At 52.2% G+C, this 57,671-nt stretch carries 44 protein-coding genes, 1 tRNA gene and 1 pseudogene (1 of these 46 running past the window's edge); 38 read left to right on the top strand and 8 right to left on the bottom strand.

What is annotated here, in order from left to right:
- Positions 1 to 203: 203 nt before the first annotated feature.
- Entirely contained in the window at positions 204 to 1,931 is a 1,728-nt protein-coding gene (locus tag B5E77_RS14205; RefSeq protein ID WP_087166018.1) for an IS1634 family transposase, read from the bottom strand.
- Between the two features lie 68 nt (positions 1,932 to 1,999).
- On the opposite strand from B5E77_RS14205, the gene B5E77_RS14210 reads away from it, so the two are divergent.
- The 15 genes and pseudogenes from B5E77_RS14210 to add all read left to right on the top strand — a co-directional run bounded on the left by B5E77_RS14210 (position 2,000) and on the right by add (position 17,060).
- Positions 2,000 to 2,200, top strand: a complete 201-nt coding sequence (locus B5E77_RS14210; protein WP_087166019.1) for a hypothetical protein — start codon at positions 2,000 to 2,002, stop codon at positions 2,198 to 2,200.
- Positions 2,201 to 2,635: 435 nt separating this feature from the next.
- Positions 2,636 to 3,916 carry a saccharopine dehydrogenase family protein gene (locus B5E77_RS14220; protein ID WP_087166021.1) on the top strand — a complete coding sequence of 427 codons (1,281 nt, stop codon included), beginning with the start codon at positions 2,636 to 2,638 and terminating at the stop codon, positions 3,914 to 3,916.
- A 209-nt stretch (positions 3,917 to 4,125) separates the two neighbouring features.
- On the top strand, positions 4,126 to 5,916 hold the full coding sequence (locus tag B5E77_RS14225) for an aryl-sulfate sulfotransferase (protein ID WP_087166022.1): 1,791 nt from the start codon (positions 4,126 to 4,128) through the stop codon (positions 5,914 to 5,916).
- Between the two features lie 320 nt (positions 5,917 to 6,236).
- The gene (locus tag B5E77_RS14230) at positions 6,237 to 7,295 is read left to right on the top strand and encodes an ABC transporter substrate-binding protein (RefSeq protein WP_087166023.1); all 1,059 of its coding nucleotides are present in this window, start codon (positions 6,237 to 6,239) and stop codon (positions 7,293 to 7,295) included.
- 91 nt (positions 7,296 to 7,386) lie between these two features.
- Positions 7,387 to 7,725, top strand: coding sequence for a P-II family nitrogen regulator (locus B5E77_RS14235; protein ID WP_087166024.1), 339 nt, complete (start codon positions 7,387 to 7,389; stop codon positions 7,723 to 7,725).
- A gap of 17 nt (positions 7,726 to 7,742) precedes the next feature.
- Positions 7,743 to 8,891: an ABC transporter ATP-binding protein gene (locus tag B5E77_RS14240; protein WP_087166025.1), complete on the top strand. Its 1,149-nt coding sequence runs from the start codon at positions 7,743 to 7,745 to the stop codon at positions 8,889 to 8,891.
- A complete protein-coding gene (locus B5E77_RS14245; RefSeq protein WP_087166026.1) occupies positions 8,875 to 9,729 on the top strand; it encodes an ABC transporter permease in 855 nt (284 codons plus the stop codon). The genes B5E77_RS14240 and B5E77_RS14245 overlap by 17 nt, the downstream gene beginning before the upstream one ends.
- A gap of 121 nt (positions 9,730 to 9,850) precedes the next feature.
- Positions 9,851 to 10,651 (top strand): ABC transporter permease, encoded by an 801-nt coding sequence (locus B5E77_RS14250; RefSeq protein WP_330394710.1) that lies wholly within the window; start codon positions 9,851 to 9,853, stop codon positions 10,649 to 10,651.
- Positions 10,652 to 10,664: 13 nt separating this feature from the next.
- The gene (locus B5E77_RS14255; protein WP_087166027.1) at positions 10,665 to 11,108 is read left to right on the top strand and encodes a GNAT family N-acetyltransferase; all 444 of its coding nucleotides are present in this window, start codon (positions 10,665 to 10,667) and stop codon (positions 11,106 to 11,108) included.
- Positions 11,109 to 11,126: 18 nt separating this feature from the next.
- Positions 11,127 to 11,966: a purine-nucleoside phosphorylase gene (locus tag B5E77_RS14260; RefSeq protein WP_087166028.1), complete on the top strand. Its 840-nt coding sequence runs from the start codon at positions 11,127 to 11,129 to the stop codon at positions 11,964 to 11,966.
- Positions 11,967 to 11,993: 27 nt separating this feature from the next.
- Entirely contained in the window at positions 11,994 to 12,440 is a 447-nt protein-coding gene (cdd, locus tag B5E77_RS14265) for a cytidine deaminase (protein ID WP_087166029.1), read from the top strand.
- Complete coding sequence (locus B5E77_RS14270; RefSeq protein ID WP_087166030.1) at positions 12,437 to 14,551, top strand: hypothetical protein; 2,115 nt, start codon at positions 12,437 to 12,439, stop codon at positions 14,549 to 14,551. Before cdd ends, B5E77_RS14270 begins: the two co-directional genes overlap by 4 nt.
- A gap of 40 nt (positions 14,552 to 14,591) precedes the next feature.
- A pseudogene (locus B5E77_RS14275) lies at positions 14,592 to 14,903 on the top strand (class I SAM-dependent methyltransferase); the annotation flags it as partial.
- Between the two features lie 268 nt (positions 14,904 to 15,171).
- Entirely contained in the window at positions 15,172 to 15,849 is a 678-nt protein-coding gene (locus tag B5E77_RS14280; RefSeq protein WP_087166032.1) for a transaldolase family protein, read from the top strand.
- 227 nt (positions 15,850 to 16,076) lie between these two features.
- Positions 16,077 to 17,060, top strand: coding sequence for an adenosine deaminase (add, locus tag B5E77_RS14285; protein ID WP_087166033.1), 984 nt, complete (start codon positions 16,077 to 16,079; stop codon positions 17,058 to 17,060).
- A gap of 140 nt (positions 17,061 to 17,200) precedes the next feature.
- Here add and B5E77_RS14290 read toward each other — a convergent pair whose 3' ends face one another.
- Positions 17,201 to 18,109 carry a S1 RNA-binding domain-containing protein gene (locus B5E77_RS14290; protein ID WP_087166034.1) on the bottom strand — a complete coding sequence of 303 codons (909 nt, stop codon included), beginning with the start codon at positions 18,107 to 18,109 and terminating at the stop codon, positions 17,201 to 17,203.
- 140 nt (positions 18,110 to 18,249) lie between these two features.
- On the opposite strand from B5E77_RS14290, the gene aroD reads away from it, so the two are divergent.
- The 7 genes from aroD to B5E77_RS14325 all read left to right on the top strand — a co-directional run bounded on the left by aroD (position 18,250) and on the right by B5E77_RS14325 (position 26,219).
- Positions 18,250 to 19,020, top strand: coding sequence for a type I 3-dehydroquinate dehydratase (gene aroD, locus B5E77_RS14295; protein ID WP_087166035.1), 771 nt, complete (start codon positions 18,250 to 18,252; stop codon positions 19,018 to 19,020).
- A 34-nt stretch (positions 19,021 to 19,054) separates the two neighbouring features.
- Positions 19,055 to 20,782 carry a S8 family peptidase gene (locus tag B5E77_RS14300; RefSeq protein ID WP_087166036.1) on the top strand — a complete coding sequence of 576 codons (1,728 nt, stop codon included), beginning with the start codon at positions 19,055 to 19,057 and terminating at the stop codon, positions 20,780 to 20,782.
- 169 nt (positions 20,783 to 20,951) lie between these two features.
- Positions 20,952 to 22,475, top strand: coding sequence for a S1C family serine protease (locus tag B5E77_RS14305; protein ID WP_087166037.1), 1,524 nt, complete (start codon positions 20,952 to 20,954; stop codon positions 22,473 to 22,475).
- 99 nt (positions 22,476 to 22,574) lie between these two features.
- Positions 22,575 to 24,062 carry an ATP-dependent Clp protease ATP-binding subunit ClpX gene (gene clpX, locus B5E77_RS14310; protein ID WP_087166038.1) on the top strand — a complete coding sequence of 496 codons (1,488 nt, stop codon included), beginning with the start codon at positions 22,575 to 22,577 and terminating at the stop codon, positions 24,060 to 24,062.
- Between the two features lie 72 nt (positions 24,063 to 24,134).
- Positions 24,135 to 24,428 carry a hypothetical protein gene (locus B5E77_RS14315; RefSeq protein ID WP_087166039.1) on the top strand — a complete coding sequence of 98 codons (294 nt, stop codon included), beginning with the start codon at positions 24,135 to 24,137 and terminating at the stop codon, positions 24,426 to 24,428.
- A gap of 41 nt (positions 24,429 to 24,469) precedes the next feature.
- Positions 24,470 to 25,543 (top strand): DUF3810 domain-containing protein, encoded by a 1,074-nt coding sequence (locus tag B5E77_RS14320; protein WP_162609711.1) that lies wholly within the window; start codon positions 24,470 to 24,472, stop codon positions 25,541 to 25,543.
- A 4-nt stretch (positions 25,544 to 25,547) separates the two neighbouring features.
- Positions 25,548 to 26,219 (top strand): NUDIX hydrolase, encoded by a 672-nt coding sequence (locus tag B5E77_RS14325; RefSeq protein WP_087166040.1) that lies wholly within the window; start codon positions 25,548 to 25,550, stop codon positions 26,217 to 26,219.
- A gap of 60 nt (positions 26,220 to 26,279) precedes the next feature.
- Here the strand turns inward: B5E77_RS14325 and B5E77_RS14330 are convergent, their stop codons facing one another.
- Positions 26,280 to 26,927 carry a superoxide dismutase gene (locus B5E77_RS14330; protein WP_087166041.1) on the bottom strand — a complete coding sequence of 216 codons (648 nt, stop codon included), beginning with the start codon at positions 26,925 to 26,927 and terminating at the stop codon, positions 26,280 to 26,282.
- A 194-nt stretch (positions 26,928 to 27,121) separates the two neighbouring features.
- Between B5E77_RS14330 and B5E77_RS14335 the strand changes: the two genes are divergently transcribed.
- Positions 27,122 to 27,562 (top strand): MarR family winged helix-turn-helix transcriptional regulator, encoded by a 441-nt coding sequence (locus B5E77_RS14335; RefSeq protein WP_162609712.1) that lies wholly within the window; start codon positions 27,122 to 27,124, stop codon positions 27,560 to 27,562.
- Positions 27,559 to 29,847, top strand: a complete 2,289-nt coding sequence (lon, locus tag B5E77_RS14340; protein ID WP_087166043.1) for an endopeptidase La — start codon at positions 27,559 to 27,561, stop codon at positions 29,845 to 29,847. Before B5E77_RS14335 ends, lon begins: the two co-directional genes overlap by 4 nt.
- A 76-nt stretch (positions 29,848 to 29,923) precedes the next feature.
- On the opposite strand, the gene B5E77_RS14345 is transcribed toward lon, so the two are convergent.
- Both B5E77_RS14345 and B5E77_RS14350 read right to left on the bottom strand, forming a co-directional pair.
- Positions 29,924 to 30,583, bottom strand: coding sequence for a DUF1648 domain-containing protein (locus B5E77_RS14345; protein ID WP_087166044.1), 660 nt, complete (start codon positions 30,581 to 30,583; stop codon positions 29,924 to 29,926).
- A 108-nt stretch (positions 30,584 to 30,691) separates the two neighbouring features.
- A tRNA-Pro gene (locus B5E77_RS14350) sits at positions 30,692 to 30,765 on the bottom strand.
- A 230-nt stretch (positions 30,766 to 30,995) separates the two neighbouring features.
- On the opposite strand from B5E77_RS14350, the gene glnA reads away from it, so the two are divergent.
- The 4 genes from glnA to B5E77_RS14370 all read left to right on the top strand — a co-directional run bounded on the left by glnA (position 30,996) and on the right by B5E77_RS14370 (position 35,144).
- A complete protein-coding gene (gene glnA, locus B5E77_RS14355; RefSeq protein WP_087166045.1) occupies positions 30,996 to 32,342 on the top strand; it encodes a type I glutamate--ammonia ligase in 1,347 nt (448 codons plus the stop codon).
- 62 nt (positions 32,343 to 32,404) lie between these two features.
- Positions 32,405 to 32,953 (top strand): ANTAR domain-containing response regulator, encoded by a 549-nt coding sequence (locus B5E77_RS14360; protein ID WP_087166046.1) that lies wholly within the window; start codon positions 32,405 to 32,407, stop codon positions 32,951 to 32,953.
- 66 nt (positions 32,954 to 33,019) lie between these two features.
- Entirely contained in the window at positions 33,020 to 33,883 is an 864-nt protein-coding gene (gene dapF / locus B5E77_RS14365; RefSeq protein WP_087166047.1) for a diaminopimelate epimerase, read from the top strand.
- Positions 33,884 to 33,929: 46 nt separating this feature from the next.
- Positions 33,930 to 35,144: an LL-diaminopimelate aminotransferase gene (locus B5E77_RS14370; RefSeq protein ID WP_087166048.1), complete on the top strand. Its 1,215-nt coding sequence runs from the start codon at positions 33,930 to 33,932 to the stop codon at positions 35,142 to 35,144.
- 81 nt (positions 35,145 to 35,225) lie between these two features.
- Here the strand turns inward: B5E77_RS14370 and B5E77_RS17420 are convergent, their stop codons facing one another.
- Positions 35,226 to 35,348 (bottom strand): hypothetical protein, encoded by a 123-nt coding sequence (locus B5E77_RS17420; protein WP_275532770.1) that lies wholly within the window; start codon positions 35,346 to 35,348, stop codon positions 35,226 to 35,228.
- A gap of 89 nt (positions 35,349 to 35,437) precedes the next feature.
- On the opposite strand from B5E77_RS17420, the gene B5E77_RS14375 reads away from it, so the two are divergent.
- The 4 genes from B5E77_RS14375 to B5E77_RS14390 all read left to right on the top strand — a co-directional run bounded on the left by B5E77_RS14375 (position 35,438) and on the right by B5E77_RS14390 (position 49,372).
- A complete protein-coding gene (locus B5E77_RS14375; RefSeq protein ID WP_143468645.1) occupies positions 35,438 to 36,229 on the top strand; it encodes a hypothetical protein in 792 nt (263 codons plus the stop codon).
- A 62-nt stretch (positions 36,230 to 36,291) separates the two neighbouring features.
- A complete protein-coding gene (locus B5E77_RS14380) occupies positions 36,292 to 47,118 on the top strand; it encodes a SpaA isopeptide-forming pilin-related protein (protein WP_143468646.1) in 10,827 nt (3,608 codons plus the stop codon).
- Between the two features lie 168 nt (positions 47,119 to 47,286).
- A complete protein-coding gene (locus tag B5E77_RS14385) occupies positions 47,287 to 47,658 on the top strand; it encodes a BlaI/MecI/CopY family transcriptional regulator (RefSeq protein ID WP_087166051.1) in 372 nt (123 codons plus the stop codon).
- A complete protein-coding gene (locus B5E77_RS14390) occupies positions 47,651 to 49,372 on the top strand; it encodes a M56 family metallopeptidase (RefSeq protein ID WP_162609713.1) in 1,722 nt (573 codons plus the stop codon). Before B5E77_RS14385 ends, B5E77_RS14390 begins: the two co-directional genes overlap by 8 nt.
- Positions 49,373 to 49,445: 73 nt before the next feature.
- Here B5E77_RS14390 and asnA read toward each other — a convergent pair whose 3' ends face one another.
- Complete coding sequence (gene asnA, locus B5E77_RS14395; protein ID WP_087166053.1) at positions 49,446 to 50,456, bottom strand: aspartate--ammonia ligase; 1,011 nt, start codon at positions 50,454 to 50,456, stop codon at positions 49,446 to 49,448.
- Between the two features lie 681 nt (positions 50,457 to 51,137).
- Between asnA and aspS the strand changes: the two genes are divergently transcribed.
- From aspS to B5E77_RS14420, 5 genes are all read left to right on the top strand, one after another.
- Entirely contained in the window at positions 51,138 to 52,469 is a 1,332-nt protein-coding gene (aspS, locus tag B5E77_RS14400) for an aspartate--tRNA(Asn) ligase (RefSeq protein ID WP_087166080.1), read from the top strand.
- A gap of 143 nt (positions 52,470 to 52,612) precedes the next feature.
- Positions 52,613 to 52,906: an Asp-tRNA(Asn)/Glu-tRNA(Gln) amidotransferase subunit GatC gene (gatC, locus tag B5E77_RS14405; RefSeq protein ID WP_087166054.1), complete on the top strand. Its 294-nt coding sequence runs from the start codon at positions 52,613 to 52,615 to the stop codon at positions 52,904 to 52,906.
- Positions 52,907 to 52,922: 16 nt separating this feature from the next.
- On the top strand, positions 52,923 to 54,428 hold the full coding sequence (gatA, locus tag B5E77_RS14410; protein WP_087166055.1) for an Asp-tRNA(Asn)/Glu-tRNA(Gln) amidotransferase subunit GatA: 1,506 nt from the start codon (positions 52,923 to 52,925) through the stop codon (positions 54,426 to 54,428).
- The gene (gene gatB, locus B5E77_RS14415; protein WP_087166056.1) at positions 54,425 to 55,855 is read left to right on the top strand and encodes an Asp-tRNA(Asn)/Glu-tRNA(Gln) amidotransferase subunit GatB; all 1,431 of its coding nucleotides are present in this window, start codon (positions 54,425 to 54,427) and stop codon (positions 55,853 to 55,855) included. Before gatA ends, gatB begins: the two co-directional genes overlap by 4 nt.
- A gap of 80 nt (positions 55,856 to 55,935) precedes the next feature.
- Entirely contained in the window at positions 55,936 to 56,133 is a 198-nt protein-coding gene (locus B5E77_RS14420; protein WP_087166057.1) for a hypothetical protein, read from the top strand.
- A gap of 311 nt (positions 56,134 to 56,444) precedes the next feature.
- On the opposite strand, the gene B5E77_RS14425 is transcribed toward B5E77_RS14420, so the two are convergent.
- On the bottom strand, positions 56,445 to 56,645 hold the full coding sequence (locus tag B5E77_RS14425; RefSeq protein WP_087166058.1) for a cold-shock protein: 201 nt from the start codon (positions 56,643 to 56,645) through the stop codon (positions 56,445 to 56,447).
- Between the two features lie 197 nt (positions 56,646 to 56,842).
- Between B5E77_RS14425 and B5E77_RS14430 the strand changes: the two genes are divergently transcribed.
- Positions 56,843 to 57,671 carry the 5' portion of a M23 family metallopeptidase gene (locus tag B5E77_RS14430; RefSeq protein WP_087166059.1) on the top strand. The gene runs 203 nt beyond the window's last position, so 829 of the gene's 1,032 nt are visible here — the first part of the coding sequence; its start codon is at positions 56,843 to 56,845; its stop codon lies beyond the right edge, outside the window.

Here is a 57,671-nt window from a genome sequence, read left to right on the forward strand (position 1 = left end):
TTTATGACAGCCTGCCTGCAAAGGGCTATGTAATCCTTGATGGAGCCTTGATAGACAGCAGAGATGCAAAAAGCCGCGCATTGACAAACAACGGGATACAACCTATAATCCCATCTTTGACAGTTAAGTAAAGAAAAAATCGCTGTATCCCTTGTATTTACTGGGCTACAGCGATTTCTGCCGTTGTTGCGAACTATAGTAATTTATTCCTTTCCCTTACTTTTTTTCTGGATTGTTCTCATTTTACTTTTGGTTATGAATTGGTAGTCTGTCCGGAATCCGCAGGCCTCGTGAAGATCATCCGTGATGGTTTCCCGTTTATACAGCGGGATAAAGCCCTGTTCCTGTATCTCGGCGAAGTTCATTGCTTTCAGCGTGTCCAGCAATTCTTCACAGGTGTATTTCGAATCCAGTTTTTTCTCAAGGTAACGGTAGATGGTTAATGCAAGGAAACAGATCAGGAAGTGTGCCTGGATCCGGTTCTCATCCCGTAAATAAACCGGCCTTGCGGAAAAATCTGTTTTCATAATCCGGAAGCATTCCTCGATCTGCCATCTGCCTTCGCTTACTTTTAAAATGTCACCGACCTCATCATCCAAAAGATCCGTACATACTGCATAGAATCCATCATACTGCGCTTCTTCCGCAATCTTATCCTCATCCAGATACTGCCTGATATCCGCAGCTTCTCCCTCTTTTGTAACCGCTATCTTTCCAATGAAACGGGCCGGGTCATTGGGGTTCTTCCGATTCTTTTTTGCTTTTCCCGAATCCAGCATTTTTTGTGCCCGTTCTACCTGTTTGTCACGGATGGATTTCTGGTATAAGGCATATTTAGGGGAGTAGGTTATGATTAAACGCTGGTGCAGCTTTTTTGTGGTATACGGTTCATCCTTGTAATAAAGCCCTTTGTCATCCTCCGGCAGTTTCGTGATATCGACGGGCGCGTCATCGGAGACCTGTTTAAATCCCTGGAAGTTTAACGCCCACTCTTTTTCTTCTTTTGCCAGTTTTTTGACCGACTGGGTGACGATATAAGCCCGTTCTCCCATATGGTTGTATTCCCGGATGGTTTCCGATCCCAGTCCGGCATCGCTGCAATAAATGAATTTCTGGCATCCGAAATCCCCAAGGACTTTCTTCTCTAACGGCTTTAGTGACGTCTGCTCGTTTGCGTTTCCCGGGAAGAGGGAAAACGCAAGTGGAATTCCATCCCCGTCCATGAATAACCCCATTTGAATAATCGGGTTTGGCCGGTGCTCTTTGCTTTTCCCGTACTTTTTGCTTCCGTCTTCCTGCTCAATCTCGAAATAATAATTCGAGCAGTCATAATAAAGGATCTTATCATTCCTTTGCCCCAGGAGATGGCTGTTCTTATAGACCTCTGCCTGAATAAGGTCACATTCCGCCCCAAGGACATCCAACGCGCGGTATACATCGTGAAGCTCATAGGAAGGTTTTTCCAAAAATTCAGATGCGGCCTTATAGGAAGAACGCTTGCTGCAGGGTTCCAGGATCCTTGTATAAATCAGATCAGAGAGGATTGCATTGATGTCGTAATCAAACTTATATTTTTGTTTCAGTTTCCGGCAGATTTTATTCATCTGCATCTGGTAGTAGATGGATTGAAGGAAAAGATAGCCTCCCCGGTAAAAGACCTGCTTATCATAATCTAACTGTCTGTCTGCATGAAAAGGGATCAAAACGGTTTTCGCTTCTTTTTCCCTTTTATATTTTTCGGTTTCTATTTTCACTTCATTTTTGGCCCATGCAAGGACATCATCCCTTGTCGGGCCATGCTCGGCTAAGAGCTGTTCCAAAGTTCCCAGCTTGCGGACAATCATGGAAGAAGTGCTGCCGTTTGCTTTCACATAAGATTTGCAGATATAAAAGGATTCGGAATTTTTAGATTTGGTTATATGAAGATTCATGAACAATGCCTCCTTTTCCTTATTATACCACACAATAACATAAAATAACATACTAAAAAGCAAAAAAATTGACACAAAAAAAGCAGGTTTTATGCGGCCTGCAAGGTATTTTTCGATTATTCAACTGTCAAACTCCCGGGTGGAAGGCCCTTTCTGCAAAGGAGACCGGGCGTATCGGCGGACTGATGACAAAGAAAAAGAAGGAAATAAAGGAAAAGCTTCGCAGGACTGAGGAGGAGCAGGAAGGCCTGATGGAGGAGCTGCTGTGAAAACGAAGTTTTTTGGGAAGCTTTTTTGACACAGATTTTCATTGTATTTTGAACTTCTGGCTGATATAATAATCTCATAATTTAAGATACCGGCAGAGGATAACCCTAGAGACTTTCCGCAGACTGCCGCCGGCTTACACATCCGTGACGGGAACGAGAGGTTTGTGCCGTCATGCGGCTGGGAAGCAGCGAAAGCGCCGAAGAAGCAAACAAGGGAACGCATCATTCCTGAGTGGAAACTGACAGGCAAAAGGAAGGTTATCCGACGGAGCTCTGGAGAGAGCGGCAGAATCAGCAGAAGGAAAAGGATTTGTGCCGCCGCCTACGTGGCTATAACCAACTGGTAAAAGGACAGAGAGACAGATGCAGGAAGCATCTGTCTCTCTGTCTTTTTTCGATTCTGCGGGAGCTTTAGCTTGAAAGGAGAGAGATTTTATGAGAATGATGCTGGTCGGAGCAGGAGCTGTAGGGGAATGCATTCTGAAGACACTGAAAAAGCGCAGCGCGAATGGAAGCTGGCTTTCCTACGTTCTGATAGCGGATTATGACGGAAAGCGGGCGGAAGAAGTAAGGAGACACCTGGAAGCGGAGCCGGGGAACAGCGGGAAAGGGAAGGAAAACGGGATTGCCTTTGCCTGTGTTCAGGCAGATGCGCATGACAGGAAAGAGCTTGTCCGGCTTATGAGAGAGCACAGGATTGATTTTGTCATGGACGCGGCCTCTCCCTTTGTGAGCAACTGTATTTTTGACGCGGCGTATGAGGCAGGGGCAGATTATGCAAGTATGGGAACATGGTCTGTCCCGAAGGAGAATCCGGCTTTTGGGGCGGGATTTGAAGGAAGCTACCTGGAGCCTATGACAAAATATAATTTTGACCGGCATGAGGACTGGAAGAAAAAAGGACAGATGGCCTGTATCTGTCTTGGAATTGATCCTGGAGTAGTCAATGTTTTTGCAAAGTATGCGGCAGAATATCTTTTCGACGAGCTTCTGGAGGTTCATGTCAAAGACGGTGGAAATCTGACGCCCCCGGAAAGCGAAAAAAATGAGATTCTGTTCGGTTTTAATCCATGGACGGTGCTGGATGAGGTCATGAATCCCAACGCTGAGTGGGATCGGGAAAAGGGCTTTCTGATAGAGGATGCCTTTGCGGGGGAGGAGGAGTTCCGGATGCCGGCACCCTTCGGGCTGAACCGTCTTGTAAAGGTAGAGCATGAAGAGGTAGTCACACTGCCGCGGTATCTGAAAAAATACGGCCTCAGAAAGGCAAGCTTTAAAATTGCTTTGGACGAAAATCTTCTGAACGCCCTGAAGGTAATAGACAAGCTGGGGCTTAGAAGCCTTCGCCCTGTGGAGGTGGACGGTGTGAAGGTAATTCCCCGGGACGTAGTGGCGGCATGTGTTCCGAAGCCGCAGAATACCGGAGGCGATCTGACAGGAGGCATGTGCGTAGGTGCACACTGTATTGGAATCAAGGATGGAAGGAGAAAGGAATATTTCATCTATCAGCCCTTTGATAATCAGGATGCGCTGCGCGATTTTGGCATGCAGGCGGTTGTGGCCCAGACCGGATTTGGCGCGGCCCTGGGAATTGAACTGATCGGAAGGGGAATCTGGCGGGATGCAGGCGTGTTTTCTCCGGAATATTTTCCGTCGCGGCCATTCATGGAGCTGATGAGGGAAACAGGACTTGCATACGAGATAGAAGAGAGGTAAAATAGGGCTGTATTTTGGAAGATTCTACACCCTGAATTTTCGCTCTTTCGGGTAGACGCAGATTTTACGTAATTTTTATAATTACTTCACAGGAAAAACATAATGATCTGGTTAACTGAAATGGGAAATTCTGCGCCAGAGGAGGCTTTCTCATAAGCAAGCGGTTCTGGCGGTGAAGAAAGAAGATTATGTGGTGAAAAGGAGAAAGGATGAAAAGCGAAGAAGGCAACAAAGGCAAAAAGGGGAAAAAGAAGCTGATTATTGTACTGGTGGTTTTACTTCTGGTGATTCTCGCAGTGCCGGCGATAGTCATGTACATAGGAAAGTCATTTACAGCCCAGGAGACAGTAGTACGTACGGACTGGACTACCGATGTAGGTGAGATTGTGGATCAGAATGAGGAACTGCAGATTCAGTATGCTGAGGCGGAGCTTGGCGGTTATATCCGGGTTCTGCAGCTGGTTCCCATGGATATCGAGGAAGAGGGCTTCACTTATTATGATACGGCAGTGCAGGAAAGGCTGGACGGCGCGCTGGAAAGTCTGAAGAGCAGCAGTAAAATGGACTGGACGGCGGAGACACCGCTTGCGGTTCTCAATCCATATGGAACCGGCAGCAATGGACTGTATCTGTATTTTGAGACGGATCAGAAAACGCAGGTGAGCTACACGATTCATGTGGATGATGCGGAGATTTCTGACTATACGGCGGCAGCGCAGGATCTGGACAGTGAACAGGAGTATACCAGGGAGCATGAGTTTCAGATCGTCGGCCTGGTGCCGGGAATGACGAATGAGGTCACGATGACGATTACCGGCTCCTGGGGAAATGTGCGCCAGATAGTCAGCTTCCAGGTGGACATGCCGGAGACACAGTCCGGCTACCCGATCCGGCTGGAGACCACGGACGGCAGCTCAGACGCAGAGCTGGCGGACGGCCTGTACGCGATGATGCGCATCAACGGCTACCTGGGATACAGCTTCTTCTTTGACAATGAGGGCGTGCTCCGGTATGAGATGGTTCTGGAGGGCTATGGGCCCGACCGGATCCTGTTTGATGGGAACGATATCATTACCTGCGTTTCCAACGGAAAGCTGGCGCGGTTGAACGGGCTGGGCCAGGTGGAGCAGGTCTATGACCTTGGCGAATACGCCCTTCATCACGACATCGGCTTTGGCAGAGATGGGGAGATTCTGGCTCTGGCAGAGCTGGAGGGCTCGGAGAATGTGGAGGATCTGCTGCTTTCTATTGATATGGAGAGCGGAGAGGTCACTCAGCTTATTGATTTTAAAGAGGCTATGTCGGGATATTATGAAATGACGCGTCCGATTTCTGCTACGGACGATTTCTTCTGGCAGGCAGGAGAGTGGGACTGGATTCATCTGAACAGCCTGCAGTATATGGAGGAGAGTGACAGCCTGATTGTATCCTCCAGAGAGACCTCGACAATTATCAAGCTGAGTAATATTCATGAAGATGTGGAGCTTTCATGGCTGGCCGGAGACAGCCGCTTCTGGGAGGACACGCCCTATGCGGACTACTGTCTGGAGCAGGAGGGAGACTTCGTGCCCCAGTACGGACAGCACTGCGTGGAGTATCTGCGGGCAGGCGATGAGGACGGTGTCTACTATCTGGCTGTATACAACAACAATTACTGGTCGCTGAACAGCCGTGATAATTTTGAGCTGGAGCTGGCAGACAGCGTCGGTACGGATCTGTACGGGCTGGGTGATGAGACGAGCCAGGTATATGTGTACAGGATAGACGAAAACAATGGTACCTTTGCGCTGGATTCTTCCTTTGACGTCCCGTACTCCAGCATCGTATCCAACGGCTCCGTCTGCAGCGGGGACGGAAACTGGGTGGTAAACAGCGGCGTATCGAAGGTATTCGGCGAGTATGATGCGGAAGGGAACCTGATCCGCGAGTTCGCGTATGAATGCGATATGCAGAATTACCGGACGTTTAAGTATGATTTTACGGGATTCTGGTTCCGGTAAAGAAAAAAACCATTGACGTATTCCGCATTATTGTATATAATCCAAAGTGCGGAGGAACACAGGAAAGCTGTGGGATGAAAAAGAACTCCGCCTAATATGGTGGTTTCGCCCGCGTGCGGGCGGAGGTCATTGGTTAGTAGAAGCACATAGGACGGGAAAGTCAGTAAAGCTTTCTCCCGTCCTATTTTTTGTGTATAAGAAAGGGTTCGGCGCTTTTGATACCGAAAACGGGAAAGCTTCTTCTGCGCGCAGGTTCTGCGCGGCCTGTGGCTTCTGACAGGCAGGACCGCCTTTTATCACGAAGAAGAGGAGAATGATGGATGAAAAAGAAAGGTATTGTTTTGGCACTGGTTACTGCGCTCTGCACGGCAGCACTGGCTGGCTGTGGAGGAGGCTCTGACAGCGGAGAGAAGCTGTATCTGTATAACTGGACGGAATATATTCCTCAGGAGGTCTATGACGCCTTTGAAGAGGAGACGGGAATCGAGGTTATCGAGTCCACTTTTTCTTCCAATGAGGAGATGCTTGCGAAGCTGACTGCGGGCGGAACAGATCAGTACGATATGGTAGTGGCCAGCAATTATGTCATCAAGGCCATGCAGGAGCAGGGACTGATTCAGGAGCTTGACAAGACCCAGCTTGAGAACCTGGGAAATATCAGTGAGGCAGCTCTGGGAATGGATTTTGACCCGGAAAACCAGTATTCCATTCCGTTCATGGGTGGAATTACCGTCATTGCGGTGAATACAAAGATGTGTGAGGAGCTGGGCGTAACCATTGAGTCCTTTAACGACCTTCTGAACCCGGCCCTGGAAAATAATATGGTAGTGGTAGACGATGTGCGTGAGATTGTGGGAATTGCCCTGAAGGCACAGGGACAGGATTCCAACACGACGGATCAGGCAACCATCGAGGGAACGCTTCCCTGGCTGAAGCAGCTTGTTCCCAATATCAAGGCTTACGACAGCGACAGCCCGAAGACGCTGCTGGCTTCCAATGAGGTGGCTGTAGGCGTGGTTTACAATATCGATGCCGGCATGGCCATCAATGAGAACCCGGATATCGATGTGGTGTTTACAGAGGAGCCCTGCGAGATGTCCATGGATAATTTTGTGCTGACCTCCGGAGCGCAGAATGTGGAGAACGCCATGAAGTTTATTGACTTTGTGCACCGCCCGGATATTTACAAGATGATTCTGGATGTATTCCCGGGTGTCTGCGCAAATGACGCGGCCCTGGAGATCATGGATTCCCGTTACCTGGACAATCCGGGAAGCAACGTAGACCAGTCCGAGATCGCCCGTGCAAACCTGATTGAAGAGGTTGGCGACGCTGTTACTTACTATGACGATGTGTTTACACAGATGAAGACCAACTAAAAGCTGCATTTCTATGTTCCCGCCCATTGCTGCGTTTGCGCGGCAGGGCGGGAGCATACTGGCTGAGAAACTATTTAAGCGGAGGTGGCTTATGAAAAAAATAGAGATTATTACGAGACCGGACAAACTGGATATTATCAAGAAGATTCTTGCACAGAATGAATATTCCGGCATGACTGTGACTGCGGCCATGGGCTGCGGACGCCAGAAGGCGGACGCCAAGGATTTTGAGGAGCTGAATCTGGAGATGAACCTCCTGCCGAAGATTCATGTGATGACGGTTGTGTGGGACGAGGATCTGGAGGAAATCCTGGTGGAGCTTCAGCAGAAGCTGACGACAGGAAGCGTGGGAGACGGAAAGATCTTTATTTCCACAATTGACGATGTGGTGAGAATCAGAACAGGGGAGCGTGGATACAAGACCCTGTAATACAGGAGGAACAGCAGATGAGTGATACCCGGGGGAACGTAATCATCAGACTTACGGATGTAGATAAGAGCTTTGACGATGAGCGCGTCGTAAAGAAGCTGAATCTGGACGTAGAGGAGGGAGAGTTCCTGACCATGCTGGGCCCCTCCGGATGCGGAAAGACGACGACGCTGCGTATGATTGCCGGATTTGAGGTGCCCACATCAGGCCAGATTTTTCTGGAGGGAGAAGACGTGGATGACAAAAAGCCCAATGAGCGGAATGTCAACACGGTGTTTCAGAATTATGCCCTCTTTCCCCATATGAACGTATTTGATAATATTGCGTTCGGACTGGTGGAGAAAAAAGTAAAAAAGGATGAGATCCGCAGCAGGGTGGAGGAGATGATCAAGCTGGTGCAGCTGGACGGCATGGAAAAAAGGATGCCTGCCCAGATGTCTGGCGGACAGAAGCAGAGAGTGGCGATTGCGCGGGCTCTGGTAAACCGTCCCAAGGTGCTCCTTCTGGACGAGCCTCTGGGAGCTCTGGATCTGAAGCTCAGAAAGCAGATGCAGGGCGAGCTGAAGGCGCTGCAGCGCCGGCTTGGAATCACCTTTATCTATGTGACCCATGATCAGGAGGAGGCCCTGACCATGAGCGACCGGATTGCGGTTATGAACAGGGGCCGCCTGGAGCAGGTGGGGACGCCGGAGGAGGTTTACAATCATCCGGAGACCAAGTTTGTGGCTGACTTTATCGGCGAGTCCAACATCATCGAGGGATATATAGAGAATATGACGGATGATTCCATTGAGGTCACAATGGAATCCGGCAAGGCCATAATTCATGAGACAGGCTACCGGATGGAGGAGATGGTATATCTCTGTATCCGCCCGGAGAATCTGAAGATTTCCACAGAGGAAAAGGAAGGCTTCCGGTTCCGGGGACAGGTGAAGGAGCATATCTTCATCGGTTCCACCAATAAAACCATGATTGAGATGCCGAACGGCCAGATGCTCAAAAGCGTGACTCCGGCGGAGGATGAGCTGATTCCGGTAGGGACTGCGGTCAATGTGTTCTGGAATCCCGGAAAAGCAGTGGTGATGCGGACGAAGGAAGAGCAGATTTATAATGTAATTGAGCAGTCGGTAGAGATAGAGGGAATGACAAATGATCAAATCTTTTAAGAAGCGCATCGGCGCGCTGGTGACGGTAGGGCCGACCGTGCTCTGGCTCGGCTTCTTTCTGATGATACCGCTGATCTATGTGATCGGTATCAGCTTTTTGACGAAAAACGCCTATGGAGGCGTGGATTTTACCTTTACGCTTTCCAACTACGCGGCTCTGTTCAATAAAGAGTATGTGAAAGTATTTGCGGATTCCCTGTGGCTCTCACTGGAGACTACAGTGATCTGCCTGATTGTGGGCTATCCCTTTGCCTATATCATAGCGAACGCGCCCAAGAAATGGAAGCCGGCCCTGGTGCTGCTTCTCATGCTTCCGTTCTGGACGAACTCTCTGATTCGTACCTACGGATGGAATACGCTGCTTCGGACAGAAGGCATTATCAACCATTTCCTGCAGTGGGTCGGCATCATCGATGAGCCGTTGAATATGCTGTATACAGACGGCGCTGTCCTGCTGGGTATGGTGTATGCGCTGCTGCCCTTTACGGTGCTGCCTCTTCATACTTCCATCGAAAAGCTGGACAAGTCTCTTCTGGAGGCGGCCAGCGACCTTGGCGCGTCCAGAGCGCACACTTTTACGCGTGTGATTCTGCCCCTTACGATGCCGGGCATCTTCGCGGGGTCTATTCAGACCTTCATCCCGTCCCTGGGCTTCTTCTTTATCTCAGACATGATGGGCGGCGCAAAGACCATGTATATCGGAAACCTGATCAAGAATCAGTTCCTTTCAGCCCGGAACTGGCCGCTGGGAGCGGTTCTGTCCATTGTTCTGATTGTGATTACACTGGTACTGATGAGGCTGTACACGAGAGTCGGCTCACTGGAAGACATGGCGTAGGCAAGGTGAGCCCGTCAGGGCGGGAAAGTGCCCTGGGGCAAATCGAGCTGGCACGGCTCATGTATGTATATGGCAGGCGCCCTGGGGTGCATAAGCCATGCAGTAAGAGAGGGATACCAAGATGATGAAACGTAGAAAAGTCAGAGAATTTAAGCCGGGCAGCGTGTTTTATGCCTGCTTAGTCTATCTGTTTTTATATCTGCCTATTTTTGTGGTGATTGCGTTTTCGTTCAACACTTCAGAGATGAATATTACTTTTCAGGGTTTTACTTTTGAATGGTATGGGCGGATGTTTGAAAACCGGCAGCTGATGCAGTCCTTTTTCAATACCGTGATTGTGGCTTTCTGGAGTACAATCCTGTCTGTTGTGATCGGAACGCTCTGCGCGCTGGGACTGTATAAATTTGAATTTAAGCTGAAGAATTTGATCAGCAGCTCCCTGTATATTCCGATCGTGATCCCGGAGCTGGTATTTGCGATTGCTCTGCTGATTTTCTTTTCTTCCATAAATGTCAATATGAATATGGTAACACTGATCATTGCGCACGTGACCTTTTCCATGCCCTTTGTGGTGATTACTGTGCGGGCCAGGCTGGCAGGCTTCGATAAGTCCATAGAAGAAGCAGCCAGAGACCTGGGAGCAAATGAGTTCCGTACCTTTTTCCGTGTGACGCTTCCGATGATTTCGCCGGGCGTGATTTCAGGTGGGATGCTGGCCCTGACCATGTCTCTTGACGACGTGGTGGTAAGCTTTTTCACCGCAGGACCGGAGAGCCAGACGCTGCCTCTGAAGATTCTTGGCATGGTGCGCAAGGGCGTTTCCCCGGATGTGAACGCTCTTTCTACCCTTATGATTCTTGGAACCATTGTGATCCTGTTGACGGCTACGCTGATTCAGGGTAAACTGGAGAAAAAGATGTAATAGGGAGACTTCGATGTTTACAGTTGAGACGATGACGGAAGAGATGCGCTCCGAGGTGCTTCCCATGGTGGACGCTTTTTACCAGAGTGATGCGGTCAGCCACCCGGTGGGGCAGGAGAAACAGGAACAGACCTTTGCAGATGCGGTCAGTGATGATCCGGTTCTGGAGGGCTATGTACTGAAAGAGGACGGCAGAATCATAGGATTCGCCTATGTGACGGTCTACTACGCCTGCGAAGTGGGCGGGCGCTGCCTGATGTTTGAAGAGCTGTACCTGAAGGAAGAAGCCCGGGGGAAAGGATACGGCAGCCGCTTTTTTGAGACTGTGATGAAGGAAAGAACGGAAATCCGGCGTTTCCGTCTTGAAGTAACGAGAAGCAATGAGAAGGCTGTCCGCCTTTATGAACGGCTGGGCTTTGAATTTCTCGATTATGATCAGATGATTTTGGATCGCTGAAGGACAGGAGGGGTGCCGATGAATCCCATATATGAGAAACTGATTGGCTGTTATGAAAGCATCAGGGAAAAGATTCCCTTTGTCCCGAAGACGGCGCTGGTGCTGGGTTCCGGACTTGGAGGATACGCGGATACGGACAACATCCGAATAGCAGGGACTCTGGATTACCGGGATATGGAAGGCTTCCCGCGCTCCACAGTGGAAGGTCATAAAGGCCGCTTTGTGTTCGGATATGTGGGCGAGGTGCCGGTAGTCTGTATGCAGGGACGGGTTCATTATTATGAAGGATATGCCATGAGTGATGTGGTTCTGCCCATCCGCCTGATGCGTCTGATGGGAGCGGAGACGCTGTTCCTGACCAATGCGGCGGGCGGTATCAATATGGATTACAGGCCGGGCGACCTGATGCTGATCCGGGATCATATCGCCCAGATGGTGCCTTCTCCACTGATTGGTCCGAATCTGGACAGCCTGGGCCCGCGGTTCTGCGATATGACGGATACCTATGACGCGGAGTATCGGGCCATTTTGAGAGAGACTGCCGGAAAAGCCGGCATTCCCCTTCAGGAAGGCGTGTATATTCAGTTTTCCGGCCCCCAGTATGAGACTCCGGCTGAGATACGGATGGCGAGGACGCTGGGAGCGGATGCGGCCGGTATGAGTACGGCCTGTGAAGCCATTGCCGCTCATCATGCGGGAATGCGTGTCTGCGGAATTTCCTGCATTACCAATATGGCGGCAGGCGTTACAGGAGAAAAGCTTTCCCATGAGGAGGTTCAGGAGACGGCGGACCGGACAGCGGAGCGGTTCCAGAAACTGGTGACGGCGGGAATCCTGGCTATCAATGAGAGAGCCTGAAAGGAGCTCTTGGCGGAGGCAGTGAATATGGATGATAAGACATTAATGCGGACAGCGATACAGGCAAGAGAGTATTCTTACAGCCCCTATTCGAAATTTCGGGTAGGGGCAGCTTTGCTTTGTGCGGACGGCAGCGTATATACAGGCTGCAATATGGAAAATGCGGCGTTTACGCCGGGAATCTGCGCGGAGCGCACGGCAATTTACAAGGCGGTCAGCGAGGGAAAGAGAGAATTTCAGGCGATTGCCATAGTGGGAGGCGCCCTGGGGCACAAGGCGCTTTCTGTGACAGCGCCCTGCGGGGTCTGCCGTCAGGTTATGAGGGAATTCTGCGATCCGGAAAGCTTTCGGATTATACTGGGAACCGGAGAAGAGGATTTGCACATCTATCTTCTGAAGGAGCTTCTTCCCTTGAGCTTTGGCCCGGAGAATCTGGAGCCGACCCAGGCAGAAGAGGAGGACAGGAATCCATGAAGATGTGGAAAGGGCTTTCGCCTGTAAAAAAAGAAATTTTTCTGCTTCTGATTATGGTGGGCTTTGGCCTTGTCAAACAGCTCCTGGTATATAATCTTCCGATCATGGCGGTTCCCAAAGGAGTCCATGACGACTGGATCATGGTGCATCTGGCGGATACCTTAAGAAGCGGCCAGTGGCTTGGGGAATACAACAGCCTGACTCTGACCAAGGGCATGTTTTTCCCGCTTTATCTGGCTGTGATCAATTTCTTTCATCTGTCTTATTTGAATGTGACGGCGTTTTTCTATACGGTAAGCTGTATGGCGTTTGTCTATGCGCTGCGGCCGCTGGTGAAAAAGCCGCTGCCGCGCCTGGCGCTCTATCTGGCGCTTCTCTGGAATCCGGTGTCCTATTCTCTCCAGGCATTTCAGAGGGTGTACCGGAACAGCATTTCGTATATTCAGGTATTGTTCATTTTCGCAGGCTTTCTGGCCGTTTATCTGCGGAGACGTGAGCCTGTGAAGCGGCATATCGGATGGATTATCGCAGCCACAGCCGGAACCGTCAGCTTCTTTTACACACGGGAGGACGCGATCTGGCTTGTTCCCTTCCTTGTGGTGTTTGTCCTGGTGTATCTGGGAAGCCTGTTTGGAATGTGGAGAAGAGAGCGGAAGACAGTGCAGACAGGGACATCTGCTTCCGCAGCGGGATCGGCCGTGAAAAAGGCTTTGGGGCTCGCCAGACCCTATATGCTGAAAGCCCTGCTGGCGCTGGTGCCGTTCTTATGTCTCTGGGGAACAGGGAAATGGATTGCCCGCCAGAATCTGAACCATTACGGAATTGAAGTCACGAACGAGCTGCAGTCCGGCGGTTTCGCTGAAATGTATAAGAGCATGATGTCGGTTAAGCCCGAAGAGGATATTCCGGGCGTCACCATGACCAATGAGAAAATTGCCCGCATGTGCGAGGTCTGCCCGACCCTGAAGGAGCTGGAGCCCTATATCCAGAGCAGCAAGGAATACTGGGCCGGAGAAGAGGGGGACGCGGAAAACTGGGAGGTTCGGGACGGCTGGGTATTCTGGATTTTCCGGACGGCGCTGGAACAGGCAGGATATTATACGGACGGAGCTGCCGCCAATGCCGTCTGTCTCCAGATACGGGACGAGATTGAAGCGGCTCTGGACGCAGGGCTTCTGGAGCGGCAGGCTACGATGCCTTCCACTTATATGTCGCCCTGGCGAAAGGGATATCTGGGCGATCTGTTCGGAGCGATGGGAAAAGCGATTGCCTACACGACCACCTATGACGAGATGGAGACGCTTGTCTACCTTTACAGCGAGCCGGACGAAAACGGCGGAATTCCGCTGTTTGAGCGGATTACCGGGGACAAGGCTGTCTGGTATGAGTCGGATCTGGTTGAGATGGCAGGCTGGTATGCGTCCTATGATGGCATGGAGGGCGTGACCCTGCAGGCAGAGCTCTCGGACGGAACTGTTCTTGGAACGGCGGAGTTTACGGAGAGTGAGGATGTGGCTTCTTATCTGGAGCAGCAGGGAATCTCTGCGCCCGGCAGTGAGAAATGCCGTTTTTCTCTGAAGCTTTCGGTGGAGGATAAGCCGCAGACGCTGTACCTGCGTGCATACCGGAACGGAGAGCTTCTGGACGAATATGAGCTGTCAGAAGACGTGACCCAGGTGGAGCGGGAGAGCTCCCGGCTGAATCTGGACTGGTATTGGGATGTGCCGGAGCGGCATGGTTTTCTGGCGTCTATCAATTACAAGGGTGAGATTTTAAACGGCATTCTGCAGGTATACCGCTGGACGGGCCCGGTTCTGGCCGTGCTGGGAGCGCTTTCCTGGATTCTGCTCTGTGCCTGCCGGATACGCTGCCTGGTAAAGAAGGAAAAGGATGAGGACGGTCTGGCGCGCTGGCTGGCTGTGACCTCTCTTCTTGCCAGTTACCTGGTGCTGCTTGGGGGTATTTCCTATTCGGAGATTTCTGGATGGAATGCGATTCTCTACTGGTATCTGTCAGGAGGATACCCGGTGATGATTGCCTTTGAGGTTCTGGCGCTGATTTTTGCCTGGCAGGAATGGAAAGCCTTTCGTGCGGAGAGAAAAGAGAGATAGCAGCTTTTGAAAGTGAGAAGATGCAGAAGGGGGCTGAAAAATGGAACGTTCCGACAAAAATATTGACGGCGGAAAGCCTTTTGACTGGGGAAGAACTTCCTCAGACTATGCCAGATACAGGGATATCTATCCACAGGAATTTTATGACCGGATTATCGGGCGGGACCTGTGTGTGGCCGGACAGAGCGTGCTGGATGTGGGAACCGGAACGGGAGTCCTTCCGAGAAATCTGTACCGCTACGGTGCAAAATGGATAGGAACAGATGTCTCTGAGAATCAAATTGCACAGGCGAGACTTCTTTCGGAGGGAATGGCGATCGACTATAGAACAGCCCCGGCTGAGGAAATTAACATGTGGGAGCAGGAGCATAAAAAGCTGCTTGCCGAAACCGCTCCGGAAGAATTTACAATTCTGCATTACGGAGCGCTTGCCGAACTGAAGAAAAAGGAAGCAAAGTGACGCAGACGTTTACAGGAGAGGAAGATTCGGGGCACAGAGGAAGAAATCAGGTCAGGAAAAAACCGGATTATTTGCAGTTGTAATCCATGGAAAATATATTATAATGGAATCAGCTGCATTAGATATGTGCGATTTTGGTGAAAAGCAGGAGGAATAGAGAATGAAACTGATTATTGACAATGCAAACATTGATGAGATTCGCTCCATGTACGAGTTTTTTCCGATGGATGGCGTGACCTGTAATCCGACGATTCTGGCCAAGGAAAAGCGCCCGCCCTATGAGGTGCTGAAGGAGATTCGCGACTTCATCGAGGAAGGCGAGCTGCATGTGCAGGTAGTCAGTGATCACGCAGACAATATGGTGGAGGAAGCCTATCAGATCCGCAAGGAGCTGGGCGACGATACCTATATCAAGATTCCGACTACCAAGGAGGGCCTGAAGGCTATCCGTATTCTGGCGGCAGCGGGAATCAATGTGACGGCTACTGCGATTTACACGCAGATGCAGGCGTTTTTGGCTGCAAAGGCAGGTGCCCTTTACGTAGCGCCTTACATAAACCGCATTGACAACCTTGGCTCCGATGGTGTGCGCACAGCCAAGGAGATTCACGATATGTTCCGCAATTACAAGTTCCATACAGAAGTGCTGGCGGCCAGCTTCAAGAATTCCCGTCAGGTTATTTCCCTCTGCGAGTATGGAATCGGAGCGACCACGATTTCCCCGGATGTTCTTGAGCTGCTGATTAAGAACGATTCTGTAACTGCGGCGCTGAACACCTTCCGCAGGGATTTTGAAAAGCTCTGCGGCAAGGGGAAAACCATGCTGGATTGTGGCTGACAGGATGAGAGAGGCCAGAGGACTGGCAGATATGAATGGAAATTGCAGATGTCCCTGTCGGAAGTTCTGACAGGGACATTTTTGCTGAAAATACAGTTGACATAAAATGTGTTTTTTGAGATATATGAAACAGGTGAAAATCTTTTCGTCTGTTTCAGGGATTTCAATCCCGCAGGATGGATTGAGGTACATTTATCTTAATACAACAGGGATAAAGGGGACAGACGATGATAGATTTGCATTTACATTTTGACGGCTCTCTGCTGCCGCGTACAGTGCTGGAACTGGCAGACGAGCAGGGAATCCGGCTTCCGGCCCGGGAGCCGGATGAGCTGAAGCTCTTTCTGACGGCTCCGGCAGACTGCAAAAGTCTGAACGAATATCTGGAAAAGTTTGATCTGCCTCTTCTGGTGCTGCAGACGAAGGAAGCGATCCGGAAAGGCATGTATACGCTGGCAAGTTCTCTGAAGGAGCAGGGAATGCTGTACGCGGAGATTCGTTTTGCGCCCCAGCTTCATACGAAAAAGGGACTGACGCAGGATCAGGTGGTAAAGGCTGCCATCCTGGGGCTGCAGGAGGCTCTGGCAGGCTCCTTTTTTAAGGCAAAGCTGATCCTGTGCTGTATGCGTGGCACGGACAATCTGGAGGAAAATCTTCTGACAGTGCGGACAGCCGCAGCATATCTGGGCCGCGGTGTGGCTGCGGTTGACCTGGCCGGGGCAGAGGCTCTGTATCCCACGGAGGATTATGAGGAGGTTTTTGCTCTGGCAAGGGAGCTGTCTGTACCGTTTACCATTCATGCCGGAGAAGCAGATGGGGCGGAAAGTGTGTGGGCGGCTCTCCGTATGGGAGCCTGCCGGATCGGCCATGGCGTGCGTGCCGGAGAAGACGCAAAGCTTCTGGCAGAGCTTCGGAAACGGCATATCCCGCTGGAAATGTGTCCCAGCAGCAACGTGCAGACAAAGGCAGTTCCGTCTCTTTCAGAGCATCCGGTGCTCCAGTATCTGCGACAGGGACTGGCGGTGACGGTCAACACAGACAATATGACAGTTTCCGATACGACGATAGACCGGGAATTCCGGCTTCTTCAGGAGGAGCTTGGGATGACGCAGGAGGAACGAAAGGCCCTTCTTCTGAATGCAGCGGACGCCGCGTTTCTGACAGGAGAAGAGCGGTGGCGCCTGAAGGATGTGATTCAGAAGGTGTGCTAAAGTTGAAGATTGAAAAAGAGGGAGTCTGCGGTTTCATTACGAACCTGCAGACTCCCTCTTTCTGTAGGAAAGCTGATTAGCCGGTGTACAGGGAGCGATACGCTTCGGCTCCTTGTATACCGGCGTTATGCCGAAAAGAATTAATCAAGCTTGATATTCTTGAACAGCTCGCCCAGGCTTGTAGTCAGCTCCTCGCTCTTGGGAAGCACAACCTTCTCCTCGCGCACCTCTTCAGCAGCCACGTCCTTCAGAGCCTTCATGCTCAGGGACAGCTTACCGTCTTTAATGGCGATAACCTTTACCTTTACTGTATCGCCGACCTTCAGAACAGCGTCCGGGGTCTTGATGCGCTTGTCGGAAATCTGGGATACATGAACCAGGCCGGAGAGTCCTTCGCCCAGGTCAATGAATGCGCCGTAGGGCTGGATGCTCTCTACCTTTCCTTCTGTCACAAGGCCAACCTGTACATTGGAGATCTTTGCGCGGCGTTCTTCAGCAGCCTTTTCTCTTAAGATTTCACGGGCGGAGAGAACGAGTCTCTTTTTCTCTGGCTCTACCGTGATAACCTGCACCTGGATTTCCTTATTCAGCCAGTCCTCCAGATTCTCCACGTAGCTTAAAGACAGCTTGGAAGCCGGAATAAAGCCGCGGATGCCTTCTACATAGGCGATGACGCCTCCCTTCACGACGCCTCCGACCTTCACATCCAGAACAGTCTTCTCATCCAGATACTCCTGAAGCTTTTTCCAGGCCAGTTCATCGGCTGCGGCTTTTCTGGAAAGCAGAATGTGTCCCTGCCCGTCGTCTGTACGCAGTACGGTGGCAGTCACTTCATCTCCCACATGTACGTCGTTTTTGATGGAGAAGGAGGGATCCTCTGAATAATCCTCTGCGCGGATGATTCCGTCGGTGTAGGATTTCAGATCTACGGTCACTTCCGTCTCCGATACGCCGATGACAGTTCCGGTCAGCACATCCCCCTCCTGCACCTTGTGCAGGGAGGCTTCCAGCTCGGTTGCGTAGTCGTCCATGGTCAGTTTCTCTTCCATTTTGCAAATACCTCTTTTCGTAAATAATATTTATGGCGCCAGATCTCAGGAAGGGCGCCCATAGCTCAAAAAAATTGTCCAATGTCTATATTATATGGTAAAATGGGACAAAAAGCAAACGCAAATCAGGAGAAAAGCATATGAATATCGTAAAAATAAGAGATGTGAAGCTTGGGGAAGGATGCCCGAAAATCTGTGTACCCATTACCGGACGGACGAAGAAAGAAATCCGGCTCCGGCTGGAGGAGCTTTTGGCAGCCGGCGCGGATCTGGCGGAGTGGAGAGCCGACTGGTATGAAGAGGTATTACATCGGGAACGGCTGCTGGAAATGCTGGATTTTCTGAGGCAGGGCCTTGGAGAGATTCCCCTTCTTGTGACCTTCCGCACCAGAGAGGAGGGCGGAGAGCAGGAGATTTCACGGAAAGAATATGAGAGCTTCCTGCGGCAGGTGCTTTCCTCAGGAAATGCAGATTTGATTGATGTGGAGCTGTTCCGCGGAGAGGAGCTTCTCATCGGGATCTGCAGGGAAGCACATAGAGCCGGAGTGAAGGTGGTGGCCTCCAGCCATGATTTTGAAGGAACGCCGGAAAAGGAGGAGATCATCCGTAGACTCTGCCGGATGCAGGAATGCGGGGCGGACCTTCTCAAACTGGCGGCTATGCCGCAGAATGCCGGTGACGTGCTGACGCTTCTGTCTGCTACCTGGGAAATGAAGGAAAAGTATGCAGAGCAGCCGCTGATTACCATGTCCATGGGAGGAACGGGGCTTGTGAGCCGGCTGGCCGGGGAGGTCTTCGGTTCGGCGCTGACCTTTGGATCGGCAGGCGTGGCTTCCGCGCCGGGACAGATCGGCGTAGAGGATTTAAAAATGATCTTAAGTCTTCTTCATGAAAATGAGGCTTCGGCATAAACTGTTTAGAGACTGAAAAAGGCGGAGAGTTTCTGTGGAAAATTCCAAGCTTGAAAATATGCTGAACCTGGCGCTGGACGCCACGCCGGAGGAGAGGGCGCGGTCCCTGAATCTGGATGTGGGCTTTGACAGGGAGGAGAATACCTGGGAGCTTATCGTAAAATATTCCGGTTCTCTTTCCGATTTGGCAGAGGAAGGGATCACGGTGACGGAGCTTCTGAACGAGTATGCGATCCTGATTGTGCCGGAATCCAGGATCGGCCGTCTGGCAGAGGTTCCGGAAATTGAATACATTGAAAAACCAAAGAGGCTGTTTTTCGCTGCAGAGCAGGGAAGGACAGCCTCCTGCGTTACCGGGGTGCAGAATGCGCAGTATGATCTGTACGGCGACGGGGTACTGGTGGCAGTGCTGGATTCCGGCGTGGATTACACGCACCCGGATTTCTGTAATGAGGACGGTACGACCCGGATTCTGGCCCTCTGGGATCAGACGATTCCGGGCAGACCGCCAGAGGGCTATCGGATTGGAACAGAATATACGAAGGAGCAGATTGATGAAGCTCTGGCGCAGAGCGATCCGGCGCTCCGGAGAGAGCTGGTACCGAGCGTAGATACCAGCGGCCATGGCACCCGGGTTCTGGGCATTGCGGCAGGAAATGGAAGAGCTGGAGGCAGGCGCTACCGGGGCGTGGCGGCAAGAAGCGCTCTGCTTGTGGTAAAGCTGGGGACTCCCCGGACGGAAGCCTTTCCCCGCACGACAGAGCTGATGCAGGCGCTGGATTACTGTATCCGCAAGGCACTGGAGCTTGGCCTGCCTGTGGCAGTCAACATCAGCTTTGGGAACACGTACGGAGCTCATGATGGAACCTCCCTTCTGGAAACCTATATTACTGATATGGCAAACATCTGGAAATCCGTCATCTGTATTGGGACAGGAAATGAAGGCTATGCCGCAGGTCATGCATCGGGAGAAATTCGGAGAGGGGAGAGAAAGCAGATCCATCTGGCAGTAGGCGAATACGAAGCGGCGCTGAATGTGCAGATCTGGAAATCTTACCTGGATGACATTTCAGTGGCATTGATAAGTCCTGGAGGCCGCAGCGCGGGATTTATCCAAAATGTGCTGGGTCCGCAGCGTTTTACGCTGGAGCAGACGGAGATCCTGCTGTACTATGGGGAGCCCTCTCCTTACAGCCAGTCTCAGGAAATTTATGTAGAATTTCTTCCGCTGGGAGATTATGTGGATTCCGGAATTTGGACACTGGCTCTGGAAGCGCAGGAGGTCCGGGACGGCCAGCTTCACCTGTGGCTTCCAAGCTCTGTGCTCCTGAATGCCAACACCCGGTTTCTGGAGCCGGAGCCTTATACAACCCTTACCATTCCTTCCACCGCACGGCGGGCAGTGGCGGTGGGGGCATACGACAGCCGAAGCCGTACCTATGCAGACTTTTCGGGCCGCGGAAACACGAGGGATGGCCGGGAGCGGCCAGTGCTGGCTGCTCCCGGAGTAGATGTGGTGACGACCGTGCCCGGCGGCGGCTACGCCGCCGCCACGGGCACGTCTTTTGCGACGCCCTTTGTGACTGGAGCCGCCGCTCTGCTGATGCAGTGGGGTATTACTGACGGAAACGATCCGTTCCTGTACGGGGAAAAGGCCGCTGCCTACCTGAAAAAGGGGGCGGGTCCGCTTCCTGCTTTCCAGGAGTATCCGAATCCGCAGATTGGCTGGGGGACGCTTTGCGTAAGGGAAAGCCTGCCGTAGCGGGAAATGGATGGTTTTTATTTCCGAGAAATATCCGAACACAGGATATAGAAGGCTGCTTCCCTGTTTTTCCCGGATTATGTAATCAAATTTTAATTCTTTCCTCACACTTTGAACACATTTCCCTGATACACTAAGACATAACGAGTGGAGGAAGGAGTTCATCTTTATGTACGATTATGATAATCATTCACAGAATTCTGACGGCTCTGCTTCAGATTCCGGCGTAAGCACAGGATCGAGCAGCGAGTACCGCTACAGCGGGCCGTTTTATCAGGATAATATCAGTTCCGGGTCATCTTCGGAGAACAGAGAGGGCAGCGCTTCTTTTGAAGGGACAGACAGCAGCTCCGGTTCGTCTTCCGGCTATCATTACAGCTACAGCAGCGGAAGCTATCGGAACACTGGAGAAGTGCCGCCCAAAAAGAAAAACAAGAAAAAAAATGGAAGGACGCTTGCCAAAACCATCTGCATTGCGCTGGTCTTTGGTGTGGTCGCAGGGGCGGCGTTTCAGGGGACGAATTATATCGGAAGGCAGCTGTTTGGCGATGATGTGATGACTGCGGGAGAAAGTACCACTGTGACACCGGAGATTGGCACGGTAACGCCCCAGCCGCAGGCAGGTGAAGGAACGTCCTCCGGGATGTCGGTAGCCTCTATTGTAGAGGAGTGCATGCCCTCCCTGGTGGCGATTACGAATGTAAGCGTCCGTGAGGTGCAGAATTACTGGGGCTTTGGCTGGTATGGCCTGCCGCAGGAGCAGGAAGAGGTTTCTACGGGAACCGGCATTATTATTGGACAGAATGATACAGAGCTTCTGATCGTGACCAATAACCATGTGATTTCCGGCGCGACGGAATTGACGGTTCTGTTCAGCGTAGACGAAGGAAATGAGGAGGACAGCGCAGTGCAGGCGCAGATCAAGGGAACAGACGCCACAACGGATGTGGGAGTGATTGCGGTGCCTTTGGATCAGATCCCGGATACGACCATGTCTCAGATCAAGGCGGCCAGCATTGGCGATTCCTCAACTCTGAAGGTCGGCGATCAGGTAGTTGCTATAGGAAATGCGCTGGGCTACGGACAGTCGGTAACGACCGGTATTGTGAGCGCCCTGAACAGGGAGGTTACGCTTCAGAACGATGACGGAACCACAATCAACAACCGGCTGATTCAGACCGACGCGGCGATCAATCCTGGCAACAGCGGCGGGGCGCTGTTGAATATGCAGGGCGAGGTCATCGGAATCAATGAGGCAAAGCTTTCTTCCAGCTATGTGGAGGGCATGGGCTATGCGATTCCGATTTCCGATGTGGAAAGCATCATCGGCGATCTGAAGAGCCTGGAAACCCGCTCTGAGGTAGCGTCAGAGAATATGGGATATCTGGGAGTCACCTGCCAGGATGTCACACAGGAGGTTTCCGAGATGTATGATATGCCGGCAGGCGTATATCTGAAAACTGTCGTTCCGAACTGCGCGGCGGACAAGGCCGGACTGCAGAAGGGCGATATCCTGACGAGGTTCGATGGAGTGAGCGTAACCAGCTATGATGCGCTGCGCGAGCGCCTTCAGTATTACGAGGCAGGCGAGACGGTAGAAGTAACCGTACAGTCTCCGGGAGACGGCGGCTACACTGAAAAAACGGTAAATATCACTCTGAGCACACAGCAGGAAGTAGAAGCAAATCAGTAATATAACAGGCCGGACGCAGAGAAAAGCAGAGGAAACTCCTTTTTCTTGCGCCCGGCCGTCCTTTTATGCTATACTCGGGGAAAGGAGTATACAATATATATGGAAGATAAGGATTATTTAAAAGATACAGAGAAAAACAGGGAAAAGGATTCTGTGGAAGAGACAGAGGAGCTGACGGAGCTTCAGCCGGGGGATTCTGCGGACAGCCAGAAGACAGAGAGTGAGGAAGAAAAGGACTACGAACGCTTCTGCTTCCTGTGCCGCCGGCCGGAAAGCAAGACAGGAAAATTGATTACGCTGGCCCAGGGAATGGCCATCTGTCCGGAATGCATGCAGAAAACCATGGATACGATCCAGAATGGAAATATCGATTTCTCGAAGCTTCAGGGGATCAATATGATCAACCTGTCGGATCTCCAGAATATGATGCCCCGGCAGCAGAAGGTGAAAAAGAAAAAGACAAAAGAAGAGAAAGCAGCAGAGCCGGCTTTTGATATCCGCAAGATTCCGGCTCCCCATAAGATCAAGGGACAGCTGGATGAATTTGTGATCGGGCAGGATTATGCAAAAAAGGTGATTTCCGTAGCCGTCTACAATCACTATAAGCGTGTGGCGACCGGAACCCAGGATGATATTGAGATTGAAAAATCCAATATTTTGATGATTGGACCGACAGGAAGCGGAAAAACTTATCTGGTGAAGACGCTGGCAAGACTTCTGGATGTGCCGCTGGCTATTGCGGACGCCACCTCCCTGACGGAGGCCGGATATATCGGAGACGATATTGAGAGCGTGATTTCCAAGCTCCTGGCGGCGGCAGATAATGATGTGGAAAAGGCAGAGCGCGGGATTGTTTTCATCGACGAGATTGACAAGATTGCAAAGAAAAAGGATACCCATCACCGGGATGTGAGCGGGGAGTCTGTGCAGCAGGGGCTTTTGAAGCTTCTGGAGGGCGCAGAGGTGGAGGTCCCTGTGGGAGCCAGCAGCAAGAATGCCATGGTACCTCTGACGACGGTAAATACGCGGAATATCCTTTTTATCTGCGGAGGAGCCTTCCCGGAACTGGAAAACGTGATCAAGGAGCGCCTGAATAAAAAGTCCTCGATGGGATTTCAGGCGGATCTGAAGGATAAGTATGACAGCGATCCGAACCTGCTCTCAAAGGTGACGCTGGAGGATCTGCGGAATTTCGGCATGATTCCGGAGTTCCTGGGACGGCTTCCGGTGATCTGTACGCTGGACCGCCTGACCAAGGATATGCTGGTGCGTATCTTGAAAGAGCCGAAAAATGCAATTCTGAAGCAGTATCAGAAGCTGCTGGCCCTTGATGAGGTGCAGCTGGAATTCGACGAAGGGGCTTTGGAGGCCATTGCGGAAAAAGCGTTGGAAAGGGATACAGGAGCCCGTGCGCTTCGGGCGATCATCGAGGAGTTTATGCTGGATATCATGTATGAAATTCCGAAAGACGATGATATCGGCCGGGTGACGATTACCCGGGAGTATATCGAACATACAGGCGGTCCGCTGATTGCCATGCGGGGAGTGCTGAAGCTGGAAAGCCAGAGCACGGCTGCCCAGGGCTGAGCCTGGGAGCATCAAAGAAATCCCGGGATCAGGAGGAAATTAAAAACGGGCTTATGGAAAGGAGAATGGGGTATGAACAAGGACATATGGGATGACATCGGAAGAGCAGTTACCGGAGCAGCAGATACTGTGAGCCGCAAAACAGGAGAGCTTGTGGATGTCGCGAAGCTGAAAAACCAGATCTACAGCCTGGAGCGGGAGATGAAAAGGGATTTCGAGGCTCTGGGGAAAATTGTATACGAGCGCTATACGGAGGAAGGCGCGACGGAAAAAGCCTTTGAATCACTTTGCGAGGAGATCGCCCGCAGAGAGATTCTGATTGACCAGTACGAGGGCGAGATCGAAGAGAAGAAAAAAGCGATTTAATGAGGAAGATACAGACGGAGAAATGCAGGCAGAAGGCGCGGATGATAAAAGCACAGCCGTCAAAGGCTACTCTGATATGGGCCGGCCTTTTATTGTTCACGGTCATATTGAATCTGGCGGCCCGGCTTCTGCCGGGCTTTGCTGAATGGTACGCGGTTCGGGTTTACCCGTTGATTGTGGGAACCCTGGGGCGCTTTTGCGCTCTGTTTCCCTTTTCCGTATCGGAGCTGCTGCTTTACATCTGCCTGATTCTGCTTTTGGGAGGCTTTTTGCGGGTTCTTTTTCGGAAGCTTCCGCTCAGAAGGGCCGCCGCTGTGCTTGGGAAGGCCGCGATTGCTCTGTTTTTGATGTTCACCCTGAACTGTGGAATCAATTATCACAGGCTGGCCTTTTCAGAACGCGCAGGCTTTGAGATTCGGGAATCTACAGTGGAAGAGCTGACGGCCCTGTGTGAGCAGCTGGCAGGGGAGATCAACGAGGCCGCTGCAGAAATTTCGGTAGATGAAGAGGGGTATTTCACACTGGATATCGATATCGATGTGGAGGAGGAAGCTGTGAGAGCCATGAAGGCAGCCGGAGAGAGCTATCCGGAGCTTGCGGGCTATTATCCGCAGGCGAAGCCGGTTCTTGGCTGGTGGATTTTGTCTTATCAGCAGCTGCAGGGCATTTACAGTCCTTTTACGGCAGAGGCCAATTATAACAGCGATATGCCGGATCAGGACAAGCCCTCCACAATCTGCCATGAGCTTTCTCACTTAAGAGGCTTTATGCGTGAGGACGAGGCCAACTTTATTTCTTATCTGGCCTGTATGGCCTCGGACAGCGCGGCTTTCCGATACAGCGGGGCGGTTCTGGCATTTATACACAGCGGGAACGCGCTTTACAGGGAAGACCCGGAAGGCTTCCGGGAGATCAGGGCAAAGCTTTGTGAACAGGCGCTTCGGGATCTGGCGGATCACAATGCCTACTGGAACTCCTATGACGGAGCAGTGGCGGATGCAGCTGACAGGATAAACGATACCTATCTGAGGGCCAATGCGCAGGCGGACGGGACAAAGAGCTATGGGCGCATGGTGGACCTGCTTCTGGCCTGGAATCGGGAAAAAGAGGGATAATAAGATGGAAATGATCGATTTGAGAGACAGAGACGGAAAAAGAACGGGTGAAGTGAAGGAGCGCACTCTGGTACACCGGGACGGGGATCTGCATGGGACGGCCCATGTATGGCTGGTCCGTTACCGGGCCGACAGGGGATCTGCGGATGTGCTTTTGCAGAAGCGGAGTGCGGACAAGGATTCTTTTCCGGGATATTATGACATTTCGTCCGCCGGCCATATCCCTGCGGGCCAGGATTTTTCTGAGTCAGCGGTCCGTGAGCTGAAGGAGGAGCTGGGGATTCCGGCGTCTCTGGAGGAGCTGCATTTTCTTTTTTCCCATATCGGCTATCATGAGCAGGAATTTTACGGAAAGCTTTTCAAGAACCATGAGTACAGCTATATCTATCTGTATGAGTACGGTCCGGACGCGCCGGAAATGAAGCTTCAGGCATCAGAGGTGGAGAGCGTTCTCTGGATGGATTACCGGGAGTGTCTGGACGGTATCCGGAATAATACGTTGAAAAACTGCATTTTCCAGGATGAGTATGAGGAGCTGGCTGTGAGAATCGAAGCATATTTTGCCAGGACCGGACGGCCCCTGGCCTGCGCGTCTACGGCTGTTACCTGGGCGGAGGACGCCCAGGAGGAGCTGGAAGACTGGATCGAAGAACAGGGCATCTATATCCGCCAGTGAGGCTGGGGGATATAGATGCGGATATACGGGCTGCCTGTGCCGCTTTTGGCATCTGCCGTGTCAGCGGCTGGTATGCAGGGCATTCTGAAGCAGTGCTGCCTGGTAGCGGCGTTCTGCTTCCGCCCAGTTTACGGCCTGAAACCAGGCTTTGATATAGTCGGCACGCAGATTCCTGTGCTTCAGGTAATAGGCGTGTTCCCAGAGATCCAGGTTGAGGATTGGAGTGAGAAGCTGGGGAAGCGGCGTGTCCTGGTTTGGCAGGGGAAGAAGAACCAGCTTTCCCCGCTCGTCCGCGGCCAGCCAGAGATAGCCGGAGCCGAAAAGCTTCAGGGCCATTTCAAAAAACACTTCGTAAAAATCCTCCCAGGATTTAAAATCAAGAAACAGAGCGTCTTTGAGCTTGCCGGAAAGCTTCGTGGAATTCGGAGTCATCCCGGCAAAAAAGAACTGATGGCTGTAGACTGCGCCAGCGTTGTTCCAGACACCCTGCCGGATTTCCTCCGGCAGCTTTTTATTTTCCAGGAGAAGGCGCTCCAGCGTGCATTCATGGAATTCCGGATACGGCTTCAGAAGGCGGTTCAGGTTGTCTACGTATGTTTTCAAATGACGGGAATGATGGAAAAACATGGTCTCCGTGTCTATATGGGGTTCCAACGCATCGTAGAGATAGGGCAGAGGCAGAAGCTCAAAGGGATAGCATTGAATCATAGGGATCACCTCACGTTATCATAGTGTTTACAGTATATGCAGGCGGCCGAAAAATATGCGTGAAATGCATAGGATGGAACCTGGCCTGGTATTGACAAAAAAGATATCCGGGAGTAGAATATTTTCTAATAGAAGTTTCTACTAGAAAACAACAGCAGCGGCTTCTGTCTCGAAAGGAAATGACGGGGTGTATTATGAGTTATGAGGAACTGGCAAAGGCATTCTGCGAGATGAATTTTATGCAGTCAAGGAAGCGGCTTGATGCGATGAAGACACTGTCGGCCGGAGGCGAAGACGGCGCGCTGCTCTGCATCTACAATTTTGGAGGAAGGATCCTGGCCGGAGAGATTGCGAAAGTGATGGGCCTGACTCCGGGCAGGACGACCAATATCATCAATATGCTGGAGAAAAGACATTATATTTCCAGGGAGCATGACAGGGCGGACAGACGAAAGGTTTATATTGTGCTGACGGAGGAGGGCAGCGCCTATATCACACAACGGTATGAGAATTCGCTGAAAATGTACTGCGGTTTATTTGAAAGGCTGGGGGAGCATGACTCAGAGGAATACTTCAGAATTCTGAAACGGCTGCATGAGATAGCAGATGAAATATGGGAGGAATATGGCTTATGATGATATTGCCTGTCTCCGGCCTTTTGATGGCGCCGGAGGTTCATTATTATTTTCAGAAGGATTACATAGAGAAGATGACGGAGGAGCAGGCGACGGCGGAGGAAGAGGTCCTTTTTCTGATTATGAAGCAGGAGAAAAAGGCAGAGGAGGCAGCGCCTGAGGATTTCTATCCGGTCGGCCTGATGGGCACAGTCACAGAGGTGGATGGCGACGGAGGAATCAGCGTACAGGCCAAATACCGTGTAGATGTGGAAGTGGCAGAATATGAGAATGGCAGATGGAATGCAGCGGCTTCTCTTCGCCCTGACATTATAGATATGGATGAGCAGAGCCGGGAAGAGGCCTTTAAGGGGGCGCAGGGAGCGCTGCTTCAGTTTGTGGATGGTTTTCAGTGGGGAATCGTAGCCAGGAATTATGTGCTTAGATGGAAAAGCCTGGAGGAAATGTGCGTAGCTCTGTCTTATCAGCTGGGCATTTCCGACGAGGAGAAGTATGCAGTCCTGGCGGCAGACCGTGTTTCTGAGCGCTACAGGCTGATGGAGAAGGCCATCTATGAGTTTATCGAGGTGTCCAGGGTCAGCGCAGATGCGCAGAAGGCGCAGACGGAGTCCAATGAAAGGCTGTACCGGGAGGAGGCGCTCAAAAAGCAGATCGCGATTCTCCAGAAGGAGCTTGACGGGATGCATCCGGAGAGCGTGACAGACATTCGAAGGTTTGAGATGAAGATTCAGGACGCGGGCATGAATGAGACGGCCCGGAAGGAAGCGGAGAAGGTCTTAAACCGCATGAAGCAGGAGGGCGAGAACAGCCATGAGTACGGAATGCTTTACGATTACCTGGACTTTGTGACCGGGCTTTCCTGGAAGAAGGAGAGATTTCGGGCCGTAGATTTGGACAGGGCAGAAAGGATCCTGGATGAGGATCACTATGGGCTGAAAAGGATTAAGAGGCGCATTATTCAGCAGATCGCCGCGATGCGGCTGAAGAAAAAGCAGTCTGGCTCTATCCTGCTGTTCGTGGGCCCGCCCGGAACTGGAAAGACCAGCATCGGACAGAGTATAGCGAAGGCGCTTGGCAGAAAATACGTAAGAATCAGTCTGGGCGGCATTCGCGATGAGGCGGAGATCCGCGGACACCGGCGCACTTATATCGGCGCGATGCCGGGCAGAATTATGGAAGGAGTGAAAAGGAGCGGCGTCTCCAATCCGGTTATGGTACTGGACGAGGTGGATAAGCTGACGAAGGCCTTTGACGGTGATCCGTCCAGCGCGCTTCTGGAGGTGCTGGATCCCGAGCAGAACAGCAACTTTACGGATCACTATATGAATGTACCCTACGATCTGTCGGATGTGCTGTTTATCTGTACAGCCAACAGCACGGATACGATTCCGGAGCCCCTTCTGAACAGGATGGAGGTTCTTACGTTTCAGGGCTATACCGAGACGGAGAAAATGCAGATTGCCAGAAAGCATCTTCTGCCGCAGTCAATGGACAATGCAGGACTGAAAGGAGAACAGCTGGAGCTTTCCGACGGGCTTTTGCATCATATCATTGCCGATTATACGATGGAGGCAGGCGTGCGCGGGCTGAAGAAGTGCCTGGATGCAGTGTGCAGATCGGCGGCGGTTCGTCTGGTCAGGGGTGAGAAGCCGCCGGTGCCCATCAAGAAGGAGGAGCTCAAGGATATCTTTGACATGAATCCGATCTATCATGAAAAGCTTCAGCTTCCCCGGAATCCGGGCATCGTCACGGGATTGGCCTGGACGCAGGCAGGAGGAGATATTCTGTTTATTGAAACCATGTTTACGAGAGGGAAGGGTGAGACGCTGATCACAGGCCAGCTCGGAGACGTGATGAAGGAATCTGCGCAGATTGCAGTCAGTCTGGTGAAATACCTGTTCCCGGAAGAGGAGGAGCAGTTTGAAAAGAACGATCTGCACATTCATGTGCCCGAGGGAGCCGTTCCGAAGGATGGTCCTTCCGCCGGCATTACGCTGACGACGGCTCTTGCGTCTCTGGTGACCGGGCATGTGGTCGACCCGGAATGTGCGATGACCGGCGAGGTTTCTCTCCAGGGCAGGATCATGCCTATCGGAGGACTGCCGGAGAAGCTGATGGCAGCGGTGCGGGCCGGAGTGAGGAAGGTGTTTATTCCGAAAGAAAATGAGCGGGATCTGTCAGATGTGGCAGAGGAGATTCGGGAAAAGCTGGAGATTGTGCCGGTACAGAAGGTGACAGACGTGCTGGAGGCTGTGGGAATTCTAGAAAGCGAAGGGGATAAGTAAGAAAAATAAGAGGTGCGCGGGGGCATCCATGTCTCATGGATGCCCCCGCGCACCTTTGCCGCTTCCACGGAGTCTTTCAGCTGTATTTTTTTGCGATTCTATAGGTGTACCAGACAGATATCACGGTGTCTGCAAGCAGGATTGCCATAGACCAGAGAAAGCAGGCGGTCCCGTTTGTCAGCAGGCTTGCGGCGATCATGCAGAATCCGCTGATGATAAAGGTGACTCCGCCGAATTTCTGGCTTTTTTCCCAGGTGATATCATTTTTCCGGCTCCATCTTGTACGGAGGCCGATGATAGAATTATTTTTCAGGCGGGGCATCAGGGCTCCGCAGAGGATCAGAAAAATACCCAGGCACAGAAACACAAGACTGAAGAGATCTACGGGAACCTCGGACAGATTTTCTACCTGATGAAAATCGGTATAGAGGAAATAAAAATTCATGAGATTAAACAAAAGCAGAGAACACAGGCCGGTGATTACCACTGCCTTTTCATTGCTGCCCCCGCTTTTTTCCTGCTTTGCCGCATATCTGGCCATAAGCATCATGAAAAGACCAAAGAGAATGGTGAGCAGAGGCAGAAGCAGAGCTTCATACTTGCTTCCCCAGCGTGTGACCTGGTTGTCTGCGCCGTAGTGTGCAGGAATCTGAGACGGCAGGAACGGCAGTGCAATGAGAGAAACCGCCAGAGGCAGAAGCATCAGAATAAAGTAGAGCCATTTTTTGTTTTTCATAGCCAGCGCCTTCTTTTTGTATGTAATTTCCTAAAGAATAGTCTGATTTCAGGCAGAAGTCAACAGATAAAAAAAGCCAGAACAGAATCTTTCTGTTCCGGCTCAAAATCGGAGTAACAGGATTTGAACCTGCGACCTCTCGGCCCCCAGCCGAGCGCGCTACCAAGCTACGCCATACTCCGATCATTCCTATTGCATCTGTCATAACTCACATGCAGGTATTATTGTATGCGATGGAGGGCTGTTTGTCAAGAAGTTTTTGTTCCCGGTTGACAAATTTTCTCCTAACTGCTATATTTTGTATCAGGACAACGGCGTTCTTTTTTAAGGGAAAAGAGCGCCCATTTTTATATTTATATTTATTATAGAAAGGTAAGCTTTTGACGCCTGTAAAAAAATGAAGGAGAGTATTATGGAGCATTATACGAAGCGTGATATTCTGAGAATGGTGGAAGAAGAGGATGTGGAGTTTATCCGCCTGCAGTTTGTGGATTTGTTCGGAAATCTGAAAAACACGGCTGTGACTGCAGGGCAGCTGGCGCGGGTGCTGGATCAGGGCTATGTGTTTGACGGCTCCTGCGTGGAGGGATTTCTGCATGACAATGATACAGACATGTTCCTGTGCCCGGATCTGGATACGCTGGCTGTGTTTCCATGGAGGCCCCAGCAGGGGAAGGTAGCGAGGCTGATCTGTGATATCCATCGTCCGGATGGTACTGTCTACAGCGGAGATCCGCGGGGAATTCTGAAAAGGGCGGTCCGGCACGCGGAGGAGCTGGGATATCAGTTCGATGTGGGACCGGAGTGCGAATTTTTCCTGTTCCATACCAATGACGAGGGGAATCCCACGACCTTCAGCCATGAGCGCGCAGGCTTTTTTGATATGAGCCCCATCGATCTCGGGGAAAATACGAGGCGGGACATTATCCTGACCTTGGAGGAGATGGGATTTGAGGTGGAATCCTCCTATCATGAGACTGCTCCGGCCCAGCATCAGATTGATTTCCGGTATGATGAGGCGCTGGTGACTGCGGATAATATTATGACGTTTAAGCTTGCGGTGAAGACGATCGCGAAGCGGTTTGGCCTGCATGCGACGTTTATGCCCAAGCCCCGCGATGGAATGAACGGTTCCAGCATGCATACCAACATGTCCCTTTCCCGGGATGGAAGGAACATCTTCCAGGATGCTTCGGATGCCAATGGCCTGAGCCGGGAGGCATACTGGTTTATCGGAGGCCTTCTGAAGCATGCAAGGGGTATGACGGCAGTCACGAATCCGCTGGTTAATTCCTACAAGCGTTTCTTCCCGGCGCAGACCATGGCCGGGTACACGGCTCCGTCCTATGTTTCCTGGTCTGCCGTAAACCGCAGCCAGCTCATCCGCATACCGGCTCTCCGGGGGGACAATGCCCGGATTGAGCTTCGGAGTCCCGATCCGTCCTGCAATCCCTATCTGGCCCTGGCAGTCTGCCTGGAGGCTGGCCTCGACGGCATCAAAAATCAGATCGAGCCGCCGGTTCCGGCAGATCGGGATGTGCGCAAGATGTCGGACGCAGAGAGAAAGGCCCTGGGAATCGAAGCGCTACCGAGAAATCTGGAGGAGGCGCTGGGAGCCATGGAAGAGGATGATCTGATCCGGAATACTCTGGGAGAAAATATCAGCCGCAGCTACATTCGGGCGAAACGCAGAGAATGGGAAGAATACTGCGCCCATGTGTCTGAGTGGGAGACAGAGCATTATCTGTATCGTTTCTGACCGCTTCCCCGGGATAGCGTATCGTCCCTGCCAGTGACGCTGAATCCGGAGGAGGTGAGAGTGTGACGAATATTATTGTGCTGTTTCCGAAAATTGAAGATGCGAAGAACATCCGCAATCTGCTGGTCAGGCATGGCTTTCAGGTGCCGGCGGTCTGCACTACGGGAGCCCAGGCGCTGGCCTCCGCCAATGGCCTTGGAGACGGAATCGTAGTCTGTGGATACAAATATCCGGATATGATGTATTCGGAGCTGCAGGACTGTCTGCCGTCACACTTTGAGATGCTTCTGGTGGCATCCCAGCGGGTGTGGAGCGAGTATGGACGGGAGGGAATCGTCTGTGTCTCCATGCCTTTGAAGGTCCATGAGCTGCTGAGTACGCTGGAAATGATGGCGGCGGGAATCGAGCGCCGCAGAAAGAAACGCAGGAGCAGGCCGAAGGAGCGCTCAGAAGCAGATAAAAGGGTGCTTCAGGAAGCAAAAAGCCTCCTCATGGAACGGAATGGAATGACAGAGGAGGAGGCTCACAGATACATTCAGAAGTGCAGTATGGACAGCGGCACAAATCTGGTGGAAACAGCAGAGATGGTGCTGAGCATGATGAGATTTTAACAGCCGGGCGCGGAAGGAGCATGATCCGAAAAGCAGGGAACCGGCGGGAAAAAGGAGAGAGAATCAGTGAAATTTACAAAGATGCATGGGATTGGCAACGACTATGTTTATATGGACTGCACCAAGGAGGCACCGGAGAACCCGGAGGAGCTGGCCCGCCTGGTCAGCGACCGGCATAAGGGAATCGGCGCTGACGGCCTGATTTTAATCAAGGCTTGTGAGGAGGCAGACTTTGAGATGGCTATGTATAACGCGGATGGTTCCTATGGGAAAATGTGCGGAAACGGCATCCGCTGTGTAGCTAAATATGTGTATGACAATGGTCTTACGGACAAAAAGGAGCTGAATATTCTGTCGGGAGGCGCTCTGAAGCATCTGAAGCTTACGGTGAAGGATGGAAAGGTGGAAAAGGTCCGAGTCAATATGGGGGAACCGATATTGGAGCCCGGAAGGATTCCGGTAATCGGAGAAGGCGGAGCATTGGTAGGTGAGCCTATCGTGGTCGACAATCAGGTTTATGAGATGACCTGTGTTTCCATGGGAAATCCTCACGCGGTTATTTTCCTGGATGATGTGGACCACCTGAAGATAGAGGAAATCGGTCCAAGCTTTGAAAACCATGAGCGTTTTCCAGACAGAGTCAATACGGAATTTGTCAGCAGAATAGACCGGAAGCATCTGAAGATGCGCGTCTGGGAGCGCGGATCGGGAGAAACCATGGCCTGCGGGACGGGCGCCTGTGCGGTAGCTGTGGCCGCTGTTTTAAACGGGCTGGCGGAACGCGATGTGATCGTGCACCTTCTGGGCGGAGCCCTGGAGATCAGCTGGAATGAAGAGGATAACTGCGTCTATATGACGGGGCCGGCTGCCACGGCCTATACCGGAGAATTTGATCCGGAGGAGCTGAAAGCAAGCGTAAATCAGAAATAGAGAAGGATTCAGGAACCGTAAGAAACGGTTCGGAGAGGAGCAAATCATGTACAAGATCAACGACAATTATCTGAAGCTTCCGGGAAGCTATCTGTTCTCCACGATTGGAAAGAAGGTGGCGGCGTACGCAGCGGAGCACCCGGAGAAGCAGATTATCCGCCTGGGAATCGGAGATGTGACCCAGCCTCTGGCCCCGGCGATCATTCAGTCGCTTCACCGGGCAGTAGACGAGATGGGAAACGCGGAGACATTTCACGGCTATGCGCCGGATCTGGGCTATGAGTTTTTGAGAAAGGCCATTGCAGAGAACGATTTTCAGGCCCGGGGTGCAGATATCTCCGCAGACGAGATCTTTGTAAGCGACGGAGCCAAGTGTGACGCGGGAAATATCCAGGAGATTTTCAGTACAGACAATAAAATCGCAGTCTGCGATCCGGTGTATCCGGTCTATGTGGATACGAACGTGATGGCGGGACGGACCGGAACCTACGATCCGAAGACGGAGACCTGGAGCGATGTGATCTATATGCCCTGTACGGCTGAGAATGGCTTTGCGCCGGAGCTTCCGAAGGAGACGCCGGATCTGATTTATCTGTGCTTCCCGAACAATCCGACCGGTTCCACCATTACAAAGGCTCAGCTGCAGGAATGGGTAGACTATGCGAATAAGGTGGGGGCGGTCATTATCTATGACGCCGCCTATGAGGCATATATTTCTGAGGAGGAGGTTCCTCATACGATTTATGAGTGTGAGGGAGCAAGAACCTGTGCCATCGAGCTTCGGAGCTTTTCCAAAAATGCCGGATTTACGGGTGTGCGCCTGGGCTGCACTGTGATTCCGAAGGATTTAAAGTGCGGAGACGTCTCTCTGCATGCACTCTGGGCGAGAAGACACGGAACCAAGTACAACGGAGCTCCCTATATCATTCAGCGGGCCGGCGAAGCCGTATATTCTCCGGAAGGAAAGGCGCAGCTGAAGGAGCAGGTCGCTTATTATATGAAGAATGCAAAGACAATTCTTGAGGGCCTGAAGGACGCCGGCTATACGGTATCCGGCGGCGTGAACGCTCCCTACATCTGGCTGAAGACCCCGCATGGGATGAATTCCTGGGAGTTTTTCGATTATCTTCTGGAAAACGCGGGAGTAGTGGGAACGCCGGGTTCCGGCTTTGGCCCCAGCGGAGAGGGGTATTTCCGGCTGACGGCCTTTGGTTCCTATGAGAATACGGCCGCTGCTCTGGAACGGATTAGAAAGCTGTAGAGAGTAAAGGAAAGGTGCCCCGGCTGGCAGGAAATGAGAGCCGTCTTGCCAGCCAGGGGTATTTTTGTATCATCTGTACGGTCAGGGATTTTTGTCCTGCAGTCTATCATGAGGCAGGAGAAAATCCCTTTTTCTGTAAAAATATATTGACACGATTTCCAATATCTGGTATTCTTCAATTATCAGACAGATCTTCTGATTCACAGAGGAGCATCTCCTCAGATATTCCACAAAAAAGAGATTAAAAAACGAAACGGCTGTGAAGGCGGTGATGATTGGCAGAAAAATGTTTTTTGAATAGCTATCGTGTTCTGATTCTGGATTTGGAGGAAGAAAAGATGTGGTCCAAGACAAGAAAGTGCCGGACAGCGGCGGCTGCGCTGGCTGTATTTTTCATGCTTTCCGCTGCCGGAGGAATTGCGGCCTGCCGGAATCTTGCGGGAGCAGAGAGAACAGGAGAAACAGAAAGAACAGAGAAAGGCCGTGCAGGGTATGTCATACTGCCGGAATACACGGGACGCCCCTTTTCCGCAGTGAAGCCGCAGACTGTGGATGAGGCCTATATGGACGGCCTGATGTCAGAAATGCTTGCCATGTACAATGAAATCAGAGGAACCAGTTATGAGGCGTGGACGGACGAGCAGGTGTCATACACAACACAGGGACGCTATAAGTCAGAGGCAGACTGGCGTGCATATCTGCAGGAAAAGTACACCCGGGTGGAACAGGAGAAGGCCAGGGACGCTACGGCGCAGCTGATCCTGCTGGAGATTGCGTCGGAGGCAGAGCTGACAGAAAGCGGGAGGCAGAGTATGGAAGAAGAGCATGCGCTGGAGTCACGGAAGCTTTGGTATGTCACGGAAGCCATAGCGGCTGCGGAAGGGCTCGAGCCGGGCGAGAATGAGATAAAGGCTGCCAGGGAAGAGCATATGTCAGGCGTGCTTGAGATGGGATACAGGGAGGAGGACAGCTATTACAGAGAAGAGCTGGAGCACTGGGAAAAGGAGGAGGAGAGCTTTCGTCAGACTCTTCGGACAGAGGCGGTGAAGGAATTTCTGTATGAAAATAATGTAATCAGACAGTGAAAGGGCAGTGATCTGAGATGGAAAAAGGGGGCGGATATGGAGCCTCCTGGAAAGGAATGCCTATGAAAAAAAGGAAAAAATGCAGGGCGCGTCTTCTGGCTGCGCTCCTTGCGTTTACACTTGCAGCGCCGCATTTTGGGACAGCTCCGGCGTATGCATGGAACGCGCTGCCGGCGGCTGAAATGGAAGCGGCAGATGGAAAGACTGAAATGGCGGACGGCACGGAGGAGCCGGCGGATATGACGGCGGAAGAGTCCGCAGAAGAAAAAGAACCGGCGGAGGAGAAAAAGGCGGAGAATCCCAACCTGAAAGAGCCAGGAGAGGAGATGGAAGGAGAGAGCTCCGAAGAAGGAAAGGAAACGGAAGGAGAGAACTCCGAAGAAGGAGAGGAAACGGAAGGAGAAAACTCCGGCCAAGGAGAGGAGACGACTGGAAAGAGCTCTGGCGAGGGAGAGGAAACGGAAGAAAATCCTGGAGAAGGCAGCTCCGGGGAGAATGGTTCCGGGGAAGACGGTTCCCAGGAGCCACCGACGGAAGAAATTTCAGTCATTGGCGAAGGAGAATTTATCCGTTTTGGATTTGACAAGGAAGCGTATCTGCCGGGAGATACCGTATCGGTGGTTCTGACTCCTGATGCAGGCTATGATCTGAAGCTGGAAAGTATTCTTGTCACGGACGGGGAGGAAACGGAGGTAGAATATCAGACTGCCGGGCCGGAAGAGGAGGGAGCAGTTACGCTGACATTTCTGGCGGCAGAGACAGATATGCTCGTGAGGGCGGAAGCGGATCCATGGCCCCGTTACCATGTAAATGTTACAGCGGAAAGCCTGGAGGAAGGCGGGCAGGCTTTTGAGTTTTCCGTAGAACCGGAGGATTTATATGAAGGAGCGGACGTCACAGTATCCGTGAATTATACGGGGTCCCAGATTTGGACTGCGACTGCGACGTATGGGGAGGAGAGTGCAGATCTGGATTTTACTGTCTCCGGTTCCTCCGTCACATTTGTGATGCCGGCGTCTGATGTGGAGGTAGTCCTGTCGGAACGGGAAGGCCAGAATCTGGGCGATGTGTCGGCTGAGGATGGCAGCATCACAGGAGACTGGCAGGGAAGCACATCATCTACCAAAAAGGAGTATGAGCCGGATGTGGAGCTTGCGAAATCGGCAAGGTGGACAGACATTGAGGATGGTTATGCAGAGCTTACGATTACGGAAAGGGATACATCGGATTATGCCAATATTCCGGTAGATTATATCATCATCCTTGACAGGACGCGTACGATGTCGCTGAACGGAAGCACCTGGGAGCAGGGCGGAGGAGAGGGCGTAATCAATGAAAATTCTCCCTGCATCAACCGGGAGCATTACTATTACAAGGGGGGAATCCGGCTCTGGCTTCTGGATTACTATACAGGCTATGACGCGTATTCCGGAGTCTGGTTTGATGACCTGCCCGGAGGCGCCAGCAGCTGGACGAAGCGGCATTACAGCTCGTCTGGCAGCAATATCAGCGTCAGCTATTCGAACGGCTGCCAGGACAGGCTTACCATGGCAAAAGCGGCGATTTATTCGCTGGTGGACCGGATAGCTGCAGACAATGCCGGCGTCCCCTCAGGCCGGATAAAATCCAGGGTCGCATTCTGGAGCTTTGCGGATGGCACCTATTTTGGAGGTCCTGATGCATATCGGGAGAGAGGCCTGTATAACTACACACCCTGGACAGAAAACTACGCCGCAGTGAAATCAGCGGTCAGCGGGGTTAAGACCTTTGCGGGGACCTACTATTATGAGTCCTTTGCAGAGGCCTATGATATGATTACGAAGAGAAATGCCGGAGACAGGGATCACGCAGGCGTCTATACAAAGGTTATTTTTATATCAGACGGTATCTGCGGGGATAAAGCAGATGACAATGGACATACCTGGGCGGAAGTCCGAAGTATGGCGAACCGGATCAAGGCGCTGCCGAATACGGAGCTCTTTACTATCGCAATCGGCATGCCTTCGGGATCGGAAGGCTCCAGATTTCTTGCGGAGCTGGCGACGCAGAACGCAGACGGGACCTACACGGCCAGCCTGTGGCAGAATCTTTCTTTCTCAGGAGAAGAAAATTCGGCCCTGGCACAGACCCTGTTCAGCATACACTCCAAGGCAGGTGAGATTCGGGCTGCAGATAAAGTCCTTACGGATCAGATAGAGACAAGGTACTGGGAGCCTGTGGAGGTGGTCAGCGCAGACGGAGGGGCGTCTGCAGCCAGCCTGGACAAAAATACAGGAAGGCTTACCTGGAGGATACCGGAGGGAGCCGGAAAGACCTACAGATGTACCATCCGCCTGAGGCTTAAGGATGCGTACCGGTATCTTCTCTCAGACACCTCGTACCCGACGAACCGGGACGCTGCAAATGCCGCGGAGGATCTCACGAAAGCGGGAGCGGTAATGAGCTACACGATAGAAGGCGGTATTTATAATCAGGAAGCCCGGAAAACCGGCGTGGTGACGCCTAGACTGAAATACGGCACGGTGGAGTTTACGGGAAAGAAAAACTGGACAGTCAGCGGCTCTCAGACGGACAGGGTGACTGTACGCCTGATGCGTACACTTCCGTCACAGTCTGCTGCTGCTCAGGTAAATAATGCGAACACCAACGCCGGCAGGGACTGGGCTTATGCGTTTTCTGTACGTTTGATGCCGGACGGCAGCACAAAGCCGCTGATTAAGTATGATGAAAATGGACGGACTGTGCAGTATGAGGTTACGGAAGCCGTACCGGAATTCTATACAAAGCTGGATAATGTGATTACCGCCGGGGCGCCCGGTGAAAACGGAGGCAGTGTGACGGACAGCCAGCTGTACAATGAGCCCTTTAAGGTAAAGGCACAGCTGAAGAAGGTCGACGAAGAAACTGGAAATCCTTTGAGCGGAGCTGTTTTTTCTGTCTATGCCTGGAGTGCGCGTGCAGGGAGGTATCTGCCCTACCGAGGTACAACGGACCCGTCTTCGGAGCCCTATGAGACGGGAGCGATGACCGGAGCTTCCGAAGGAATGGTGCTGGCGGAGACAGAAAAGGGAAGCTATATTACGCCGTCCTGGCTCTATTATGCACAGGACAATCAGGGGAAATTCCGGATTATTGAGACTTCAGCGCCGGAAGGCTATTTCGGAGACTGGAAGGATCCGGCCTCTGTCACAGAGGCGTCTTCGGATGCGGACAAGAACGTCTATGACCTTGTGATATCGCCGGATGAGGCGCAGAACCGCTCTACGATTACCATTTCCAATCATCCGGAGGGAACCTTTGGGGATCAGAGGGTTCTCGGAAAGCTGGCCTTCACAAAAAATGATCTGGAGGCCCGGGATACGCTGCCTCAGGGCGATGCGGCACTTGTGGAAGCGGAATATAAGCTTTATGCGGCTGAGGATATTGTCCATCAGGATCAGAGCGGCACCGTTCTGTACAGAAAGGGCGATGAAATCAGAGTAAGCTATGTGGGAGCGGAAAACGGTGTGCGTACGTACCGGTATGACGCCGATGGAACTGCAAGGCTGAAAATTGGTTCCGGATATACCGTTGTGATAGAGGATCTGGAGCTTGGCAGCTATTATTTACGGGAAGAGGCGGCAAGTGAAGGATATCTGATCGATCCGGAAGAATATTTCTTTGAACTGGCCTGGCAGGGGGAAAGGATCCCGGTAGTTGAAATTTCGGACTATCCGGTTTATGAGCAGGTAAAGAAGCAGGCCCTGTCCTTCTACAAAATGACAGGCACGGATAATTCTGATCGGCTGGATCCCATGGAGGGAGCGAAGTTTTCTGTTTATCTCGTGTCAGATCTGGCAGAAGGAAGGTATGTGGAGGTATCAGATGAAGAGCTGCCGCAGGCGGTCATCGACGATTTCCGCGATCCGGCTGCACTGGATTATTCTGCGTTCCGGAAGACCTCGCCGGCTGTCGTTTATGAGGAGGCGGACAGTGAGGACGTGACAGAAGGAAGGCTTGTCAAGACTGTCTCCTACAGTGATGGAACCAGGCATGAGATTGCGGATGTTACAGGCAATGAGAACGCCTACTTTGTGGCAGAGCTTGAGAGTGACGACAGAGGAATTGTAAAGGTGCCTGCCCTGCCCTATGGGCGTTATCTGGTAATTGAGACGACTACGCCGGAGAATACGACGGCCACCCGTCCCTTTGTAATCAACGTGCGTGCAGACGACGAGGACGGCCTCGTGGACGGCGACGGGAAGGGGGAAGGGCTTGAGGATCTGGTGCTCCTTATGGATCGTCCGGTGATGGCGCTGGTACGGATCGAAAAGGCGGACAGCCAGAGCAGAAGGCCGGTGTTGAAAGAAGGTGCCTCTTATGTGATTCGTGATGTGGACGGCGCATGGTTCGAGTATTATACCCGGGAAATGACGACGGCTCAGAAGAATGCCTACAGAGAGCAGTATGGAGATCTGGTTGTCCAGTACAGCCAGGGAACGTATCTGGGAACGGAGGAGAATCCTTATACAACGAAGCTGATTGCGTCTGAGGAGGATGAGACGGCAAACGTGTATATAGAGACGCCCCAAGAACTTCCGGCAGGAACCTACGAGCTCCAGGAGCTTTCCGCGCCGGAGGGCTATGTGCTGCAGGGACATGAAGGCGTGATTGCGAAGGATGCTTCCATCCCGGCAGGCAATCAGACTTATTATGAAACGGAAGAGGATGGAGCCTGGGAAGCGGCGCCCCAGGGGGCAACGCGTTTCCTGGTATCTTCATCAGAAGCTGTCTATGACAGCAGCATTGGCGCCTACATTGTGACAGCCAGACAGCAGAATGATCCCGCCATCGGCAAGATCTCTATTTATGCAGAGGGGGAAAGGCTGGTGTCCGCAAAGCAGGAGGGAAGTACGATTCTGACGCGCCTGGGAGACGCCCTGGACCAGTTCTTTGGTTATGTGAAGGGGCTGATTGGACTGGACGTGCCGGATGATGACGGAATGACCGAGGCGGAGCTGAGCGAATACCGGGATTATGTATTTACTTACGAAATGCGGCCTATCGAGGGCGCTCAGTTTGAAATCCGGGCCGCGGAGGATATCTGGAGCCCTGAGGGCGGAGCAAATGCCGGGCTGCTGTACGAGAAGGAGGAGCTGGTCATGACGCTGACCACGGATCTGGACGGCCAGGCCTGGACAGGACAGGAGGACTGGGAAGGCACGGATATCGCAAAGGGGCTGCCTCTTGGAGCCTATACGGTGACACAGATAAAAGCGGGGGAAGGCTTTGCGCTGTCAGAAGAGAATGCTGTGCCGCGCGAGATCGAGATTTCCTATGCAGGCCAGGAGGTTCCGGTGATTTACCGGGATACAGCCTATATGAATCCGAGGCAGAAGGTCGAAATTGCGGTAGCCAAGCAGGATCAGGAGACGGGAACAGCGCTTGCCGGAGCGGTGTTTGGCCTGTATGCAGCGGAGGATCTTCAGAATGATAAGGGAAAGACAGTTGTGAAGGCCGGAACGCTGATTGCGTCGGCGGAGACGGTTGTGGGTTCGGACGGACAGGTGAGAAACGCGGTCTTTGCGCCAGATCTGCCTCTTGGCCAATATTATGTGAAGGAGCTGAAGGCACCGTTCGGCTATGCGTCAGACAGTACAAAAATCCATGTGGATGCTTCCTACCGGGAGGACCAGAGAGAAAGGATTTCTCTGACCGGAACGGTACGGAACGCGCCCGTCCGGGTACAGGTCAATCTGATGGACTATTACACGGAAGAGGAGCTGGATGGCGCACAGATGACAGTTCTGGATTCGGACGGCAATGCGTTTACGACGTTTTTGACGGTTCATGAGGGCAATCCGGTCATCCGGGGGCTGGAAATCGGGAAAACCTATACGCTTAAAGAATTGGTGAGCCCGGAAGGGTATCACTATAAGCTGTATATCCGGGAGGATTATGAGACATCCGGAGAAGGTACGGAGCTTGAAAAAAGCTATGCGGATGAAAGCGGTGCTGTGACCGATTCCATAAGGTTTACGGTTCTCGATCAGGAAGAGCTGCAGGTGGTCAGTGTGTTCAACAGGCCGCTTCTCGGAGAGCTCACGATTGAAAAGACAGGGGAAGAGGCTGTGGGTACGGTAACTACGGAGGATGAAAGAGGAAATATTCTGGAGACACCGGTCTATGAGCTTCGGGGACTGCCGGGTGCGGAGTATGTGCTGCGGGCAAAGGAGGACATCGAGTATCCGGACGGCTATACAGGACTTCTCTTTGAAAAGGGAGCTGTGGTCCTGGATGAATACGCGGAGCTGGATGGAGACGGTGGTAAGGAACAGCTTTGGCAGAATTACAAGCTGGAAATTGTGGATGGCATCGGCGGGCTTGCGGACGTCAGAGCATATCTTGGCATAAAGCATGCTGCAGACGCGTCTAAAGAAGAAATAGAGGCCTTTTATGCAGAGCATGGCGCCAATGTGGAACGGCAGATCCCATCTGCGGAGGAGATCGCGGATAATGATACTCGCTTTGGCGGAACTCCAGTCAGCTATGTGCTGCGTACTGACGGGGACGGCCTGGTGAAGCTGACCGGACTTCCTCCGGGAGAATACGAGGTCATCGAGGTAAAGGCGCCGGCAGGCTACTACCGCGATAAGACAGAATGCATCCGGTCAGTCAGAATAGAGGCTTCCGAAGATATGACCGGACGGCCGGAAGAAATCATTGCAGTTGGGGTGAATTATGAAAATGCAAAGCAGGAAATTGAGACTCCGCCGAGAGTGCCTGAAAAGCCAAAGCCGCAGGAGCTTGTCTATCATCCGGCAGTGGCGGTTGCAAAGCATGCGGATCAGGAGATTTGCGACCCGGGGGAGACGGTAACCTATCACATTTCTGTGGCCAATACGGGTGATGTGGATCTTGAAAATGTGCGGGTAAGCGACAGCCTGGCAGGCGGCCAGATAAAAGTGATCGATGCTCTGGCTGTTGGAGAGGTCTGCAGCTTTGAGTATCCATATACGGTTCTTGACAATGCGCAGGCAGGAAGCCGGATCGACAATACCGTGCATGCGATTGGAACGCCTGTCATTCCGGATCCGGGAACGGATGAATACGGACAGCCGATTATCGTAGATCCCTCTTCTTATATAGAGCCAGAGGATTCTGATCTGGAAAAAATCTTTGTGCGCGGCGCTGACATTCTGATCAGGAAAACTGCGGATCAGAGGATGTATGCGCCTGGTGACACCGCCTGTTATACGGTCGAGGTAATAAATCCGAATGCGTATGAGCTGAAAAATATACTTGTAGAGGATTCGCTGGATGGCAGGTTTGTGCTGACTGCGGCACAGGCAGAGGGAGACGGCGTTGTATTAAACAGCGATGGAACAGTGAGCATCCACGCCCTTCCGGGAGGAGGCAGAGTCTGCCTGCGGTATGAGTATCAGATTCCGGAGGAATACAGGAACGGACAGATCGAAAATCTTGTGACCGTGACAGGGGAGAGCAGCGATCCGGAGCATAAAAATCCAGGCATCCGTATCGTCAAAAGGGCCGGGAAATATGTGTACAAGCCGGGAGAGACCGTGAATTATACGCTGACAGTTACCAATACGGGCGATGTGGATCTGGAGAATGTAACCGTGGAGGACAGTCTGGTCGGGGGCGAGTGGGCAGACAGCCCCAGAATAGGCAGTCTGGCGGCAGGAGACAGCGTAGAGCTTGTCTATCGGTACACGATTCCGAAGAATGCTGCAGCAGGAGAGAAGATTCACAATGTAGCGGTGGTGACAGGGACGACAGTTCCGGATCCCGAGTCCCCGGGAGGCTCGGAAGACCCGGAGGAGCCTGCGCCCCCGGAAGATGTGAAGGCGATGGACGATGAAGAGGTGACTGTGGAAAATGACAGTGCTCCGGCCATTGATCTTGAGAAGTCTGTGGATAAGAAGGTGCTGAAGCCGGGCGAGACAGCGGTTTATACTCTGACAGTCACAAATACCGGAAATGTGGCTCTTAAAGGTGTGGTTATCACGGACAGCAGAGTGGAGCTCGGCGAAAAAGGGGTCATAGGAGAGCTGGAGTCTGGAGAGAGCAGAACCATTTCCTATCCCTTTGCAATTCCGGAGGAAACACCGAACGGGACGCTGCTGTCGAACACAGCGGCTGTGGAAGGAACGGAAAAGCTGCCGGATGGCAGTACAGACGAACCGCGGATTGTAGAGGATACAGATCAAGAAGAGATCAGGGTAGAGACCGCTCATTCTGTAGAAAATGAGGACAATGAGATTATTGTCGTACAGAATCCGAAGATCAGCATTGTCAAGAAAGCGGATAAGCAGGTGTACAGACCCGGTGAGACGGCACATTATCGGCTTACGGTTACGAATATTGGCGACTGCAGGCTCGTAGATGTGCTTGTAGAGGAACAGCTCTTGAAAGAAGGATTCTTTACGGAAAGTACAAAGGGAGCCTTTGAAGGGACTGAAGCGGCGATAGGAGAGCTGGCTGTGGGCGAAAGCGCTGTATTAGATTTTGAGTATCAGGTTCCGGTGGATGCAGCGGGCAGCAGTGCCATTTTCAACATTGCAGCTGTCAGAGGAATTTCGGAACCGGTGCCCGATCCGATGATGCCGGAGCTCCCGGATGGAACCCCGAACTATCTTCCGGATAAGACAGTGACAGACAGTGATGATGAAATAATCTATGTGGAAACAGTACCGGCAGGTATGGCGGTCACCAAATACAGTGTGGATGAGGGCGTGCGGACAGAGCAGCCAGGCGCAGCCTTTACACTCTATGCGGCAGAGGATGTGAGAAATCTGCATGGTACGCTGATTTACCCGGCAGGCCGGGAGATAGAAACGGCTGTTTCCGGTGATGACGGTGCCGCGCATTTTACGGCGGATGTGCCGACAGGCGTGTACCGGGTTGTGGAAACGAAGGCTCCGGCAGGCCATTACAGCAGCAGAAAGGAGATTGTTTTTGAAGTAAATAAGGCGGAGCACAATGACAATGTTCACTATCTTTCCTTCTGTGATTTCATTGAGAATGCCGTCACCTCGCTCAATATCAGATTGATAGACGACATGACAGGGAACGAGCTGGCAGGAGCTTCTCTTCGGGTGGAGGATCCGGAAGGAAATCCGGTGAAGGCCTGGATTACAAAGGTAAGCGGCGGATATACCATTAAGGGGCTGGAGCCTGATACTCTTTATACGGTGACAGAGACCATGCCAAGAGACGGTTATCTCGTAAGCTTCACAGGAGCCGCCATGTCTTCTGTGAACGGAACCATTACAGAGCCGCACGGTTCCCGGGTGAGCTTTATGCTGGAAGACGTAACCACAGGAGTGACAGATACGGGAAAGCTGGATAAGACTACAATCCCGGAAACCGCGGAAATTATTCTGGAAAATCCTTTTGTGACCGGAGAGGTCAGAGTGAACAAGGACGGAGAAATGCTGGAAAGCTGGACGCTTCTTCAAAAGGCTGCAGCGTTTGTAAAATCGCTTTTCCATTATGACAGGCAGCCTCTGGAGGGTGTGGAATTTACCGTCTATGCGGCAGAGGATATTTTTCATCCGGATGGAATTACGGGGCTGGTATTCCGGAAGGGAGACGTGGCAGCTTCCGGTGTACGGAATATTCAGAAAGCGGCATCCGGCAGGACAGACAGCCTGGGGGTAGTGAGCTTTGAGGGCATGCATCTGGGCAGCTATGAGATAGTGGAAACAGCTGCGGCAGAGGGCTTTGCCCGGGATACCGGAGCCCGCGCGTTTACTTTGGCTTATGTGGACGGATATACCGATCCGGTGCCGGCAGCCGAAGGAATTCTGGCATGGACCAATCCGCGCCAGAGAGTTCAGGTGGAGGTTTTAAAGACAGACCTGGAGTCCGGAGAGCCGCTTGCGGGAGCAGTCATTGGCCTGTATGCGGACGAAGCAGTGAGAAATGCGAAAGGGGCGGTCATAGCGGCGCAGGGAACGCTTTTGGAAAGCAGTGAGACGGGAACGGATGGCCTTGCTGTGTTTGAATCCGACCTGCCGTTTGGCTTCCGCTATGCGGTCCGGGAGGTTTCTGCTCCGAACGGATATCTGGTATCAGAAGACAAGCAGACGTTCAGCTTTGACAAGGCAGACGGCGTGACAGGTATCACACAGGTAAGGCTGTCGATCGCAGACCAGCCGAATGATGTGAGAATCGAAGTCGATAAAGCTGCACCAGAACAGATAAAGGGACAGGGAAAATTCCTCTATACGGTGGAAAAGATCCGCAATACGGGTAACTGCAGTGTGGATAACTTTACTCTGACGGATACGCTTCCGTCCCAGGTGGAGCTGACAGAATTATGGACGGGAACCTTCCAGGGGCTGAAGGACGCAGACAGCTACAGCATCTGGTATCAGACAAACCGGAACGGGGCCTACCGTCTGTGGAAGGATAAGCTTCCGGCAGATGTGAACAGCTGCCTGACGAAGGAAGGATTGAATCTGACCGAAGGCGAGAAAATTACGGCATTTCAGTACCGGTTTGGAACAGTAGAGCCGGGATTTACGGAGGCAGAAAAGCCCGTCTATCATGTACAGGCAGGCAGCGGCCTGGCTGATGGGGAGAAGCTTGTGAACCATATCGAGCTTACGGCAGATAAGCTGGGCATCACATATACTGCGGAGGATGAGACACTTACTTGTGCAGTAAAACCGGAGAATCCGGTGTCCGGGTCAGGAGGAGGCAGCCCGGCCAGGGTAACGGATGTGCCTACGGGAGATAATACTTCTGCAGCGCTGCATCTGTGCCTGGCCTGTACGGCAGCGGCAGCGCTGGTTCTGGTTTGGAGCCTGCATGGGAAAAGCAGAAAATTGCAGAAAACCACAGAGAAAGCCCATGGAAGGAAAGGGGAACAGAAGCCTTGAAGATATGAACAGAAGGTACGTTCCTGAAAATTTGTTCCATTTTGCTTGACAGTGCAGTCTAATGCTGTTAGACTAAAATTGTCTAAAGGCATTAGACTGCAATCAAAATCAGATTCATTGATATGTACGAAAGAATCCGTAAGACAGGGACTGTAAAGGAGAGCTGGTATGGAAGCCTATAAGCTTGGAGAGATGGAGCAGAAATTTGCAGACTTGATATGGGAGAAGGAGCCGATCGCTTCCGGTGAGCTTGCGAAGCTCTGCAAGGAGGCCTTTGGCTGGAAGCGTACGACGATGTATACCATGCTGAAACGCCTCTGCCTGCGGGGAATTTTCAAAAATGAGGACGGCGTTGTGTGTGCTTTGATGACCAGGGAGGAGTTTCTGGCGGCCCAGGGCGAACAGTTTCTGGAGGAGCATTTTGACGGATCGCTGCCGAGATTTCTGACAGCCTTCTCCAGGCGGAAGCGGCTGAGCGGCAGAGAGATTGCGGAGCTGAAAAAGCTCATTGAGGAGTATGAGGAGGGGGAAGATGGCTGAACAAATGCTGGAGAAAGCCCTGATTGAGGTACTGAATATGAGTCTGACGGCCAGCGTGGTGATTCTGGCGGTGTTTGTGCTCCGGCTTTTCCTGAAAAAAGCTCCGAGAATTTTTTCCTATGCGCTTTGGGCTGTGGTGCTGTTCCGGCTGCTTTGCCCGGTATCCTTTCCTGCCCCGCTTTCCCTTCTGGGTGTTCTTCAAAACAGAGCGGAAGACGGGGGACGCATGGAGTATATTTCAGAAGATATCGGTTACCAGCTGGAGCCGCAGGTGGAGCTTCCGGTTCCAGGCGTGAGCGGGCCGGTGAACCAGATTCTTCCGGAAGCAAATCCTCATGGGTCGGTGAATCCCATGCAGATCCTTTTGTGGACTGCAGGCTGCATCTGGCTTCTGGGGGCCGCTGTATTGCTGATATACAGTCTGGCTTCGCTTTTCCGCCTGAAGCGGAAGCTGAAAGGCGCAGTGCGGGAGGAGGAGGGAATTTACAGGCTTTCAGGCACAGGGACGGCCTTTGTTTTGGGGCTTCTCCGTCCACGGATTTATCTGCCGGAGGGGCTGGAAGCCCGGGAAAGGCGCTATATACTCCTGCATGAAAGGATCCATATACGGAGGGGAGACCCGGTTTTCAGGGCCTTGTCCTGGCTGGCTCTTGTAATTCACTGGTTTAATCCCCTTGTCTGGGCGGCCTTCCACTTCAGCGGGCGTGATATGGAGATGTCCTGCGATGAGGCGGTGCTGAAAAAGCTGGGAAACGGCGTAAAAAAGGAATACTCGGCCTCGCTCCTTTCTCTGGCTTCCGGGCACAGCCGGTTTCAGGGACTGCCGCTGGCTTTTGGAGAGAGCGATACGAAAAAGCGGATCCGCAATGTGCTGCGCTACCGGAGGCCCAGGCGGATCCTGACGGCAGGAATCGCAGCAGTCTGTATCCTGGCAGCAGTCTGGCTGCTGGCGAACCCCTCCGGTACAAGCTCTGAGAATCCAGATTTGTATGATGGAGCTGCGATGGATACGGAAACCGCAGGAGAGACCGAGCAGCCGAATGCGCTGGAGACATACGGAATACGGTATCAGCCACCATCGGCAGACACGTTTTATGCGGATATGCAGCAGGTTACAGGATTGGACGCACAGCAGCTTCTGGATACCTATTATACGCTGGACGGTGCGGAGCAGTGGGATGTCAGCGATGCAGCCGGTATGGAGGAGGTCCAGGTATATACCGGAAATATTGGAGACGGGGACAGCGGCCTTGTGTTTTTCCGGGATGCGGACGGACAGCTTCTTGCTGCCGAAAGCGCGCATATCTCAAGAGCGGGCTGGAATAACATTTATCTTGGAGAAATGGATGGGACAGGATATATTCTGACCGTCCACATTGAAAACAGATATGATTACGGCTGTTATGATTATCAGGTATTCCGGCTGAGCAGCTCCGGAGAGATTCTGCAGCTTGCAGGAAGCAGCTTTGAGTGGAACAGTAATGGCACTGTACTTTATCAGGATGAATATTTTCGTGAATGGGCAGATACGCTGAATTCTTACCTGACGGACAGCCATCTGGTTCTGAGTACTCAGGAAGGGGTGCTGCGTACACAGCGGATATCAGAGGCGGAGCAGTACAGCTATGAGGCGCTGCGCCCTTATGATGAGGAAGGGGTGCTCCGGGAGCTTCCGCCGGAATATTACGATTATTACTATTCTGGAGGAGAATGACAAAAAAAGCGGGAACATATCGAACGATGATATGCTCCCGCTTTTGCGGTTTCCCAAATAGAAATGACATGCTTTAGAGAAGGTTGATTCCGTATCTGGCAGCCTTTTCCCGCACCTCGTCAGGCCAGATGGATACCTGAACCTCTCCGATATGCGCTTTTCTGAGGTAGAACATGCAGATACGGGACTGACCGATGCCGCCTCCTACGGTGTAGGGGAGCTTCTTTTCCAGAATCGCTTTCTGGAATGGAAGAGAGGCTCTTTCTTCACAGCCTGCCAGCTTTAACTGCCGGGCCAGGGCCTCCTCGTCTACGCGGATTCCCATGGAGGAAAGCTCCAGCGCATGACCGAGAACCGGATACCAGACGATGATGTCGCCGTTTAAGTGCCAGTCGTCGTAATCCGGAGCACGCCCGTCGTGGGGCTTGCCGTCCGCCAGCTTGTCGCCGATTTCCATCAGGAAGACGGCGCCCTTTTCCTGGGCGATCAGATCCTCACGTTCTTTGGCGGTTTTATCCGGATACCGGTCTGCCAGCTCCTGGGTGGTGATGAAGAAGATATCCTTCGGAAGAATCTCTTCAATGTAGTCATACTGGATCGACATGTATTTTTCTGTCTTCTTCAGGGCCTTGTAAACCTTGCGGACGGTGTCCTTCAGATATTCGACGTTCCGATCCTCTTTAAGAAGAATCTTTTCCCAGTCCCACTGATCTACGTAAATGGAGTGAATATTGTCGGTATCCTCGTCCCGGCGGATAGCGCTCATGTCTGTGTAAAGGCCCTCCCCGATATGAAAGCCATACTGCTTCAGGGCGTAGCGTTTCCATTTCGCCAGAGAGTGCACGATTTCAGCCGGGCGCTCGTTCTGCTCCTTGATTCCGAAGGTAACGGGGCGCTCTACGCCGTTCAGGTTGTCGTTGAGACCCGATTCAGGGGTGACAAAAAGCGGCGCGGAGACCCGAAGCAGATAAAGCTGCTCTGCCAGCGTCTTTTGAAAAAAGTCCTTGACCGTCTTGATGGCGACCTGTGTGTCATAGAGGCTCAGCTCAGATTTGTAATCGGGCGGTATGTACAGATGTTCCATAAAATCTACTCCTGTTCTTTATTTTAGCGGGCAGTGAGCCAAGAGGCGCGGCCCAGACCTTTCTGTCGGTCTTGTGCTTAAACGTCCATTTGGCGACACCTGTCTCTGCGCGAAAAATTTTTCGGCGTATCAGGCCGGATGGCAAAAGATTTCCTGAATGCATTTTGGACATTTGAAAAAGCCTTGCAATCAAAATAAATCTATGCTAATATTTCACGCATATAAAGGAATTATACTATAAGTAAATGCAAAGAACAAGACTCGGATCTTCAGAGGCCGACAGGAATAGGACGTCACCGACTGAGAGCGTCCTTTGGAAGAGGAGATTAGCCGCAGGCTGGACAGCATCAGAAAAAGCTGGCGAAAGCAATGCGGCGGGCGGGAACACTTGGGAGCAGATCGGCTGAACAGCCATGGAAGCCAGAGGGCGGAAGTGTGAGTAGGCCGGTACGGCAGCCTCCGTTACGGGCAAGAGTGGGAGAGTGAGCCGATATCCGTACAGAAGGGGCTTCAGATATGAAGCTGCAAAGACAGATAAAAGCGGACGCTTTCCAATGCGGGTGGTACCGCGGGATTTTTATTAATGATGAGATAAGAACCCCGTCCCGGAATAAGATATTCCGGGACGGGGTCTTTTGCTGTACAAAGGCTTTGCCCGGAAACAGAAAGGAGCCAAAGCAGATGGAATTTATGACAGGAATCAGAAAAAAGGATACGACAGATCTGAAAGATCTTACCAGATCCGCCGCAGAAGGAGCAGCTGTAAAGACGGAGGGAACCATTCATACGATCCGTGATATGGGAGAAGTGGCCTTCGTAATCCTCCGGCGGAGAGATGGACTTCTGCAGTGCGTATACGAAGAAGGGACGTCAGGTTTTGAACTGAAGCTGCTGAAGGAAGGAGACTGTGTGGAAGTACAGGGAACCGTGCGAAGGGAAGAGAGAGCGCCCCACGGCGTTGAGCTTCGCTTGAGCAGTGTAAAGGTACTTTCTGAGCCGGCCGCGCCGATGCCTCTGGCGATTTCCAAATGGAAAATGAACACTTCTCTGGAGGCGAAGCTGAACATGAGATCCATAGCGCTGCGCAATGTCCGGGAGAGAGCAAAATTCCGAATCCAGGAAGGAATCGTAAGAGGGTTCCGGGATTTCCTTTACAGTCAGGGATTTACGGAGATTCATACACCGAAGATCGGAGCGAAAGGGGCGGAAGGCGGCTCTAACCTTTTCCGGCTGGACTATTTTCATCATCCGGCAGTGCTGGCACAGAGCCCGCAGTTTTACAAGCAGATGATGGTAGGCGTCTTTGACAGGGTGTTTGAGACGGGGCCTGTGTTCCGGGCAGAAAAGCACAACACCAAGCGTCACTTGAACGAGTATACCAGCCTGGATTTTGAGATGGGCTTTATAGACAGCTTTGAGGACATCATGGCGATGGAAACGGGATTCCTGCAGTATATGCTGGCGCTGCTGGAGAGGGAGTATCAGACGGAATTGAAGATACTTGATATTACACTGCCGAAAGCAGACAGGATTCCTGCAGTTCGTTTTGACGAAGCAAAACGGCTCGCATCTGAAAAATACGGGCATAAGATTCGCAATCCCTATGATCTGGAGCCGGAGGAAGAGGTTTTGATCGGACGCTATTTCCAGGAGGAATACGGTTCTGATTTTGTGTTTGTGACGCACTACCCCTCAAAGAAGCGCCCCTTCTACGCCATGGACGATCCGGCAGATCCGAAGTTTACGCTGAGCTTTGACCTTTTGTACAAGGGACTGGAGATCACCACAGGCGGGCAGCGCATCCACGATTACCAGATGCTTCTCGACAAGATAGCAGCGCGCGGGATGACAGAGGAGGGCATGGAGCAGTATCTGGATACCTTCAAATATGGAATGCCTCCCCATGGAGGACTGGGCATCGGCCTGGAGCGTCTGACCATGAAGCTGACAGGTGAGGACAATGTACGGGAGACGACGCTGTTTCCGAGGGATTTAAGCAGGCTGGATCCCTAGCAAGGTGAATCGGCGGAGCCGAGAGAAGGGTCCCTGGGGACCAAGGTGAATCGGCGGAGCCGAGAGAGGGTCCCCTGGGGGACCGTTGGAAATGAGCAGTATAGAGTGAGTCCCCATATGACTGGAAAGGAGAGCACAGAGATATGGCAAACATCATTTCTGATGAAACAATAGAATATGTAGGAATTCTGGCAAAGCTGGAGCTGTCCGGAGAGGAAAAGGAAGCGGCGAAAAAGGACATGGGCCGGATGCTGGATTATATCGACAAGCTGAACGAGCTGGACACGGCAGGCGTGGAACCTATGACGCATATTTTCCCGGTAAGCAATGTGTTCCGGGAAGATGAGGTGGAAAACGGAGACGACCGGGAGCGGATGCTGGCAAATGCGCCGAAGGTCAAGGATGGCATGTACCAGGTGCCGAAGACAGTAGAGTAGACAAGGAGGCGGCAGTATGGAACTGATGGAATTGACAGCCGCGGAGCTGGGAAAAAAGATTCAGGCCAGGGAGGTTACGGCTGTGGAGGCGGCAGAAGCAGCCCTGAAGCAGATAAAGGAACGGGATAAGGAACTGAACTGCTTTGTCACTGTGGATGAAGAAGGGGCCCTGCGCCGGGCAGCCAGAGTTCAGGAGAAGATAGAAAAAGGTGAATTGACAGGCCCTCTTGCCGGGGTTCCGATTGCGGTGAAGGACAATATCTGTACGGAGGGGCTGCGGACGACCTGCGCATCAAAAATCCTTTATAACTTTGAACCGCCCTATTCAGCAGAGGCGGCGCTGAGGCTGGAAGCGGCAGGGATGGTCATGATTGGAAAGACCAATATGGACGAGTTTGCGATGGGAAGCACGACAGAAACGTCATACTTTGGCCCGACACGCAATCCCTGGAATACAGAGCATGTACCGGGCGGTTCCTCCGGCGGTTCCTGCGCGGCGGTGGCGGCTGGCGAATGTAGCTGCGCACTGGGATCTGATACAGGCGGCTCCATCCGCCAGCCCAGCTCCTTCTGCGGAGTGACTGGACTGAAGCCTACCTACGGTACGGTGTCCCGGTACGGATTGATAGCCTATGGCTCTTCACTTGATCAGATCGGACCGATTGCACGGGATGTGACAGACTGCGCGATGCTGTTGGAGATTATCGCTTCCCATGATAAAAAGGACAGCACATCAATTCAGAGGGAAAGCTATGATTTTACGTCAGCTCTTCAGAATAATGCAAAGGGCCTTCGCATCGGCATTCCCCGGGACTATTTTGGAGAAGGCCTTGATCCGGAGGTGGCTTCGGCCGTCCGGAAGGCAGCCAGTGTACTCAAAGAGCAGGGAGCCGTAGTAGAGGAGTTTGATCTGAGTCTCGTAGATTATGCGATTCCGGCCTACTATGTCATTGCCGCGGCAGAAGCCAGCTCGAACCTGGCCCGTTTTGACGGCGTGAAGTATGGTTACCGGGCGGAAGAATATGAGGGGCTTCACAATATGTATAAAAAAAGCCGCTCCGAAGGCTTTGGAGCAGAGGTAAAACGACGGATTATGCTGGGTTCCTTCGTATTGAGCTCCGGATATTATGACGCCTACTATCTGAAGGCGCTGCGCACGAAGGCACTGATCCGCCAGGCATTTGACCGTGCCTTTGAAAAATATGACGTGATTCTGGGGCCTGCGGCGCCGACGACGGCGCCGCGGCTGGGAGAATCCTTAAGTGATCCGCTGAAAATGTATCTGGGCGATATCTATACAATTTCGGCCAACCTGGCAGGACTGCCGGGTATCTGCCTGCCATGTGGGAAGGACAGGAAAGGCCTGCCAGTGGGTCTGCAGCTTCTGGGAGATTGCTTCCAGGAGAAAAAAATTCTTCAGGCGGCTTATGCCTATGAATGTGTCCGTGGAGAATTTACGCTTGCAGGCGGCGTCTGCAGTACACGGACAGAGACAGAAATGGAAAGGAGTGGAAGAGAATGAGCAGACAGTATGAGACCGTCATCGGTCTGGAGGTCCATGTAGAGCTGGCGACGAAGACCAAGATTTTCTGCTCCTGCAGCACAGAGTTCGGAGGAGCGCCAAACACCCATACCTGCCCGGTGTGCACCGGCATGCCCGGTTCCCTTCCGGTGCTGAACAAAAAAGTGGTAGAATATGCCATGGCGGTGGGGCTGGCGACCAACTGCCAGATCACCCGTCACTGCAAATTTGACCGGAAAAACTATTTTTATCCGGATAATCCCCAGAACTATCAGATTTCCCAGCTGTACGCGCCTATCTGCCGGAACGGCTATGTGGAGATTGAGACGGAGAGTGGAAGCAAAAAGATCGGCATTCATGAGATTCACATGGAAGAAGACGCCGGAAAGCTGATTCACGACGAATGGGAGGACTGCTCCCTGGTGGACTACAACCGAAGCGGGGTTCCGCTGATTGAGATTGTGTCCGAGCCGGATATGCGCAGCGCCGAGGAAGTTATCGCCTATCTTGACAAGCTGCGCCTGATTATCCAGTATCTCGGCGCCTCCGACTGCAAGCTGCAGGAGGGCTCTATGCGCGCGGATGTGAACCTGTCTGTCCGGGAGGTGGGAGCGAAGGAATTCGGTACCCGTACGGAGATGAAGAACCTGAACTCCTTTAAGGCCATCGGCCGTGCCATCGAGGGCGAGCGCGCCCGCCAGATTGAGCTTCTGGAGGAAGGAAAACAGGTGATTCAGGAGACCAGGCGCTGGGACGACAATAAGGAAGCTTCCCATGCCATGCGTTCCAAGGAGGATGCTCAGGATTACCGTTATTTCCCGGAACCGGACCTGGTTCCCGTGGATATCAGCGAGGAATGGATTGAGGAGGTGCGTTCCCGCCAGCCGGAGCTGCGCACGGAAAAGCTGGTCCGCTATAAAGAAGAGTTTGATATTCCGGAATACGACGCGAAGATTCTGACCAGCTCCAAGCAGATGGCCGATCTCTTTGAGGCAGCCACAGCCCTCTGCGGAAAGCCGAAGAAGGTGAGCAACTGGCTGATGGTGGAGACCATGCGCCTCTTAAAAGAGAACGGCCAGGAGCCGGAGGATCTGAAATTCTCCCCGGAGCATCTGGCAAAACTGGTGGAGCTGGCAGACGCCGGAACCATCAACAGCACGGTGGCCAAGGAAGTCTTCGAGCATATTTTCTATGATGACATTGACCCGGAGGCCTATGTGGAAGAGAAGGGGTTAAAGACTGTAAACGACGAAGGAGCCCTGCGTGAAACCATCGAGCGCGTGATCGCGGCAAATCCCCAGTCTGTGGCAGACTATAAGGGCGGCAAGGAAAAGGCCCTGGGCTTCCTGGTAGGCCAGACCATGAAGGAGATGAAAGGCAAGGCAAATCCGGGAATGGTAAATCAGATCTTGAAAGAACTGCTGTAGAATACAGAAATTCACAGACCTGTCCAGTCTTTTGGAATCAGAGAAATATTTTATGGCTTCTTATAATAGAACATGTTACAATGAAGCTGGAAAAATATTGGGGCTCTCAGATGGGAGGGATGGCAGTGAAAGAATGGCAGACACTTTTGGGTATGCTGGCTATTGCGGTGGCTGTTTTGATTGCTGGAATTCTGATTGCGCAGGCTGTCAGGGGTGCAGGTTTGAATATGTCTGGCAGCCTGAACAGTATGGGAGAGTTAATTCGTTCAGCAAATTAGAGGAAGCTCAGGAGACTTGGAAAAAACAGAATCATATGTGAGAAAGAGCGGCGGAAGCTTTTATCGATTCAGGCTTTCTGCTGACCATGTGTCCGGCTTTTCGCGGATGGATGTATGATTCAGGCGGACTTGGGAGTCCGTCCGGAAGCATACAGACGTCCGTGAAACGTCCGAACACAGGCAGCAGAAAACTGAATCCCCAAAAAGCTTCCGCCGCTCTTTCTCATAATCTGCTTTTCCCGTTGATGCTTTATTCCAGCCAGAAACACTGATGTCTGTATATAGAAAAAGGCACAAAATCTGTCGGCGGATTAAAGCTTTGTGACGTTTACGGCCTGCGGTCCCTTTTCGCCCTCTACGACCTCATATTCCACGGCCTGGCCCTCCTCGAGGGACTTGAAGCCGTCCATATGGATGCCGGAGTAGTGCACGAATACGTCATTTCCCTGCTCGTCGGAAATAAATCCGTAGCCCTTCTGGTTGTTGAACCACTTTACTGTACCCTTGCTCATTGCAATACCTCCGAAAAAATAAAATAAATAGTGAATCGCCGGCAAAAGCCGGCGTCAGCTGTGCCAGATAGCCTGTAATCCAGGGCCTTCTGACTGGCTATAGCGTATCACAAACAGGGTAGGCTGTCAATTGAAAATCGGGTCTGTTTTTCCTGCAAAACGCATAAGAATCAGTAAGAAAAATAATCTGGGAATTCATGATAAAATCCAAAATCTTGAGAAGGCTTGTCCTGCTGGAGCTGATGGCGGTCATGAGCCTTGCCGCAGTTTGCCTGAACGCGCAGAAGAGGCCATTTTCCCTTCTTCCTTCCCTGACAGATGAGGTGGAGGAGGATTATATCAAATGGGTAGATTTTGATGTGACGGCAGAAGCGCTTGCAAGGGCATATGAATATGACGTCAATACACATGACAGCCGGATTCATCTGAACTGGATCGAGCTGCTTGCCTATACGGCTGCCCACACCGGAGGCAGCTTTTCCAAGGAGGGCGAGGTAAACGGATACCTGGATGGCGCTGCAGAAGCCCTGCTTGAGGGAAAGAGTATGGAGGAGCTGGCTGGAGAGCTGAAATATTATGACTATTATCTGGAGGCCTATACAGCCGTATTGGGCGGCCTGGTGGGAGAATACCGGATTCAGAAGGCCGCCGGGGAGGGAGAGGATACTGTCTGGGAAAGCCGCTACGGGCTGAAGGCATTTCATCCGATTGCAAAAGGCTTTCCTTACAGTGAATATGATGATTTCGGCGTGTCCAGAAGCTATGGATACAAAAGACAGCATCTGGGACATGACCTGATGGGGCAGACCGGTACTCCCATTATCGCTGTGGAATCGGGAACTGTGGAGGCGCTGGGCTGGAACCAGTACGGGGGCTGGAGGATTGGCATCCGAAGCTTTGATCAGAAGCGCTATTACTACTATGCGCATCTGCGCAAGGGCTTTCCCTATGCGCTTGACCTGGAAGAGGGGAGCATGGTACAGGCCGGTGATGTGATTGGCTATATGGGGAGAACCGGATACAGCG

The organism is Lachnoclostridium sp. An131 (assembly GCF_002160825.1).
Classification (GTDB): Bacteria; Bacillota; Clostridia; order Lachnospirales; family Lachnospiraceae; genus Laedolimicola.

Excerpts from the sequence above, each read along its gene's own strand:
- B5E77_RS14245 (WP_087166026.1), top strand. The coding sequence starts at position 8,875 with ATGATCAAATCTTTTAAGAAGCGCATCGGCGCGCTGGTGACGGTAGGG.
- B5E77_RS14260 (WP_087166028.1), top strand. The coding sequence starts at position 11,127 with ATGAATCCCATATATGAGAAACTGATTGGCTGTTATGAAAGCATCAGG.
- B5E77_RS14325 (WP_087166040.1), top strand. The coding sequence starts at position 25,548 with ATGGAAATGATCGATTTGAGAGACAGAGACGGAAAAAGAACGGGTGAA.
- B5E77_RS14330 (WP_087166041.1), bottom strand. The coding sequence starts at position 26,927 with ATGATTCAATGCTATCCCTTTGAGCTTCTGCCTCTGCCCTATCTCTAC.
- B5E77_RS14320 (WP_162609711.1), top strand. The coding sequence starts at position 24,470 with ATGATAAAAGCACAGCCGTCAAAGGCTACTCTGATATGGGCCGGCCTT.
- B5E77_RS14230 (WP_087166023.1), top strand. The coding sequence starts at position 6,237 with ATGAAAAAGAAAGGTATTGTTTTGGCACTGGTTACTGCGCTCTGCACG.
- B5E77_RS14345 (WP_087166044.1), bottom strand. The coding sequence starts at position 30,583 with ATGAAAAACAAAAAATGGCTCTACTTTATTCTGATGCTTCTGCCTCTG.
- B5E77_RS14280 (WP_087166032.1), top strand. The coding sequence starts at position 15,172 with ATGAAACTGATTATTGACAATGCAAACATTGATGAGATTCGCTCCATG.
- gatB (WP_087166056.1), top strand. The coding sequence starts at position 54,425 with ATGAGCAGACAGTATGAGACCGTCATCGGTCTGGAGGTCCATGTAGAG.
- B5E77_RS14425 (WP_087166058.1), bottom strand. The coding sequence starts at position 56,645 with ATGAGCAAGGGTACAGTAAAGTGGTTCAACAACCAGAAGGGCTACGGA.
- aspS (WP_087166080.1), top strand. The coding sequence starts at position 51,138 with ATGGAATTTATGACAGGAATCAGAAAAAAGGATACGACAGATCTGAAA.
- cdd (WP_087166029.1), top strand. The coding sequence starts at position 11,994 with ATGGATGATAAGACATTAATGCGGACAGCGATACAGGCAAGAGAGTAT.
- B5E77_RS14370 (WP_087166048.1), top strand. The coding sequence starts at position 33,930 with ATGTACAAGATCAACGACAATTATCTGAAGCTTCCGGGAAGCTATCTG.
- gatA (WP_087166055.1), top strand. The coding sequence starts at position 52,923 with ATGGAACTGATGGAATTGACAGCCGCGGAGCTGGGAAAAAAGATTCAG.
- B5E77_RS14290 (WP_087166034.1), bottom strand. The coding sequence starts at position 18,109 with ATGGAAGAGAAACTGACCATGGACGACTACGCAACCGAGCTGGAAGCC.
- gatC (WP_087166054.1), top strand. The coding sequence starts at position 52,613 with ATGGCAAACATCATTTCTGATGAAACAATAGAATATGTAGGAATTCTG.
- B5E77_RS14305 (WP_087166037.1), top strand. The coding sequence starts at position 20,952 with ATGTACGATTATGATAATCATTCACAGAATTCTGACGGCTCTGCTTCA.
- B5E77_RS14225 (WP_087166022.1), top strand. The coding sequence starts at position 4,126 with ATGAAAAGCGAAGAAGGCAACAAAGGCAAAAAGGGGAAAAAGAAGCTG.
- B5E77_RS14250 (WP_330394710.1), top strand. The coding sequence starts at position 9,851 with ATGATGAAACGTAGAAAAGTCAGAGAATTTAAGCCGGGCAGCGTGTTT.
- B5E77_RS14270 (WP_087166030.1), top strand. The coding sequence starts at position 12,437 with ATGAAGATGTGGAAAGGGCTTTCGCCTGTAAAAAAAGAAATTTTTCTG.
- B5E77_RS14235 (WP_087166024.1), top strand. The coding sequence starts at position 7,387 with ATGAAAAAAATAGAGATTATTACGAGACCGGACAAACTGGATATTATC.
- B5E77_RS14255 (WP_087166027.1), top strand. The coding sequence starts at position 10,665 with ATGTTTACAGTTGAGACGATGACGGAAGAGATGCGCTCCGAGGTGCTT.
- aroD (WP_087166035.1), top strand. The coding sequence starts at position 18,250 with ATGAATATCGTAAAAATAAGAGATGTGAAGCTTGGGGAAGGATGCCCG.
- B5E77_RS14205 (WP_087166018.1), bottom strand. The coding sequence starts at position 1,931 with ATGAATCTTCATATAACCAAATCTAAAAATTCCGAATCCTTTTATATC.
- add (WP_087166033.1), top strand. The coding sequence starts at position 16,077 with ATGATAGATTTGCATTTACATTTTGACGGCTCTCTGCTGCCGCGTACA.
- asnA (WP_087166053.1), bottom strand. The coding sequence starts at position 50,456 with ATGGAACATCTGTACATACCGCCCGATTACAAATCTGAGCTGAGCCTC.
- clpX (WP_087166038.1), top strand. The coding sequence starts at position 22,575 with ATGGAAGATAAGGATTATTTAAAAGATACAGAGAAAAACAGGGAAAAG.
- B5E77_RS14315 (WP_087166039.1), top strand. The coding sequence starts at position 24,135 with ATGAACAAGGACATATGGGATGACATCGGAAGAGCAGTTACCGGAGCA.
- lon (WP_087166043.1), top strand. The coding sequence starts at position 27,559 with ATGATGATATTGCCTGTCTCCGGCCTTTTGATGGCGCCGGAGGTTCAT.
- B5E77_RS14220 (WP_087166021.1), top strand. The coding sequence starts at position 2,636 with ATGAGAATGATGCTGGTCGGAGCAGGAGCTGTAGGGGAATGCATTCTG.
- glnA (WP_087166045.1), top strand. The coding sequence starts at position 30,996 with ATGGAGCATTATACGAAGCGTGATATTCTGAGAATGGTGGAAGAAGAG.
- B5E77_RS14420 (WP_087166057.1), top strand. The coding sequence starts at position 55,936 with ATGAAGCTGGAAAAATATTGGGGCTCTCAGATGGGAGGGATGGCAGTG.
- B5E77_RS14380 (WP_143468646.1), top strand. The coding sequence starts at position 36,292 with ATGAAAAAAAGGAAAAAATGCAGGGCGCGTCTTCTGGCTGCGCTCCTT.
- B5E77_RS14240 (WP_087166025.1), top strand. The coding sequence starts at position 7,743 with ATGAGTGATACCCGGGGGAACGTAATCATCAGACTTACGGATGTAGAT.
- B5E77_RS14335 (WP_162609712.1), top strand. The coding sequence starts at position 27,122 with ATGAGTTATGAGGAACTGGCAAAGGCATTCTGCGAGATGAATTTTATG.
- B5E77_RS14390 (WP_162609713.1), top strand. The coding sequence starts at position 47,651 with ATGGCTGAACAAATGCTGGAGAAAGCCCTGATTGAGGTACTGAATATG.
- B5E77_RS14385 (WP_087166051.1), top strand. The coding sequence starts at position 47,287 with ATGGAAGCCTATAAGCTTGGAGAGATGGAGCAGAAATTTGCAGACTTG.